This is a genomic window from Kitasatospora sp. NPDC048407, assembly GCF_043200475.1.
GTDB lineage: Bacteria > Actinomycetota > Actinomycetes > Streptomycetales > Streptomycetaceae > Kitasatospora.
This window is the reverse complement of sequence record NZ_JBICXW010000015.1, coordinates 53,693-106,133: the sequence shown is the minus strand read 5'-3', so window position 1 is coordinate 106,133 and position 52,441 is coordinate 53,693. Positions and strand designations below refer to the sequence as shown.

Below are 52,441 nucleotides of genomic sequence, written 5' to 3'. Positions count from 1 at the left end.
TGCGCGGCACACCGCTGCGCGGCACACCGCTGCGCGGCACACCGCTGCGCGGCACACCGCTGCGCGGCACACCGCTGCGCGGCACACCGCTGCGCGGCACACCGCTGCGCGGCAGCCGGTCAGCCGCCGGTGGTCAGTCGTCGGCGCGGCACAGGCGGACCAGGCAGCTGGCGTAGTCGCCGGCCGGCAGTGGTGGCTCGATGCCGCGGTGGACCAGGACGGCGCCGCTGTACTCCTGGTTCCGGTCCAGGTCTAGGTAGTTGGCGGCGGGGTCGAGCGTGGGCAGGCGGATCGGGGCGGGCGGGTGCCCGAAGCGGGTGGTGGGGCGCCAGACGAGGAGCGCGTGGTCCCGGCCGTCGTGGGAGGCGTAGTGGACGGCGCCCACCGGTCCGGGCGGCGCGAGCCGGTGCTGGACGCCGCGCTGGACGAGCGGGCGGATCTGCTTGTAGCGGGTGACGAGTTCGGCGGCCTCGGCGAGGTCCTCCGCCGACCAGGACGTCAGGTCGCCGCCGATCCCGAGCGCCCCGGCCATCGCGACGTGGAAACGGAACCGCAGCGGGGTGCTCCGCCCGGTCGCCGGGTTGGGGCTGTCGGTGACCCACGCGGCCATCGCCTGGGCGGGGAAGAGCTGTGAGAAGCCGTGCTGGATCCCGATCCGGTCGACCGGGTCGGTGTTGTCGGACGTCCAGGCCTGGTCGGTGCGGGCGAGCATGCCGAGGTCGACCCGGCCGCCGCCGCCCGCGCAGGCCTCGATGCGCAGGCCCGGGTGGTCGGCGCGCAGCCGGTCCATGATCCGGTGGACGGCCCGGGTGTGTTCGATCCACAGCCGGTCCGGGTCCGGGTGGCCGTCCCAACCTGCTTCGGTGAAGGGCCGGTTGGCGTCCCACTTCAGCCAGTCGACGGCGTGTTCGCGGATCAGGGCGTCGAGCGTGCCGTGGGCCCAGGACTCGACCTCGGGCCGGGCGAAGTTCAGTACCAGCTGGTGGCGCAGCTCGGTGGCGTCCAGGTGCGGGGAGTGCGACACCCAGTCGGGGTGGGTGCGGTACAGCTCGCTGTCGCGGTTGACCATCTCCGGTTCCACCCAGAGTCCGAACTCCATTCCGAGCCGGTGTACTTCGTCGGCCAGCGGGCGCAGCCCGCGGGGGAAGGCGGCGGGCCGGGGCGTCCAGTCGCCGAGCCCGGAGCGGTCGTCGCGCCGGGTGCCGAACCAGCCGTCGTCCAGTACGAACAGTTCGGCGCCGAGCCCGGCGGCGAGCCGCGCCAGGCGGAGCTGGCCGGCCTCGGAGACGTCGAAGCCGGTGGCCTCCCAGGAGTTGTACAGCACCGGCCGGTCCTGTTCGGGCCGCGGCAGGACGTGCCGGCGCACGTGGTCGTGCCAGGCGGCACTGGACGCGCCGAAGCCGTGCGCGGTGTACAGGCCGGCGAACACGGGGGTGTGCAGCCGCTCGCCGGCCCGCAGCGTCCAGGTGGTGCCGTCGTGGCCGAAGCCGCCGGTCCAGCCGGTGCGGCCGACCGGGTCGCGGTGCACGGTGATGCGCCAACTGCCGCTCCAGGCCAGTGCGGTGCTCCACACCTCGCCGTGTTCCTCGGCCGCGGTGCCGTCGTCCACGGCCAGCCAGGGGTTCGCGTGATGCCCGGTCAGGCCCCGGCGGCTGGTCAGGACGGTCTCGGCGACCGGCAGCCGGTCGCGCCGCAGCTGGAACTCGCTGTTCCAGCCGCCCACCAGGTGGCTGAGCCGGTAGTCGGCCAGCGCGGGGGTCCGCCAGGCGGCCGAGTCGAGCCGGTCGACGGTGATCGGTTCGTCGGGGCCGTCCGCGGGGCCGAGGTGGGTCAGTTCGGTCCAGCGCTCGATCACGTCGCTGTCGGGCCGGACGCGGTAGCAGAGTTCGGCGCGCAGCGGGCGGCGGCGGTCCTGGAGGCGCAGCCGCAGTTCGCCGCCGTCGACGTGGTGGCCGGTGAAGCGCCACTGGGCGCCGCGGGTGCCGTCGGCGAAGCGGACCTGGAGGCCGGCCGGGCCGAAGCGCGCGCCGGTCTGCGGCGCGAGTTCGTCGGCGGCGGCGTCGTCCTCGAAGCTGCTGTCGGCGGGGGAGCCGGCGGCGGGCAGCGCCGCCAGGGCGGCGGTGTCGAGCGGGGCGCCCCAGTACAGGTGTCGGGGGCTGCCGTCGGGGTGCAGGCGCAGGGCGTACACGCTGTTCGGGGTGCGCAGGACCGCGAGGCCGCGGTCGGGGTCGAAGCTGACGGGCGGAGGCGTGGCGGGCACGAGTGAAACCCCTGACGCGCGAAGGGAGTTGGGTGGCGTCCGGCCGGAGGCGGCTCCCGAGCGTAGGGCGGTCCCGGTCCCCGAATCAATACTGTCGGAAGTTATTTATTTGCTCTAGATTGCCCACGTGTCCCGACAACGCTCGCAACCCCTTGTCAGCGCCCCGGCCGAGACCGCGATCCTTTCCCGTCTGCTGGCCGAAGGGCCGCTCAGCAGAGTCGAGTTGGCGCGCCGCACCGGGCTCTCCTCGACGGCCGTCACCAAGGCGGCCCGGCCACTGATCGACGGTGGCTACCTGTACGAACTGCCACCCGAGCGCACCGCCCCCGGTGCGGGCCGGCCGGTGTACCCGCTCGCGGTCGACCGGGACCGCGAGTACTTCCTCGGCGTGAAAATCAGCGCCGACCAACTCTTCGGCGCGGTATGCGACTTGAGGGCGGGCATCCGGGACACCGCAGTCCGGCCGGTGGAGGTCTGCACGCCGGAGGCCGTCACTGCGGTGCTCGCCGAACTGGTCGAGGAACTGCTCGACTCCGAGCCCGGGTTCCGGGCCCGCACCCGCCACCTCGGGATCGCGGTGAACGGCGACGTGGACCGCGACAGGGGACGGCTGCGGCACTCCGGCCTGCTCGGCTGGCGCAACGTCCCGCTGGCCGAACTACTCGAGGCCGCAACCGGGTTGAGCGTCACCGTGGAGAACGACGTGCGGGCGCTGACGGTCGCCGAGCACTGGTTCGGCGAAGGCATCGGCACCGGCTACTTCGCCCTGGTCACCATCGGTTCGGGCATCGGCTCCGCCCTGGTCGTCAACGGCCAGCTGATGCGCGGCGCGTACGGCGTCGCCGGCGAGGTCGGCCACCTGTGCGTCGACCCGGCCGGGCCGCGCTGCCGGTGCGGCGCCCGGGGCTGCGTCGAGGCGATCGGGTCGATCGACGTCATCCTCGACACCGTCCGGCAGGCGGCCGGAGATCCGCGGCTCACCTTCCCCGAGGTGGTCCGGATGGCCCGCGAGGGCCGGCCCGAGGCCCGCGAGGCGTTCGCCAGGGCCGGGAAGGCGATCGGCACCGGCATCGCCGCGCTGGTCAACCTGATCGGCCCGGAGCGGGTGGTGGTCAGCGGCGAGGGCGTCGACGCCTACGACCTGTTCAGCCGTCACATCCAGGACGCGTACGCGGCGCACGCCTTCGGCGCGGCCTCCCGCTGCCCGCTGTCGCTGCGCCCGCTGCCCTGGCAGGAATGGGCCCGCGGCGGCGCGGCGGTGGCCATCCAGGCGCTCTTCCCGCAACCGCCGGCCGGCGGCTGACCCGCAGCCGCGCCCGACCCTCCGACTTCCCGACCCCGCCCCCGACCGTCCGACTGCCGACACCCAGACCGACGACCGCCCGACTGCCGATCCCTCGGCCCCCGATTCCCGACCACCGAGTCCCCGATCGCCGATCTCTCGGCACCGATTCCCGGCCTGCGGCGGCGCGGCGGTGGCCATCCAGGCGCTCTTCCCGCAACCGCCGGCCGGCGGCCGACCCGCAGCCGCGCCCGACCCTCCGACTTCCCGACCCCGCCCCCGACCGTCCGACTGCCGATCCCTCGGCCCCCGATTCCCGACCACCGAGTCCCCGATCGCCGATCTCCCGGCACCGATTCCCGGCCCGCGGTGGCGCCGCGGTGGCCATCCAGGCGCTCTTCCCGCAACCTCCGGCCGGCGGCTGACCCGCTGCCGCGCCCGACCCTCCGACTTCCCGACCCCGCCCCCGACTTCCCGGTCTCTGACTGCCCGACCGCTGACTCCTCGGCACCGATTCCCGACTGCCGACCGCCGGACTGCCGACCTCTCGGCCCCTTGACCGCCGGCCCCCGTCCACCGATTCCCGACCGTCCGACCGCCGACCTTTCGGCCCCCGAGTCCCGACCCCCGACCCCCGACCTCCGCCCTCCGCCCGCCCGGGCCGGCAGGCAGCGGCGACGAGCCGGTCGGGGTGAGCAAGTGCCCTGCAACCCCCTCACAGCAAGGACACGCGCCCCATGAACACCCCCGCGCCCCAGATCGACCGACGCAGGTTCCTCACCGGATCGCTGCTGATCGCCGCCGGAGCGGTCGTCAGCACCGCCTGCAGTACGGATCCCACCGGCGGGTCCTCCGGCGGTAGGACCACCCTCAACGTCTGGTACCACGCCTACGGCGAGGCCGGCACCCAGCAGGCAGTGCTCCGCTACGCCACCGCCTTCACCAAGGCCAACCCGGACATCGCGGTCAAGGTGACCTGGGTCCCGGGCGACTACGCGGGCAAGCTCTACGCCAGCCTGCTGACAGACGCGGCCCCCGACGTGTTCGAGATCGGCGACTTCGACGAGGGCCTCGCCCACCGCGGGCAGATAGCCCCGCTCGACGACCTCTACGGCGACGCCAAGGCCGACTTCAACGCCGCCGCCCTCGACACCGTCACCGTCGAGGGCAAGCTGTACGGCGTCAAGATGATCGACGACGTGCTGATGGTCTACTACCGCAAGAGCGTCCTGGCCGCGGCCGGAATCACCCCGCCCACCACCTTCGACGGCCTGGCCGCCGCCGCGAAGGCGCTGAGCACCGGAAAGTCCAAGGGCCTGTACCTGGGCACCGACGGCACCGGCGACGGCCCCGCCATCGCCGTGATGTCCACCGGCGGCGAACTGGTCACCCGCGAGGGCAAGGTGGCGTTCGGCTCGCCGCAGGCCCTGGAGGCGCTCACCGCCTTCAAGCGCCTGCACGACGACAAGTCGCTGCTGCTCGGCTTCACCACCGACTGGTGGGACCCGTCCGCGTTCACCCAGGGCATGGCGGCGATGCAGTGGTGCGGCCTGTGGGCGATGCCCGCCGTCCGGACCGCGCTCGGCGACGACTTCGGCGTCATGCCGTGGCCCGCGTTCCGCGAGGGCGGCACCCCCGTGCTGCGGGTCGGCGGCTGGACCAGCTGCGTCAACGCCAAGGGCCGGCACGTGGACGCGGCGAAGAAGTTCGTCCAGTGGCTGTGGGTGCAGAACTCCGACCTGCAGCGGGACTTCGCCGAGAGCTACGGCCTGCACGTGCCGCCGCGCGCGTCGGTGGCCGCCACCGCGACCAAGCTCACCACCGGCCCCGCGAAGGAGACCGTCGACCTCGCCCTGAAGTACGGCCGGCACAACCCCGGCACCTGGAACACCGCGGTCAGCACCGCCTTCAACGCGGCCGCGGCGAAGATCGCCACCGGCCAGGGCGACCCCGCCGCCCTGCTCGCCGACGCGGCGGGCAAGGCCCAGAGCGAGATCGACAAGCAGCTCGGCCGATGATCCCCGCCCTCGACAGGACCCGTCCCGCGGCCGGCCGACGGGCCCGCACCGCCCGGGCCGCCCGGGCGAGCCGTTCCGGTCGGCTCGCGTTCGCCCTGCTCACCGCGCCCATGCTGATCGGGCTCGGCCTCTTCAAGTACCTGGCGATCGGCTGGAGCTTCCTGCTCAGCCTCAGCGAGGCGCGCGGCAGCATCGCCCTCGGCCACTGGGTCGGACTCGACAACTACCGCACGCTGCTGGCCGACCATGCCTTCCGCGACTCGCTGCTGACGATCCTGCTGTTCACCGCCTTCATCGTGCCGGTCACCTTCGCGGCCTCGCTCGGCCTCGCCCTGCTCGTGCACCGCGTCCGGCGCGGACGGGCACTGCTGCGCACCGCCTTCCTGATCCCGACCGCCGTCTCGTACGTCGCGGCCTCGCTGCTGTGGAAGATGTGCCTGTTCAACGGGCTGCCGACCGGTGTCGCCAACCTGATCGGCGGCTGGTTCGGCGCCGAGCCCGTGCCCTGGCTGCAGACCGTCTCGCCACCGCTGTACTGGGTGGTGCTGGTGACGCTGCGGCTGTGGCTCCAGGTCGGCTTCTACATGGTGCTGTTCCTGGCCGGCCTGCAAGCCATTCCGCGGGAGGTGTACGAGGCCGCGGCGCTCGACGGGGCCTCCGGCCGGCGGCTGCTGACCGGCATCACCCTGCCGATGCTGCGCAACACCTCCGTTGCCGTGCTGATGCTGCTGTTCATCGCCGCGTTCCAGGCCTTCGACGAGTTCTACAACCTGTTCAGCAGCGGCATGTCCGGCACCGGGACGGCGCCCGTGCAGACCCCGCTGGTCCACCTCTACAACACCGCGTTGGGAAGCCAGAACTACGGCGTCGGCTCCGCCGGGGCGTTTCTGCTGACCGCCCTGATCGTCGGGGTGACGCTGATCCAGGGCCGGGTCACCGGCTTCGGCCGGGCCGGGGAGTGAGCGCCGCATGAGCACCTTGTCCGCCCCGCTGCGGGCCGCCCGCGTCACCGTCCGCGGCCTGCTGATCGGCCTGCTGACCGCGGTCTTCCTGGCGCCCTTCTACCTGATGCTCCGCAACGCGCTGATGGACAGCCGGGGCCTGACGGCGCCGGAGTGGACGTGGTGGCCGTCCACCATGCACTTCGACAACTTCACCGCGCTGTTCCAGGACCCGTCCGTCGCGATGGGCCCGGCGCTCGGCAACTCGCTGCTGGTCGCCGCCGTCACCGCGCCGCTGTCCACGCTGCTCGCCTCGGCCACCGGGTACGCGCTGGCCCGGATTCCCGTCCGCGGGCGCGGCGTGGTGCTGGCGCTGGTGGTGGCGACGCTGATGATCCCCGGCTCGGCGACCTTCGTGCCGACGTTCGTCGTGGTCGGCTCGATGGGGGGCGTCAACACGCTGTGGGGCATCGTCGCGCCCGGCCTGTTCAACCCGTTCGCGGTGCTGCTGTTCCGCAACTTCTACCTGCAGTTCCCGAGCGAGATCGAGGACGCCGGCCGGCTCGACGGCCTCGGCTGGCTCGGCCTGTACCGGCGGATCGCGCTGCCCAGCTCCGGGGCGATGCTGGCCTCGCTCGGGGCACTGGCCTTCATCGACAGCTGGAACGCCTTCCTGTGGCCGCTGGTGATCGGCCAGGACCCGTCCGCCTGGACCGCGCAGATCGCGCTGTCCACCTTCCTCACCTCGCAGACCATCAACCTTCCCGGGCTGTTCGCCGGCGCCGTGGTCACCATCACGCCGCTGGTCGTCATGTTCCTGGTCGCCCAGCGGTACATCGTCGAAGGCATCGCCTCCAGCGGCCTCAAGGGCTGACCCGGCGTCACCACCCTCATCACCCTCATCACCGCACCACCGCACCACCGCATCGCGCAAGGTCAGACGCACCTCTCCCCCTCGTCAGGAGCGTTCCGTGAAACCTCGCCCCACCGTGCTCCGGTGCACGTCCGCCGCCCTCGCCGCGGCGTGCGCCCTCGTGCTCGGCACCCTCACCCCCACCGCGTCCGCCGCGTCCGCCGCGTCCGCCGCCGACACTCCGACCGTCGCGGCGCCCGTCCTCACCGGCCCGCAGCTCGCCGCCTCCTGGGCCGGCCCGCTGTCCACCCGGGGCCGGTACGTGGTCGACGCGAACGGCGACCGGTTCAAGCTCAAGTCCGGCAACTGGGCCGGAGCCCAAGGCACTTGGCAGGGCAGCGGCGATGTCCGCGACCCGGCGAACCACCAGGCCCGGCAGATGTCGAACAACATTCCGCTGGGCCTGGACCGGACTCCGATCGCCCGGATCCTGGCCGACTTCCACACCATGGGCCTGAACAGCATCCGGCTGCCGTTCGCCAACGCGCTCGTCCACGACACCAGCGCCGTCCCGGACTCGGCCGTCGCGGCCAACCCGCAGCTCAGGGGCAAGACACCGCTGCAGGTGATGGACGCCGTGGTCGCGGCGCTGACCGCGGACGGCTTCGCGGTGATCCTCAACAACCACACCACCAGCTACCGGTTCTGCTGCGGCCTGGACGGCAACGAACGCTGGAACAGCGGGCAGTCCACCCAGCAGTGGATCGACGACTGGGTGTTCCTGGCCAAGCGGTACCGGGACAACAAGCGGGTGGTCGGCGCCGACCTGCGCAACGAGGTCCGCCGCGACACCTGGAACGACGCCAACTGGGGCTGGGGCGACGACCACGACCTCAACCAGGCGCTGGAGGACGCCGGCAACCGGATCCTGCAGGCCGACCCCGACCTGCTGATCGTCATGGAAGGCATCAACTGGCAGGGCATCCCGACCGACCTGACCCCGCACTGGCGCCCGATGCTCACCCCCGTCGCCACCCTGTCCAACACCCTGATCCGCTCCGACAAACTCGTCTACTCCGCGCACTTCTACGGCTACACCGGCCCCAGGCACACCGGCGCCACCGGCACCGGCGAGACCCACGACGCGCGCTACGAGGAACTCACCCCCGACCAGCTCGCCCAGGCGGTCGACGACGAGGCGCTGTTCGTCACCCGCACCGGCCAGCACTTCACCGCACCGGTGTGGATCAGCGAGTTCGGCGCCGCCGGCCGCGGCCCCGCCGACGCCCGCGAACGCGCCTGGTTCGACAACTTCACCGACATCCTGGTGCGCAACGACACCGACTTCGCGATCTGGCCGCTGGTCGGCTGGAGCGACAACACCGGCACGCCGCAGGACAACTGGGCGATGGTCAACTACACGGCGGACGGCACCCGGCTCGGCGTCATGGACACCGGCGACTGGCGCGCCGCCGACTGGAACAAGCTGATCGGCGCCCCCGCCCGCAGCGGACCGGTCGCCGACGGCCCGCGCTGGAACATGCTCAACCTCGACCACTACGACGCCAACCTGTCCGCCGCCATGCTGGCCGGGCCCGACTGGTCCTCCGGCAACCGCAAGGGCAACTGCCCCGACACCCAGCGCCTGGCCGGCCTCGGCCGCAGCGACAGCCGCGGCCTGTGCACCGACGCCGGCCGGCCCGCCAAGGGCGCCGGCGCCTGGACGACCGTCACCGACGAGCGCTACGTCACCCACGGGGACTGGGCGAGCGGCTACAACAAGCTCCAGTGCCCGGACAACACCTTCGCCGTCGGCTACAGCGTCAACCGCAACGCGATGTCCGCCCTGCTGTGCGCGCCCGCCGCCAACGCGCTGCCCCTGACCGGGCGCAACGTGTGGTTCGACAGCGGCGACAACCGGCCCGCCACCGGCGGTTCGGCGGCCAGCGACTGGGCGCCCGGCTACTACAAGGGCCAGTGCGCCGACAACGAGTACCTGGCGGGCGTCGCCTACACCTGGAAGTGGAACCACGGCGGCGTGCCCGACGCGCTGCTGTGCCGCCCGCTGAACTGACCCGTCCGCCGCATCGATCCGCCCACGCCCACGCCCACGCCCGCGCCCCGCCCCGCCACGAAGGGAGCACTCCCGTGCACAGCAAGCAGCGGTTGACCGAGCAGCGGCTCGCCCGCGTCCTGTCGCAGCGCGTCCGCCCGGCCGTCCACGCCCGCGCGCTGCCGCTGACGGTGGAGATCTGGAACGCCCCCGGAGAGCCGGTGCCCGCCGCGCAGGCGATCGCCGCGCCCTACCGGCCCGTCGCGGTCGGGCACCGGTGGGGGCCGGCCTGGTCGACCAGCTGGTTCCGGATCAGCGGCGAAGTCCCCGCCCACTGGGCGGGGCAGCGGATCGAGGCGGTGCTCGACCTGGGCTTCGACGTCACCGGCCCCGGGTTCTCCACCGAGGGCCTGGTGCACCGCCCCGACGGCAGCGTGGTGAAGGCGCTCAATCCGCGCAACGCCTGGATCCCCGTCGCCGACCCGGCGAGCGGCGGCGAGCGCTTCACGTACTACGTGGAGGCCGCCGCCAACCCGACCGTGCCGCTGCCCGGCGAGGCGCACCACGCGCCGACCCGGGCCGGGGACCGGCCGGCCTGGCTGACCGGCGCGGCGGCCGCCGACGGCGACCCGCTCTACCGGCTGCGCCGGGCCGAGCTGACCGTCTTCGACCGGGAGGTCTGGGAGCTCGCCCAGGACCTCGACGTGCTCGGCGAGTTGATGCACGCCCTGCCCGAGGGCGCGGAGCGCCGCTGGCAGCTCCTGCACACCCTCGAACGGGCCCTGGACGCCGTGGACGTGCAGGACGTCCCGGCCACCGCGGCCGCCGCCCGGGCCGTCCTGCGCCCGGCCCTGGCCGCGCCCGCGACCGCCGGCGCCCACCGGATCTCCGCGGTCGGGCACGCCCACATCGACACCGCCTGGCTGTGGCCGCTGCGCGAGGCCGCCCGCAAGGTCGCCCGGACGGTCTCGAACGTCACCCACCTGATGGATCATCACCCCGGCTTCCGCTTCGCGATGTCCCAGGCGCAGCAGCTGGCCTGGCTGAAGGAGCAGCACCCGGCGCTCTACGCCCGGGTCCGGGAGAAGGCCGCGAGCGGGCAGTTCCTCCCGGTGGGCAGCCTGTGGGTGGAACCCGACACCAACATCACCGGCGGGGAGGCGTTCGCCCGCCAACTCGTCCACGGCAAACGGTTCTACGCGCAGGAGTTCGGCGTCGAGACCGAGGAGCTGTGGCTGCCCGACACCTTCGGCTACCAGGCGGCGATGCCGCAGCTGCTGAAACTCGCCGGGGTGCGCTGGTTCCTCACCCAGAAGATCTCCTGGAACACCACCAACAAGTTCCCGCACCACACCTTCTGGTGGGAGGGCATCGACGGCACCCGGATCTTCACCCACTTCCCGCCCGCGGACACCTACAACGGCGAGCTGACCGGCGCCGAACTCGCCCACACCGTCCGCAACTTCCAGGACAAGGGGCCCGCCAACCGGTCGCTGCTGCCGTTCGGGTACGGCGACGGCGGCGGCGGGCCCACCCGGGAGATGCTGGCCCGCGCCGAGCGGCTCGCCGACCTGGAGGGCTCGCCGCGGGTCGAGATCGAACCGCCCGCCGCGTTCTTCGCGCGCGCCCACGCCGAGTACCCCGACGCGCCGGTGTGGCTCGGCGAGCTCTACCTGGAGTTCCACCGGGGCACGCTGACCAGTCAGTTGCGCACCAAGCAGGGCAACCGGCGCAGCGAGCACCTGCTGCGCGAGGCCGAACTGTGGTCCGCCACGGCCGCCGTGCACCGCGGCCTGCCGTACCCGTACGAGGCGCTCGACCGGCTGTGGAAGACCGTCCTGCTGCACCAGTTCCACGACATCCTGCCCGGCTCGTCCATCGCCTGGGTGCACCGGCAGGCCGAGGAGACGTACGCCGCCGTCCACGCCGAACTGACCGGGATCGTCGACGCGGCGCAGCGGGCGCTGGCCGGCCCCGGGGACGGCACGGTGGTCTTCAACGGCGCGCCGCACGCCCGCGGCGGCGTCCCCGCGTTCGGCTCGGCGCCGCGCGCGGGGGAGCCGGCGCCCGAGGTCGACCCGGTGCCGGACGGCGACGGCCGCCTGGTGCTGGACAACGGGCTGGTCCGGTTCACCGTCGACGCCCGCGGCCTGGTGGTCTCCGCCGTCGACCTGGCCGCCGGCCGCGAGGCCCTGCCGCCCGGCGCCGCGGCCAACCTGCTCCAGCTCCACCAGGACTTCCCCAACGAGTACGACGCCTGGGACCTCGACGCGTTCTACCGCAACACCGTCCGCGACCTGGACGTGGCCGACGAGGTGACGGCCGTGCCCGGCGGCGTCGAGGTCCGCCGCAGCTTCGGCAGCTCGCGGATCCGGCAGCGGCTGTCCCTGCGGGAGGGTGCCCGGCGCCTCGACATCGACACCGAGATCGACTGGCACGAGCGCGAACGCATCCTCAAGGCGGCCTTCCCGCTGGACGTGCGGGCCGACCACTCCACCGCGGAGATCCCGTTCGGCCACGTCCGGCGCCCCACCCACACCAACACGAGCTGGGACGCGGCCAGGTTCGAGATCTGCGCCCACCGCTTCCTGCACGTCGGCGAACGGGGCTGGGGCGCGGCCCTGGTCAACGACTCCACCTACGGCCACGACGTCACCCGCGACGTGCGCCCCGACGGTGGCACCACCACGACCGTGCGGCTGTCGCTGCTGCGCGCCCCGCGCTTTCCCGACCCGGACGCGGACCAGGGCACCCACCGCCTGCGCTACGGCCTGCTGCTCGGCGCCTCGGTCGCCGACGCCGTCCGCGAGGGCTACGCCCTCAACCTCGCAGAGCGGGCCGTGCCTGGTGGTACGGCGGTGGCCCCGCTGGTCTCCGTCGCGGACGACGCCGTGGTGATCGAGGCCGTCAAACTCGCCGACGACGCGTCCGGCGACCTGGTGGTCCGCCTCTACGAGGCCCATGGCGGCCGGGCCCGCACCACCCTGGCCGTCTCCGTCCCCTGGCGCACCGTCACCGAGACCGACCTGCTGGAGCGGCCGCTGCCGGACGCCGAGCCCGTCCACGCCGCCGACCGGCCCGGGCCGGTCCTCACCCTCCGCCCGTTCGAGATCCGTACCCTGCGGATCGCCCTCGCCACCGGGGCCTGAGGGCGGTGCCCGGCGGCCGGTCAGCCGGGGAAGCGCAGGCGGAGCAGGGAACCGCCGTGCGGGGCGGGGGAGATGGTGAGGTCGCCGGCGTGCGCGTCGAGGACGGCGCGCACGATGGCCAGGCCCAGGCCGGTGCCGGACAGGCCGGTGGCGGGGGAGTGGGCGAAGCCGACGCCGGTGTCCTCGACGTCGAGTTCGGCGCCGTCCCGGCCGGTGCGGCAGCGCAGGGTGATGGCGTCGCCGGGGGCGGTGTACTTGACGGCGTTCTCGACCAGGGCGTCGAGGGCGGCCTCCAGGCGGGATTCGTCGCCCTCGATGCGGACGGCGGGCGCCTCCAGGTGCCAGTGGCGGTCGGTCGCGGGCCGCCAGCGCTGGACGGTGCGGTGCACCAGGGCGTCGAGGTCGACGGGGCCGTGCTCGGGTTCGGCGGGGTGGTAGGCGTCGGCGAGGACCAGCAGCCGGCCGGAGAGGCGGGCGAGCTTGTCGAGTTCGTCGAGGACCACGTCGAGGTCCTCCCGCCCGGCCCCGGCGGGCAGTTCGCCCTGGACGAGTTCGGCGTAGCAGCGGGCGACGGTGATCGGGGTGCGCATCTCGTGCGAGCAGGTGCGGACGAACAGCTCCTTGTCCTGCTGGGCGCGGCGCTCCCGTTCGGCGGCGGCGCGGACTTCGGCGAGGGCGGCGGCGCGGCGGCGGACGTGCCAGGCCATGGCGAGGAACACCAGTGCCATCAGCGGGACTTCGGCGAGTTCGTCCCAGCCGAGGTGGCCGTGTGCGGCGTACCCGGCCATGGTGCCGCCGGTGACCAGGGTGACGGCGGTGAGCACCACGGCCGTCCGGCGGGTGGACCAGGCCTGGAAGCCGTAGACGATGGACATGCTGATCCACACCAGGTGGAACGCCACCGTCTCCAGCTCGGGCGCGACCAGCAGCACGAGTTGGGTGCAGGCGACGAACAGCATCCAGCCCGCGAAGAGAGCGCGATCCCGCGCGGTGCGGTCAGCAGGCATTGAACGCGTACCCGACGTTGCGCACCGTCTCGATGATCGGCCGCGGCGCCTTGCCGCGGATCCGGCGGACCGTCACGTCGACCACGTTGCTGGCCAGGTCGTCGCTGTAGCCCCAGACGCCGGCCAGCAGTTCGTGCCGGCTGCACACCTGTCCGGCCTGCCGCATCAGGTGGCCGAGCAGCATGAACTCCCGGTGCGAGAGCGGGATCTGGCGCCCGTCGATGCCGAGCGCCTGCCGTTCGAGGTCGAGCGCGACGTCGCCGACCCGCAGCCAGCGCTGGGGTGCGCCGGCGGGGGCGGTGCGCAGCCGGGAGCGGACGCGTTCGACCAGTTCGGCGGTGGCGAAGGGTTTGCCGAGGAAGTCGACGGCGCCGATCCGCAGGCAGCGCACCCGGGTGGCCACGTCGACCACGGCGGACAGTACCAACACGCGCTGTTCGGGGCGTAGTTCGAAGGTCTGGCGCATCACTTCGAAGCCGTCGAAGCCGGGCAGCATCAGGTCGAGCACGGCCAGGTCGTACGCCTGGTCGCGCAGGCGCTGGACGGCTTCGGGGCCGGTGGCGGCGCCGTGGACGAGGTGGCCGTCCGCGCTCAGGGTGCGGGTCAGGTAGGCCCGCAGGCGGGCTTCGTCCTCGACGACCAGCAGTCGTGCCATGCTCGGTACTGCCTCCCCCGCCCGCCGGGCGGCAATCGCGCCCAAGTTGCGGATGATTATCGCACTTTGTGTGTGCGCTGCGGAGCTGATGTGCCGTCATGACGGCTTCATGACAGGAATGTCATCTTCCCCGGCCCACCCGGCGGCCCTCCCCACACTGGGGGCCGCATCCGCCGCCGCTCGTGGTCGGCCGGCGACGCGGCCCGCACACCCCCGTGGCACCCGCCGCTCCCGCCGAGCCGGAAGGGACGGACCCGCGCGACGGCGGCCGGGTGCCGACGGAAGGAGAAACGGCGTGTTCACGCGCCAGACAACGAGGCCGCCGGGCCGCAAGCGGCGGCACCTCGTCGCGATGGCCGGCGTCTGGGCCGTGGTCGCGGCCCTGCTCGGACTGCCCCCGGCCCAGACCCAGCAGGCGGCCGCCGCCGGCCCGTCCGGGCCGACCGACCAGAGCAAGGTCCCGCACTACTTCGGCCCCTGGCCGAACTGGGCGAACAGCCCGCTCACGGTCTCCCGCGCCAAGGTCCACATCAGCAGCGACGTCACCACCGTGGCCGTGGGCAACCCGCTGACCGCCCGGGCCTACGCCACCGACTACGCCACCCCGAAGGGCCAACTCGGGCCGGTGTTCGTCATCCTGACGAGCACCCCGCTGCCCGCCGGCACCCTCAAGAACTTCCGCAGCTGGAACCAGACCACCCCGGGCAACAGCCCCAGCAGCTCCGAGGGCGGCCTGTTCCACGGCTACGTGCTGCGCCCGACCGGCACCGCCGACACGTACACGGTGGTCGCCGACAGCGGACTGCGCACGGTGCCCGCGGCGGGCACCGCAGGCGGCGAGATCACCACGTACGACATGCCGGACACGCCCGTCCAGGCCGGCGACCTGATCGCCTTCTACGGCGAGGGCGTCCCCGTCGACACCGGCGTCGAGCACCCGGCCGACACCCTGGTGTACCCGGCCGGCGCGGACAACAGCACCAGCCCGGCGACCGGAGTCGCCCCCGCCAAGGACGCCACCCTCACCGTCGGCGCGCCCGGCTGGGAGCGCTACGCCACGCAGGACCGGACGTACTCCTTCGGCGCGCAGGTCGCGCTGGCCGGCGGCGGCGGCGGCGCGGAGGCCACCGCCACCGTCGACCCGCGCACCGGTGGCATCGCGAGCATCGAGGTGACCACGCCCGGCCACGGCTACGCCGAGGGCGCGACCACCGTCACCGTCGAGGGCGGCACCACGGCCGCCACCGCCACCGCCGCCATCCAGCAGACCCGCAGCGTGGTCGACTACAAGGTCGGCGCGGGCGGCAGCGGCTACGGCGGATTCGAGGTCGCCGTCACCGGCGGCGGCGGGAGCGGCGCCGCGGCCACCGCGTCCGGCGGCGTGGCGGCCGTGAACGTCACCGACACCGGCGCGGGCTACACCATGCCGACCGTCGACTTCGACCTGCCCGCCCAGCCGGACGGCACGGTGGCCAAGGGCCACGTCGACCCGGCCGACCTGACCCCGGGCGGCGGCGTCGCCAAGGTGATCGTCGACGACCCCGGCAGCGGCTACACCGCCGCGCCCGGCGTCACCATCCGCAACGGCACCCTCGCCGATCCGATCGCCGGCGCCACCCCGGCCGCCGCGAGCAGCGGACTGAAGCTGCTGGCCCTCACCGTCGACACGCCCGGCTCCGGCTACGCCTCGACGCCCGACGTCGCCGTCACCGACCCCACCGGCCACGGCGGTTCGGGGGCTTCGGCGAGCGCCGTGACCAACCTCGGCGCGATCAGCTCGATCAGCGTCACCAGCCCCGGCGCCGGCTACCTGACGCCCGGCATCAAGAAGTTCCAGGACAAGCTGCCCGTCACCTGCAACCCGGGTGCGAACGGCACCGGCTGCCCGGACGTGCAGCAGCTGGCCGACCCGAGCACCGACCCGGCGGCGAAGTTCATCCCCGAGGCGGTGCCGGAGACCGTCACCACCGGCGGCAAGCAGGCCGACCAGTACGTCATCGCCCTGGTGCAGTACCGCACCCGGTTCTCCTCCGACCTGCCGCCCACCCTGGTGCGCGGCTACGTCCAGCTCTCCACCGACGCGGTGCCCGGCCGCAAGGTCCCGCTGTACAACGAGCTGATGGACGGCACCCGGCAACAACTGCCGTACACCGGCGTCGCCGCACCGCAGTGGATGGGTCCGCTGATCGCCGCCACCAAGGACCGGCCGGTGCGGGTGGTGTTCCGCAACCTGCTGCCCACCGGCGCCGCCGGCGACCTGTTCATGCCGGTCGACAGTACCGGCATGGGCGCCGGCATGGGCCCGATGACGATGCCCGCCCCCGGCAACAGCTCCACCGTCACCGACGAGGTGCGCAACCCGCCCTGCACCAACGCCAAGTCCGGCTGCTACAAGGACAACCGGGCCAACCTGCACCTGCACGGCGGCATCACCCCGTGGATCAGCGACGGCACCCCGCACCAGTGGATCACCCCTGCGGGTGAGCAGACCGACTGGCCGCAGGGCGTCGGCGTGCAGAACGTGCCCGACATGGTGGACGGCTCCGGCGCGACCCTGTGCGCCGCCGCCGACGACGGCTGCTCGACGTTCTACTACACGAACCAGCAGAGCGCGCGGCTGATGTTCTACCACGACCACTCCTACGGCATCACCCGCCTGAACGTGTACGCGGGCGAAGCGGCCGGCTACACCATCACCGACGACACCGAGAAGGCGCTGATCAGCAGCGGCACCATCCCCGACGCCGCGTCAACCATTCCGCTGCTGGTCCAGGACCGCACCTTCGTGCCCGACGACACCCAGCTCAAGGACCAGTTCGACGCGGGCGGCGACCGGGTCACCTACGGCCAGGACCCGACCTGGGACGCCAAACGCTGGGGCGGAAAGGGCAGCTTCTGGTACCACCACGTCTACATGCCCGCGCAGAACCCCGGCGACCCCAGCGGCATGAGCGCCTACGGCCGCTGGATGTACGGGCCGTGGTTCTGGCCGCCGGCCGGGAACACCACGTACGGGCCGATCCCCAATCCGTACCACGACCCGCACTGCAAGCTGGACGACCCGACCACCTGGCAGTACCAGGCCGCGCCCTACTGCGAGCCGGAACAGATCCCCGGCACCCCGAACATCTCCATGGGCATGGAGCAGTTCAACGACACCCCCATCGTCAACGGCGTCGCCTACCCGAAGCTGACCGTCCAGCCGAAGACCTACCGGATGCGGATGCTCAACGCCGCCAACGACCGGTTCTTCAACTTCCAGTGGTACACCGCCGACCCGAACCAGGGTGACGGCACCACCGAAGTCGCCCTCAACCCCGACGAGTTGAAGGCCGCCCAGACCGACCCCAACGTGTCGCCCACCCCGAAGGACGCGCACAACGCGGCCGCCGGGCCGAGCTGGATCCAGATCGCCAGCGAGGGCGGCTTCCTGCCCGCCCCCGCCGTCATCGACGGACAGCAGCCGACCACCTGGATCACCGACCCGACCCGCTTCGACGTCGGCAACGTGGACAAGCACTCGCTCGTCCTCGCCCCCGCCGAACGGGCCGACGTGCTGGTCGACTTCGCGAAGTTCGCGGGCAAGACCCTGATCCTCTACAACGACGCGCCCGCCGCCTACCCGGCCCGGATCGCCTCCTACGACTACTACACCGGCGCCCCCGACCTCGCCCCGGCCGGCGCCCCGAAGATCATGCCCGGCTACGGCCCCAACACCCGCACCGTCATGCAGGTGACCGTCGCCAACACCGCCCCCGCGCCCGCGTTCAACCTGTCGAAGCTCCAGGCCGCCTTCCGCCACCACGCGGACGGCTCCGGCGTCTTCGAATCCGGCCAGCACCCGGTGATCGTCGGCCAGGCGGCCTACAACTCGGCCTACGGCACCAGCTTCTCCGCCGGCAGCAACTGCAACACCGCGAACTCGACGCAGAACAACTGCGACGGACTGGTCCGGGTCAACGACACCACGGCGTTCAACTTCAACACGCTCAAAGCGCCGACGTCGAAAACCACCCTGCCACTCCAACCCAAGGCCATCCACGACGAGATGAACTCCACCACCTTCGACGCCTACGGCCGCATGCAGGCCACCCTCGGCGTCGAAGCCCAACCACCCACCCCAGGAGCCCAGAACGTCACCCTGTACCCCTACATCAACCCACAGACCGAACTGATCGACGGCACCTCGCTACCAAGAGGAGACGTCAAGGTCACCCCGATCGGAAACGCCGCCGACGGCACCCAGATCTGGCGGTTCACCCACAACGGCGTCGACACCCATCCGATCCACTTCCACCTCTACGACGTCCAAGTGCTCAACCGGGTGACCTGGGACAACATCATCATCCGGCCGGACGCCAACGAACTCGGCTGGAAGGACACCGTACGGATGAGCCCACTGGAGGACACCATCGTCGCGCTGCGACCCGTGGTGCCCACCGTGCCCTTCGAAGTACCCAACTCGGTACGGCTGTTGGACCCGGCGATGCCCGCCGGTGACACCTCGATGTTCAACAACGTCGACCCGCAGGGCAACCCGACCAACGCCATCACCAACCAACTGGTCAACTTCGGCTGGGAGTACGTCATCCACTGCCACATCCTCAGCCACGAGGAGATGGACATGATGCGGCCCGAATCGCTCGCCCTGCCCCCGGCCAAACCGGACGGACTGAGCGCCGCCGTGGTCGGCCAGGGCAGCAACGCCAAGGTCCAACTCCAGTGGCAGGACAACTCGATCACCGAGACCTCGTTCACCGTCCAGCGCTCCACCGACGGCACGAACTGGACCGACGTCGGGACGATCGCCTCGCCGCTCGACCAGCCCAACGTCCACCAGAGCCGCACCTTCGTCGACATGACGTCCGCGGCGACGAACTCGTACAGCTACCGGGTGGTCGCGCTCAACGCCGTCGGCTACGGCGGACAGTTCCCGAGCATGACCGTCAAGTCCGTCTCCGACCCGCTGCAGGTTTCGGCGGCGGGCAACGGGATCCGGCGGATCCCCGGCTGACGCCCCGCTCCGGGAGGGCGGCCCTTGCGCCGCCCTCCCGGAGCGTTCAGCTGTCGAAGCCCAGGCCGAAACGGTCGAGGGTGCGCAGCCACAGATTGCGGTGCCCGGCGTTGGCGTCGGCCCGGGTGAGGGCCCACTGGGTGATGCCGATGCCGACCGAGCGGACCGGCTCCGGCGGGAACGGCAGCGGCTTGCGGCGGACCATCTCCAGCGCGGTGCGCTCGGTGCGCTCCCCGGCGAGCAGGTCGAGCATCACTTCGGCGCCGAACCGGGTGGCGCCGACGCCGAGACCGGTGAACCCGGCGGCGTAGGCGACCTTCCCGCGGTGGGACAGGTCGAAGAAGGCCGAGAACCGGGTGCAGGTGTCGATCGCGCCGCCCCAGGCGTGGGTGAAGCGCAGGCCCGCCAACTGCGGGAAGGTCCGGAAGAAGTGCCGGGCCAGGGTCGCGAAGGTCTCCGGCCGCTGGTCGCGCTCGGCGCTGACCCGGCCGCGGTACTGGTGGACGACGTCGTAGCCGCCGAACAGGATCCGGTTGTCGGCGGACAGCCGCACGTAGTGGAAGTGGTTGGCGCTGTCGGACCAGCCCTGCCGGTTCTGCCAGCCGACGGAGGCGAGTTGGGCGTCCGTCAGCGGCTCGGTCATCAGCGCGTAGTCGTAGACCGGGACGGTGTACGGCCGGTGGCGGCGCAGCAGCGACGGGAAGGCGTTGGTGGCGAGCGCGGCGCGGCGGGCGGTGATCCGGCCGTAGGGGGTGCGGACGGCCAGGCCGCCGGGGGTGTCGGCGAGGGCGGTGGCGGGCGTGTGCTCGTGGATGCGGACGCCGAGGCCGAGGCAGGCGCGCTTGAGGCCCCAGGCGAGGCGGGCCGGGTCGAGCATGGCGACGCCGTCGCGGTCCCAGAGGCCGCCGAGGAAGGTGGGGGAGTCGATCTCGGCGCGCACGGCGTCCCGGTCGAGGACGTCGAGGTGGCTGCCGTAGCGGGCCGCGAGCTCGGCGAACTCCCTTAGCTCGTCCACCTGGTGGGGCTCGGTGGCGACGCTGAGGGAGCCGCTGCGCCGCCAGTCGCAGTCGATGCCGTGGCGGCTGACGGTCTCCTGCATGGCGTCGAGGTTGGCCTGCCCGAGGCGTTCCAGGACGGCGAGTTCGCCGGGCCAGCGCTGGTGGCCGTTGGCCAGGCCGTGGGTGAGGCTGGCCTCGCAGAAGCCGCCGTTGCGGCCGGAGGCGGCCCAGCCGGCTTCGCGGCCCTCGATCAGCAGCACGTCCAGCGACGGGTCGCGCTCCTTGGCTATCAGCGCGGTCCACAGTCCGCTGTAGCCGCCGCCGACCACCAGCAGGTCGCAGCGGGTCTGGCCGACCAGGGCGGGTTCGGCCGCGGGCCGGTCGGGGGAGTCCAGCCAGAACGGTACGGGCTGGGCGTCCCGGAGGGCGTGGACGGGGTCGGCCATGGCGGCGCTCCTTCGGCGGTGCAGGGGGACGCCGGGCCCCGGAGCGGGGGTGCGGGGCCCGGATGCCGTCATCAGACCGTTCCCGGCCCACCAAGGTCAACCGTGTTGTCGTAAGGGCACCGGGAGTGTCGCAGCGAGGAGGCGCGGATCTCCAGCCGGGTGGGCACCAGGGCGCCGGTGCTCTCGCGGCTGCCGCTCTCCAGGGCGGCGATCAGCAGCTCGATGCCCTTCTCGGCGACCGCGGCGGGCTGCAGGCTGAGCGTGCTGACGGCCGGCCGGGTGTGCTCGGCGGAGGACTCCTCGCTGGCGCACACCAGCAGCAGCTGCCCGGGCACGGCGAGGCCCGCGCGGCGCACCGCCTCCAGCACCAGCGGCGGGCCGGCCTCGGCCAGCACGAACAGCGCGTCCGGCGGCTCGGGTCCGGACAGCACGGCCTCGACGGCGGTGATCACCGGGCCGTCGCCGGCCCCGTCGGTGCGGGCCTGGCGGGCCGTCAGTCCGCGTTCGTCGCACCAGCGGCGGTGGGTGTCGGCGGCCGCCCGGTGGAAGCGGATGACGGTGCCGGGGAGGACCAGCGCGATTCGCCGGGCACCCTGCGCGTACAGGTGGTCGAGGACCTCGCGCACGGCCCCCTCGGTGTCCACGTCCACCCAGTGCGCGCCGGGGCGGCCCTCCACGGAGCGGTCGGTGAACAGCGGGATCCGGGCCGCGAGGAAGTCCTCGACCAGCGGGTCGCGATCGACCGGGTCGGCGACGATGGCGGCGTCCAGCGGCAGGTCCGCCCACTCCTCGGGGCCGCACCGGGAGGGCAGCAGGACGAGCGCGTAGCCGTGCTCCAGGGCGGCCGCGGTGGTGGCGCTGGTCAGCCGGGCGAAGTACGGGGAGGTCAGGTACGTGCCGGGCTCGCCCGCGAACTCGCCGACCGCGTAGCCGATCAGCCGGGCGTGCCCGGCACGCAGCAGCCGGGCGGTGGCGTTGGGCCGGTAGCCCAGCCGGCGGGCCGTCTCGCGGGCCCGGCGGCGCACCTCCTCGGACATCCGGCCGGTGCCGTTCAGCGCGGCGGAGACGGTGGTCTTGGACAGGCCGGACTCGCGGGCCACGTCGACCAGCCGGACACGGGGAAGGGGGCCCTCGGCGGGCCGCGCGGCGCTCATGGGCCGATGCTGCCAGCAGCGGTGACGGTCCGTCACCCCCTCGGGCAGCGGCGGGCTTTCCGCGCCGTGACGAAACCGCACTCCCGAAACTCCTTGTGCGGGAACGTTCCCGCATCAATACTCCACAGCACCCACAGCCCCCACGACTCGGAAAGGGGTGGGTTCTTCCGTGCGCCTTCTGCCGCGCTCCCCCAGATCCGCCTCCGGAACCATCGCCCTGCTCGCCGCCGGCGCGCTGCTGCTGACGGCCTGTTCGGGCGCCACCGTCAAACCGGGTCCGCCCGCCTCCGCCGACGGGACGGGCTTCGCCACCACGGCGCTCACCCCACCGGGCAAAGGCGCCGTCGCCTCGTTCACCTGGTCGCTGTACGCGGAGCCGCAGAGCCTCGACTACGCGCTCGCCTACGACTACCCGCCGAACACCGTGCTCGCCAACGTCTGCGAGCAACTGCTGCGGGTCACCCCGGACATGAAGATCGAACCCGGGCTGGCCACCGGCTTCACCAACCCCGACCCGCGGACCTGGGTCTACACCCTGCGCGAGGGCGTGAAGTTCCACGACGGCTCGACGATGACCGCCGACGACGTGGTGGCCTCGCTCACCCGGCACCTGCTGCCCGCCACCGGCTCCGCCTGGGGCTCCGCCTTCAAGAACGTGGTCGCCGTCAGCAAGACCGGGCCGATGCAGGTGACCATCACCCTCAGCAAGCCGGACGCGCTGCTCAACGAACTGCTCGCCGCCTCGCCCGGCACCGTGGAGAGCGCCGCGTACCTGGAGAAGGCCGGCAAGGACTACGGCAGCCCGTCCGGCGGCGTCGACTGCACCGGCCCCTACGCGATCGACCGCTGGACCCAGGGCGACAGCATCACGCTGCGCAAGAACCCCGCCTACTGGGACACCGCGCTCACGCCGAAGGCCGACAAGGTCAAGTTCGTGTTCATCGGTGATTCGGCGGCCCGCGCCAACGGCTGGCTGTCCGGCGCCGTGGACGGCGGTTACATGGTGCCCTCCGCCTCCCTGGCCCAACTGGGCGGCACCGACAAGGGCAAGGTGTACTTCGGCCCGAACACCGCCGCCGCCGACCTCGCCGTGCTCGACCTGCAGGGCACCCTGCGGGACCTGAAGGTCCGGCAGGCGCTGTCGCTGGCCATCGACCGGCCCGGCCTGATCAAGTCCGCGGCGGGCGGCGTCGGCGTCCCCGCCAAGGCGCCCGCGGCGCGCGACGCCTGGGGGCTCGCCCCGGAACGCACCGCCGGGTACTTCTCCCAACTGCCCGACCCCGTCCAGGACGTGGCCAAGGCCAAGCAGCTGATCGCGGAGGCCGGGGCCGGCGGCAAGCACCTGGTGATGGCGACCAGCTCGCTGGCCCCGGAGATCAGCGTCGTCGGCAACGCCGTGCAGGCCGCCGGACGCGAGATCGGCCTCGACGTCGAACTGCGGCCGGTCGCGCCCGACGCCTACACCGCCCTGTTCACCGACCCCGGCGCCCGGGCCGGCATCGACCTGGTGGTCACCAACGGCTACGACAACACCCCCGACCCGCTGGAGTTCTACCAGTCGCTGCGCACCGGCGACTTCGCCAACTACGCGGGCTGGTCCGACCCCGAGTACGACAGCCTGTTCGACCAGGCCGTCGGCACCACCGACCCGGCCGCCCGCGCCGACCTCACCGCCCGGCTCCAGCAGATCGCGGTGCGCGAACTGCCCAGCATCCCGCTGTACGAGGCCCCGTTCTCGGTGTTCCTCGGCAGCCGGATCACCGGCGCGCCCGCCGGCATCGCCCAGCTGTACTACCCGTGGGCCGCGACGATCGGCGCCGCCCGCTGATGGCCCGCTACCTGTTCGGCCGGGTCCTCGCGCTGGCCGCGGTGCTGCTGGCGACCTCCTTCCTGGTCTTCAGCGCCGTGCACCTCGCCCCCGGGGACCCGGTGTCCTTCCTGCTCAAGGGCCACCCGGCCACCCCCGAGGCGCGGGCCGCGATCGCCGCCCAGTACCACCTCGACGACCCGTTCCTGGTGCAGTACGGCAAGTGGCTGGGCGGCGCGCTGCACGGCGACTTCGGCCGGTCCGTTCAATTCCGGCAGGACGTCGGCGAGTTGATCGCCTCCCGACTGCCAGGTACCGGGCTGCTGATCGGCTACGCGGCCGTCCTGGTGTGCGTCGGCGGCGTGTCGCTCGGCGCGCTCGCCGCGCTGCGGCCCGGCCCGATCGACCGGCTGGTGCTGCTCGGCACCGGTGTCGCCACCGCCACCCCGCCGTTCGTCAGCGCGATCGGTCTGGTGTCGCTGTTCGCCGTACAGCTCCACTGGTTCCCCGGACCGGGCTCGCAGGGCGGCGGCCTCGGCGACCGGCTGTACCACCTGACCCTGCCCGCCTTCGCGCTCGCCGTCACGCTGGCCGGCCTGCTGGCCCGGGTCACCCGCTCCGCGATGCTGGACGAACTCGGCCGCGACCACGTCGAGGTGGCCCGCTCCCGCGGGGTGCCGGAGCGGCAGGTGATCCGCCGCCACGTGCTGCGCGGCGCGCTCGGCCCGATCGTCACCGTCGGCGGCACCACGCTGGCCGGGCTGCTGGTGTCCACCTCGATCGTGGAGACCGCCTTCAACACCACCGGCGTCGGCTCGCTGCTGGTGCAGTCCGTCACCGCCAAGGACCTGCCCGTGGTCCAGGCCGTCACCCTGCTGACGGTGCTCGGCTTCGGACTGGTCAACCTCGGCGTCGACCTGCTCGGGCCGCTGGTCGATCCGCGCACCGCCCGGGGAGGCGCCGCATGACCACCGCCGCACTGACCGCACCGGTCCGCCGGCCGCTGCTGCGCCGGCTGCGCTCGCTGGGCGGCGGGCCGCTGTTCACCGCCTCCGCGGCGCTGCTGGTCCTGCTGGTGCTGGTCGCCCTGCTCGCCCCGGTGCTCGCTCCGCACGATCCGAACGCCGTCGACCTGCGCAACCCGCTGGCCGGCTCCAGCGCCGACCACCTGCTCGGCACCGACCAGTCCGGCCGCGACGTGCTGTCCCGGCTGCTGTACGGCGCCCGCACCGGACTGCTCGGGCCGCTGCTGGTGATCGCCCTGTCGACCGCCGCCGGCGCGCTGCTCGGTACGGTCGCCGGCTGGTGCGGCGGCTGGGCCGACATGCTGCTCTCGCGCTCGCTCGACCTGGTGTTCGCCGTCCCCGGTCTGCTGCTCGCCGTCATGTTCGTCACCGTCTCCGGACCGGGCATGACCGCACCCGTGATCGCCATGGCGGTGGCCTACACGCCGTACGTCGGACGCCTGGTGCGCGGGCTGGCCCAGCAGGAGAAGGCCCGGCCCTACCTGGAGTCCTACCGGGTGCAGGGCTGGTCCGGGTGGAGCATCTGCCTGCGCCACCTGCTGCCCAACCTCGCCCCGACCGTCCTCGCCCAGTCCGCGATCAACTTCGGCTACGCGCTGATGGACCTCGCCGCGCTCTCCTTCCTCGGCTTCGGCGTCCAACCGCCCGCCGCCGACTGGGGCGCGATGATCAACGAAGGCGAGTCCGCCCTCCAGCAGGGCGCCATGATGCCCGCCCTCGCGCCCTCCGGGTGCCTGGTGCTGGCCGTGGTCGCCTTCGGGATCGTCGGCGAGGGCATCGCCGACCGGCTCGCCCGACGGGAGAACTGACATGACAGCCCCGCACCTGCTGGAGTTCGACGCCCTGACCGTCGCACTCCCCGGCGGCCGCGCCGCCCGCCCGCTGCTCGACGGCGTCGGCCTGCACGTCGACGCCGGGGAGACCATCGGACTGGTCGGCGAATCCGGCTCCGGCAAATCCGTCGCCTGCCGCACCGTCCTCGGCCTGCTGCCCGAGAAGGCCACCGCCACCGGCCGGGTCCTGGTCGGCGGACGCGACGTGCTCACCCTGGACGCGCCCGCGCTGCGCGAGGTGCGCAGACGCCGGGTCGCCATGGTGTTCCAGGACCCGCGCGCCGCCGTCAACCCGCTGCACCGGATCGGCGACTTCCTCACCGAGGGCCTGCGCGCGGCCGGCACCCCGGCGGGCGCCGCCCGCGCCCGCGCCGAGGAACTGCTCGCCGCGGTCGGCATCCCCGACCCGGCCGCCGCCCTGCACCGCCGCCCCCACGAGTTCTCCGGCGGCATGCTGCAACGCGTGGTGATCGCCGCCGCGCTCGCCGGAGAGCCCGAACTGCTGCTCGCCGACGAGCCCACCACCGCGCTGGACGTCACCACCCAGGCCGAGGTGATCTCCGTCCTCACCAGGCTGCAGCGGCGGCGCGGCACCGGGATGCTGTTCGTCACCCACGACCTGGAACTCGCCTCCGCCGTCTGCGACCGCATCTACGTCATGTACGCCGGACGGATCGTCGAGACCCGCCGCACCGAGGAGCTGTTCGCCCGCCCGCGTCACCCCTACACCGCCGGGCTGATCGCCTGCACGCCCCGGATCGAACCGGGCGCGCCACCGCCGCGGCCCGTCCCCGGCCGGCCGCTGTCGCTCGCCGAGGCCCCCACCGGGTGCGCCTTCGCCGACCGCTGCGCGCTGGCCGAACCCCGCTGCCGCACCGAGAAACCCGCGCTGCTCCCGTACGGCGACGGCCTGGCCGCCTGCCTGCGCGCCGACGAAGGGATCCTGCCGTGACCACTGGACTCGTCGTGCACGGGCTGCGCAAACGTTTCGGCGACCGGTGGGCGGTCGACGGAGTGTCCTTCGCGCTGGAGCCGGGCGGCGCGCTCGGCGTGGTCGGCGAATCGGGCTGCGGCAAGAGCACCACCGCCCGGATGCTGGTCGGCCTGGAACGGCCCGACGGCGGCACCGTCCACCTCGACGGCGCGGACCGGCTGGTCCGCCCGCGCGGCCGGGCCGCCCGGCTGGCGCACGCCCGCGGCGTCCAACTGGTGTTCCAGGACCCGTACCTGTCGCTCGACCCGCGCATCCCGGTCGGCGAGGCCGTCCGGGAGGTGCTGCGCCTGCACGGCGGCGGGCGGTCCGACACCCGCGTCGCGGAACTGCTCGACCAGGTCGGGCTCGGCCCCCGCGAGGCCGCCGCGCTGCCCCGCGCCCTGTCCGGCGGCCAGCGCCAGCGTGTCGCCGTCGCCCGGGCGCTGGCCGCCCGGCCGAAGGTGCTGGTGCTGGACGAGGCGGTCGCCGCACTCGACGTGTCGATCCAGGCGCAGATCCTCGACCTGCTCGCCGGGATCCGTCGCGAGAGCGGCATCGCGCTGCTGTTCGTCAGCCACGACCTGGCGGTGGTGCGCCACCTCACCGAGCGGGTCGTGGTGCTCCGGCACGGCCGGGTGGTCGAATCCGGCCCCACCGGGCAGGTGCTGACGGACCCTGCGCACGCGTACACCAGGCTGCTGCTGGACTCGGTGCCGCACCGCGGCTGGGACCCGGACCGGATCGCCGAGGACCGCCGCAGGCTCACCGTCGAAGAGTCCGCACCGGCCTGACGGAGCAGGGACGCGAGTGGGTGCGGAACCAGGGGCGCGGGGAACTGCGCGAAGGGGAACGGGACTTCGGAAAGATCCGGAGCCTCACAGTGCTCGAATCCTGGTTCCGGCCCACCCCGGAGGGTGCACGCCCGGGGGCCGCGCCCCGGGCCGTCAGGCGCCCGGCAGCGGCGCGCCGGTGCTCGACAGGGCGCGGTACAGCCGGCCGAGGTAGCGGCGCAGGTGCGCGGGCATGTCCACCGCCTGCGGGTCGAGCACCCACTGGAGCTGCAACCCGTCCATCACGGCGAGCAGTTCGCGCGCCAGGGCGGGGCAGTCCGTGTCGGCGCGCAGCTCCCCGCTGTCCACGCCGCGGTGCAGCGACTGCGCGGCGTCGGCGGACAGGGCGCGGTAGCGGCGGGCGAAGAAGGCGTGCGCCGGGTGCTCCGGGTCGCCGGACTCTCCGGCCAGGGCGTTGAACATCCGGGTGCGTTCGGGCCGGCGGGCGTTGTACGCGGCCAGGTCGACCAGGCGGTGGAACCACTCGGCGACGCTCGCGCACTCCTCGGCGAAGAACCGCTCGATGTCGTGCTCGTCACTGGCCTCCAGCACCGAGACCAGCAGCGCCTCCTTGGTGCGGAAGTGGTGCAGCAGGCCGCCCTGGGTCAGCCCGGCGTCCTTGGCGATCCGGGCCAGCGAGGTGCCGCGGAAGCCGAGTTGGGCGAAGTGCGCGACGGCGGTGTCCAGAATGCGGGTGCGGCGCTCGTCGCCGACCGCGTAGCTGCCGCGGCGGGCCGGCTCGTGCTTCACGTCCATGGCTGCCACCTTAGCCAACCCTCCACGGAGCCCCACCCGATGTGATCCAGGTCACAAAATGAATACCTACTGACCACTCGGTTTTCGTGCTTTGCTGGTCCGGCCCCGCCGCCGTGCCCACCCGGGCCGGCCGGGCGGCCACCTGACGGGCCGCCCGTTCGCCGTGCCGCACCGCGTGCGGGGCACCCCCACCCTTCACCCTCCCGCCGCACGGGACCGTGGCCACCCCAGGAGGCCGGTCATGACCACCGCCGACGACGCCGTCGACCACCCGAGAGCCGCCGGCGCCGGCCGGGCGCTGCTGCCGATGCTCACCCTCGGCAACTCCGCGCTGTACCTGGTCTATCTCGGGGTGGGCGGCGTCCTGCTGCCCGCCCAGATCGAACTGCTCGACCCGGACGGCAAGGTCGGCAGCCTCGGCCTGGTCTCCGGCATCGCCGCCGTGTTCGCCACCCTGTTCAACCCGCTCGCCGGGCTGCTCTCCGACCGCTCCGGTCGCCGCAACCCATGGATCCTCGGCGGCGGCCTCGCCTCCTTCGGCGCGCTCGCCCTGCTCGGCCAGGTCCGCACCATCCTGCTGGTCACCCTGGTCTGGTGCCTGGTGCAGGCCACCATGAACTGCTTCCAGGCCGCCATCACCGCCGTGGTTCCCGACCGGGTGCCCGCCGAACGCCGCGGAGTGGCCTCCGCGATGGTCGGCATCGGCACCCCGATCGGCTCGGTGGTCGGCATCCTGCTCGCCGCCCGCTTCGTCCCCGACTCGCTCGCCACCGGCTACCTGCTGATCGGCGCCGTCATGGCGCTGGCCGCCGTGCTGTTCACCGCACTGGTCCGCGAAGAGCGCCCGACGAAGACCGAACCCGTCCCGCTGCGCCGCCAACTCGCCGCGTTCGCCGAGACCTTGAAGGTCGCCGACTTCCGCTGGGCGTTCATCGGCCGGTTCCTGATGATGCTCGGCTTCTTCGCCGTCTCGCTGTTCCAGTTCTACATCCTGCAGGACCACATCCGGCTGCCCGACGGCATGGACGCCCCCGGCGCCCAGACCTACCTCGCCCCGGTGGACGCGGTCTCCACGCTCGCCGCCACCGTCCTCGGCGGCTGGCTGTCCGACCGGCTCGGCCGCCGCAAGCCGCTGATCGCCGTCTCGTGCGTGCTGGCCTCCGCCACCATGGCCGTCCCCGTCCTGATGCCCACCTGGACCGGCATCCTGCTGTACACCGTGCTCGCCGGGATCGCGTTCGGCTGCTACATGGCCGTGGACACCGCCCTGGTCACCCAGGTGCTGCCGAGCGCCGCCGACGCCGCCCGCGACCTGGGAGTGCTGAACATCGCCAACGCCGGCCCGCAGATCCTCGCCCCGCTGGTCGCCTCCGCGGTGGTCAGCCTGGCCGGCTACGACGCGCTCTACCTGGCCGGCGCCCTGATCATCCTGGGCGGCGCGCTCGCCGTCGTCCCGATCCGCGGCGTCCGCTGACCCACCCTCACCCCCCCGGCACTCGGAGAAACACCATGCACCAGACCCCCCTCCCTTACCAGGACCCCGCCCGGCCGGTGGACGAACGCGTCGAGGACCTGCTCGGCCGGATGACGCCGCAGGAGAAGGCCGGCCTGATGTTCCACACCATGCTGCCGATGCACGCCGACGGCCGGCCCGTGGAGGACGGCGACGACAGCGACTTCCCCGCCGACACCACCGGCCTGATCCGGGACCAGGGCCTGAGCCACTTCAACCTGGTGGGCACCGCCGAGCCGCGCCGGATCGCCGAATGGCACAACGCCGTCCAGGAGATCGCCCACGGCACCCGGCTCGGCATCCCGGTCACCCTCTCCACCGACCCCCGCCACTCCTTCACCGCCAACATCGGCGCCTCGATCCGGGCCGGCGCGTTCTCCGCCTGGCCCGAGCCGATCGGCCTGGCCGCCGTCCGCGACCCCGAACTGGTGCACCGCTTCGCCGACATCGCCCGCCGCGAGTACCTCGCCGTAGGCCTGCGGGTCGCCCTGCACCCGCAGCTCGACCTCGCCACCGAACCGCGCTGGTCGCGGCAGACCGGCACCTTCGGCTCCGACGCCGCCCTCACCGCCGAACTCGCCGAGGCGTACATCCGCGGCCTCCAGGGCGAGCGGCTCGGCCCGGACAGCGTGGCCGCCATGGTCAAGCACTTCCCCGGCGGCGGGCCGCAGAAGGACGGCGAGGACCCGCACTTCCCGCACGGCAAGGAGCAGGTCTACCCCGGCGGGATGCGCGAGCTGCACCTCGCCCCGTTCCGGGCCGCCGTCGCGGCCGGAGCCGCCCAGATGATGCCCTACTACGGGCAGCCGATCGGCACCGACTGGGAGGAGGTCGGATTCGGCTTCAACCGCGACGTGGTCACCGGCCTGCTGCGCGAAGAGCTCGGCTTCCAGGGCATCGTGTGCACCGACTGGGGCCTGCTCAACGACGACGAGATCTTCGGCGAGCCGCACCGCGCTCGCGCCTGGGGCGTCGAACACCTCACCCCCGCCGAACGCGCCGCCAAGGCGCTCGATGCCGGCGTCGACCAGTTCGGCGGCGAGGAGTGCCCCGAACTGCTCCTCGCCCTGTTGCGCGACGGGCGGATCACCGAGGCGCGGCTCGACACCTCGGTGCGACGGCTGCTGCGGGAGAAGTTCGTCCTCGGCCTGTTCGACGAGCGGCGGTACGTGGACCCCGACGCCGCCGAACTGATCGTCGGCAACCCGGAGTTCCGCGCCGAGGGGGCCGCGGCGCAGCGCCGCTCGCTGACCGTCCTGGTCAACCGCGACGCCACCCTGCCCGTCACCCGTCCGGCGCCCCGCCTCTACACCGAGGGCCTGGACGCGGCCGTCGTCGCCCGGTACGGCCGGGCCGTCCAGGACCCGGCCGAGGCCGACCTCGCCGTGCTGCGCCTGTACACGCCGTACGAGCAGCGCCCGAACCGCTTCGAGTCGCTGTTCCACTCCGGGCACCTGGACTTCCCGGCGGACGAACTCGCCCGGATCCTCGCCGTGCTGGACGCCGTGCCGACCGTCGTACTGATCAACCTGGAACGGCCGGCCGTGCTCCCCGAGATCGCCGAGCGCGCGCACGCCCTGGTCGCCGACTACGGCGCGCAGGACGACGCCCTGCTCGACGTGGTGTTCGGCCGGGCCCGCTCCGAGGGCCGGCTGCCCTTCGAACTGCCGCGCTCGATGGCCGCCGTGGCGGCCTCCCGCCCCGACGTGCCCAACGACACCGCCGATCCGGTCTTCGCGTTCGGCCACGGGCTCGGCCTGTGACCCGCGGAAAGAGAGGAAACCTCACGTGAGACGCACCGCCCGCCGTCTGCTCGCCGCCGCCACCGCCGCCTGCACCCTGGCCGTGACGGGTTCCGCCGCCGCCGCGCCCGACGCCCCCGCACCGGCCGCCCGGCCGCTGGCGGGCCTGCGGGTGCTGCTCACCAACGACGACTCGATGCGGGCCGCCAAGGCCTCGCAGTCCGACGGCCTCGGCCTGTACGAGCTGCGCCGCGCCCTGTGCGCGGCCGGCGCCGACGTGGTGGTGATGGCGCCCTGGCAGGTCCAGTCCGGCAAGGGCACCGCGGTCAGCAACAGCGGCACGCTGGCGCTGGCCCGCCGCGGCGAGCTGCCCGCCGGGTACGGCGCGGACTGCGCCGCCGCCCCGTCCGGCGGGGCCGTGTACGGGGTCTGCCTGGACGACGCGTGCCGGCCCGGCAGCCCCTCCGCCACCCCCGTGGACACCGTGCACCTGGCCCTGCGGGCCGCCCTCGCGGACCGGACCGGCTGGTCCGGCGGGCCCGACCTGGTGGTCTCCGGCATCAACTCCGGGGCCAACGTCAGCGCCCAGGTCAACGACTCCGGCACGGTCGGCGCGGCGCTCGCCGCCGTCGACGACGGCGTTCCGGCGCTCGCCTTCTCCACCACCGGCGACGACAGCGGCGAGTACTTCCCGACCGCGGACTACCGGGCCACCGCCGACTACGCCGCCCGGCTGATCGCCGGCCTGCGCGGACACGACCTGCTCAGCCGCACGTTCGCCCTCAAGGTGGACTACCCGGACGTCACCGCCGGCCGCCCCGCCGGGCCCGCCCGGTGGACCTCCGTCGGCCACGGCCGGGAGGTCTGGCACGCCTACGAGCCGACCGCCGGCGGCGCCTACGCCATCGGCCTCGGCTGGTGCGAGCACCGGCCCGGTGACCGCTGCACCGAGACCGTGCCGGACGCCGACGCCACCGCGCTGCTGCGCGACAACCGGATCTCCGTCACCCCCGTCACCCCCGACCGCACCTACGGCGCGCGCCCGGCCGATCCGGCCGAGCTCAACCGCGTCCGCCACTACGTCGAACACCAGGGGCCCACCCCGTGACCCGTACAGGAGCAGAACAGATGACCGTCGTCCCCACCCGCAGCGGCCCGGTGCGCGGTGAGCGCCGCGCCGACGGGAGCCTGCGCTTCCTCGGCATCCCGTACGCCCAACCCCCCGTCGGGGCGCTGCGGTTCGCCGCGCCCGTGGCGCCCGAGCCGTGGAGCGAGGTGCGCGACGCCACCGCGTACGGGCCGACCGCGCAGCGCAGGCCTTTCGCCGAGGTCACCACCATCCCCGAGCCGACGATCCCCGGTGCGGGCACCCTCAACCTGAACGTCTTCACCCCCGCCACCGACCCGTCGGCGGGGCTGCCGGTGCTGGTGTGGATCCACGGCGGCGGCTACGTCGCGGGCAGCGCCGCCAGCCCGTGGTACGACGGCGCGGCGTTCAACCGGGACGGCGTGGTGCTGGTCACGGTCGGCTACCGGCTCGGCATTGAGGGCTTCCTGCACCTGCCGGACGCGCCCGACAACCGGGGCGTACGGGACTGGGTCGCCGCCCTGGAGTGGGTCCGCGACAACATCGCCGGCTTCGGCGGCGACCCCGCGAAGGTCACCGTCGCCGGGCAGTCGGCGGGCGGCGGCGCGGTGCAGACCCTGCTGGCGGTGCCCGCGGCGCGCGGGCTGCTGCGCGCCGCGATCTCCGCCTCCGGCGCGGTGCTCGAACCCGACGCCCCGGCCGTCGCCCGGACGCTGGCCGAGCGCACCGGAGCGGTGCTCACCGCCGAAGCCCTTCAGGACGCGAGCGACGAGCAGCTGCTCGCGCTCCAGGACGCGCTGGGCGCGGACGGCGACCCGCTGCTGTCCCTCGCCCCGTGCGTGGACGGCGAGTTGGTGACCCGTCCGGTGCACGAGGCCGTCGCCGCATCGCCGGTGCCGCTGCTGCTCGGCTTCACCGCCCACGAGTTCGCCGCGCCCGGGCCCGCCGCACCGGGCGGCCCCGAGGTGGACGCGATGCTCGCCGCGCTCGGCCTGGACCCGGAGCGCGCCGCCCGGTTCCACGCCGAGAACCCGGGGGCCGGTCCGGGTGAGGTGCTCACCGACTGGTTGTTCCGCGCCCCCGCGCTGGCCCTCGCCGAGGCCCGCAGCGCGGCCCGACTCCCCACCTGGCTCTACCAGTTCGAGTGGGCCGGCAGCGCCCCGGGCCGGTCCGGGCAGGCCTACCACTGCACCGATCTGCCGTTCGCCTTCGACGCGCTGGCCGCCGAAGGCGTCGTGGAGGCCCTCGGCGCCCGGCCCCCGCAGGCCCTCGCCGACGCGGTGCACGGCGCCTGGGTCGCGTTCGTCCGCGGCCTCGACCCGGTCTGGCCGCCCTACGCGGACGGCCGCGCCACCATGCGGTGGTGCGCCGAGGCCCGGGTCGAGCGCGACCCGCTGCGGGCGGTCCGGGAGATCTGGGCCGGCTGACCCGTCAGGGGGTGGGTTCGGCGAGGTGGCGCAGCAGGGTGAGGAGGGTCGCGCGGTCGGCGGCGTCGAGGGGGTGCAGCAGGTCGTCGGTGACCCGGCGGCTGTCGGCGTCGGCCGTGCGCAGCAGCTCGCGGCCGGCCTCGGTGAGCACCACGATGCGGTTGCGGCGGTCGGCGGGGTCGGCCCGGCGTTCGGTCAGGCCGAGGCGCTGGAGGTCGTCGAGCAGGGTGACGACGGCGCTCGGGTCGTAGCCGAGGCGGTCGGCGAGTTCGCGCTGGCGGGCGCCGTCGACGGTGGCCAGGAAGCGCAGGATCGCGTGGTGGCGCAGGCGCAGGCCGTGCTGTTCGAGGGCGGCGTTGAACAGGCTGCCGGCCCGTTGGCCGAGCCGGTACAGCAGGTATCCGGCGTCGGTCTGCAGGCTGTGCATCCAGGGGGCGTCACTCATGGGGCCCATCATGCCCGGAAATCTGGGTCCTCAGCAATCATTGACAAGAGCAATCATTGTTCTTAGCTTCAATGGCCATGAGCAACGAATCCTCCGCCACCCCGGCCAAGCCCCTCGACCTCACCGGCAAGGTCGCCGTCGTCACCGGCAGCGGGCGCGGCCTCGGCCTCGCCTACGCCACCGCCCTCGCCCACGCCGGCGCCGCCGTCGTGGTCAACGACCTGGACGCCGACACCGCCGAGCAGGCCGCCGCCACCATCCGGGACGCCGGCGGCCGGGCGGTCGCCCAGGCCGCCGCGGTCGGCACCGCCGAAGCCGCCCAACTGCTGGTGGACCGGGCCGTCGAAGCCTTCGGGCGGCTCGACGTGATGGTCACCAACGCGGGCATCCTGCGCGACAAGGTGCTCTGGAAGATGACCGACGACGACTTCGACGCCGTCATCGCCACCCACCTGCGCGGCACCTTCACCTGCGCCCGCGCCGCCGCCGTCCGGATGCGCGAGCAGGGCGACGGCGGCCGGCTGATCATGATCGGCTCCCCGGCCGGGCAGCGCGGCAACTTCGGGCAGACCAACTACGCCGCCGCCAAGGCCGGCATCGCCGCCATGGTGCGCACCTGGTCGATGGAGCTCGGCCGGGCCGGCATCACCGTCAACGCCGTCGTCCCGGTCGCCGCCACCGCGATGACCGAGACGATCCCCGCCTTCGCCCCCTACATCGAGGCGATGAAGCAGGGCGCGCCGCTGCCGGACTTCCTGCGCAAGGGCGAGGGCTTCGGCACCGCCGAGGACTGCGCCGCGCTGCTGCCCTTCCTCGCCTCGGACGCCGCCGCCGGCATCACCGGCCAGTGCATCGGCATCGGCGGCGACAAGCTCGCCCTGTGGTCGCACCCGCAGGAAGTGGCGACCGCGTACGCCGACGGCGGCTGGAGCCCCGAGACGATCGCCGCCGTCTGGGCCGGCTCGGTCGGCCGCGAACCGCAGAGCGTCGGCATCCCCGCCCCGGTCGTCCCCGCGAGCGCGAAGTGAACCTCGCCGAGCTGACCGCGATCGACGTCCACACCCATGCCGAGGTCTCCGCGCACGGCCACGCCTCGCTGGACGAGGAACTGAACGACGCCTCCAGCGGCTACTTCAAGGTGGCCGGCGACCGCAAGCCCACCGTCGCCGAGATGGCCGCGTACTACCGGGAGCGGAAGATGGCCGCCGTGGTGTTCACGGTCGACGCCGAACACGCCACCGGACGCCCGCCCGTCCCCAACGAGGAGATCGCCGAGGCCGCCGCCGCCAACGCCGACGTGCTGATCCCGTTCGCCTCGATCGACCCGTTCCGCGGCAAGGCGGGCGTCCGGCAGGCCCGGCGCCTGGTCGAGGAGTTCGGCGTCAAGGGCTTCAAGTTCCACCCGAGCATCCAGGCCTTCTTCCCCAACGACCGGCTCGCCTACCCGCTGTACGAGCTGATCGAGGAGACCGGCACCGTCGCGCTGTTCCACACCGGCCAGACCGGCATCGGCGCGGGCGTCCCCGGCGGCGGCGGGATCCGGCTCAAGTACGCCAACCCGATGCACGTGGACGACGTGGCCGCCGACTTCCCGCACCTGAAGATCGTCCTCGCCCACCCGTCCTTCCCCTGGCAGGACGAGGCGCTGGCCGTCGCCACCCACAAGCCCGGCGTGCACATCGACCTCTCCGGTTGGTCGCCGAAGTACTTCCCGCCGCAGCTGGTGCAGTACGCCAACACGCTGCTCAAGGACAAGGTGCTGTTCGGCTCCGACTACCCGGTCCTCACCCCCGACCGCTGGCTCGCCGACTTCGCGAAGCTGCCGATCAAGGACGAGGTCCGGCCGAAGATCCTCAAGGACAACGCCGCCCGGCTGCTCGGGCTGAGCTGAGAGGGCCCCAACCGCCCATGCGCAACGAGGGAATCGGCTCCTGGCCCGCCCGCCGGGCCCGGAAGACCCCGCACCGCACCGCACTCGTCCACCACGGACACACCGTCAGCTACGCCCAGCTGGCCGACCGCACCACCCGCCTCGCCCAGGCCCTGCGCGCCGCCGGACTGCGCCGCGGCGACCGGGTGGCGTACCTGGGGCCCAACCACCCCGCCTTCCTGGAGACCCTGTTCGCCACCGGCCTGCTCGGCGCGGTCTTCGTCCCGCTGAACACCCGGCTCGCCGCACCCGAGATCGCCCACCAGCTGGCGGACAGCGGGGCGAAGGCGCTGATCCACGCCCCCGACTGCGCGGGCCTGGTGGGCGCCGGCCCGTCGCTGACGGTGCAGGTCGGCCCCGCCTACGAGGCGCTGCTGACCGCCGATCCCACCCCGATCGACGAGCCGGTGACGCTCGACGACACCTGCATCATCATGTACACCTCGGGCACCACCGGCCGTCCCAAGGGCGCCGTGCTCACCCACGGCAACCTGACCTGGAACGCGTACAACGTGCTGGTGGACGTGGACCTGACCGCCGACGACCGGGCCCTGGTCAGCGCGCCGCTGTTCCACACGGCCGGCCTCAACATGCTCACCCTGCCGGTCCTGCTCAAGGGCGGCACCTGCCACCTGGTGGAGTCCTTCGACCCCGCCGCGACGCTGGAGATCATCGAACGCGAGCGGATCAGCCACCTGTTCGGCGTGCCGACCATGTACCACCTGATCGCCGCTCAGGAACGCTGGGAGAGCGCGGACCTGAGCAGCCTGCGGGTCCTCAACTGCGGCGGCGCCCCCGTGCCGACCACGCTGATCGACACCTACCTGCGGCGCGGCCTGGCCTTCCTCCAGGGCTACGGCATGACGGAGACCGCACCCGGCGTGCTCTTCCTGGACGCCGAACACGCCGCCGCCAAGGCCGGCAGCGCGGGCGTCCCGCACTTCTTCACCGACGTGCGGCTGCTCACCCCCGACGGCCGGCCGGCCGCGCCGGGCGAGATCGGCGAACTCCTGGTCCACGGGCCCAACGTCGGCCCCGGCTACTGGGGCCTGCCCGAGGCCACCGCGCAGTCCTTCCACGACGGCTGGTTCCGCAGCGGCGACGCCGCCCGGGCGGACGACGACGGCTACGTCACCATCGCCGACCGGCTCAAGGACATGTACATCTCCGGCGGCGAGAACGTCTACCCCGCCGAGGTGGAGGACGCCCTGCTCGCCCTGCCCGGCGTCGCCGAGTGCGCCGTCTACGGCGTCCCCGACGCCAAGTGGGGCGAGGTCGGCCGGGCCGTGGTGGTCCCCGAGGCCGGGGCGGACCTCGACCCCGCGGCGCTGCTCGCCGCGCTGGCCGGGGTGCTCGCCAAGTACAAGCTCCCGAAATCGGTGGTGCTCGCGGAGGAACTGCCGCGCACCGCCTCCGGAAAGATCCTCAAGCACCGGCTCCGTGCCCGGCACGGCAGCTGACCCACCGAAAGGCAACACCCATGGCACTCACCGTCAACGGCCTCGACGAGCTGAAGTCGCTGGCCGGCGCCGACCTCGGCACCAGCCGCTGGCTGGAGGTCACCCAGCAGCGCATCGACACCTTCGCGGACGCCACCGACGACCACCAGTGGATCCACACCGACCCCGAGCGGGCCGCCGCCGGCCCGTTCGGCGCCCCCATCGCGCACGGCTACCTGACGCTGTCGCTGTTCATCCCGCTGTTCACCGAACTGCTGGAGGTCGAGGGCGTCACCACCAAGGTCAACTACGGCCTGAACAAGGTCCGCTTCCCCTCGCCGGTCAAGGTCGGCTCCCGCATCCGCCTGCTCGCCCGCCTCGCCGAGGTCGAGGAGGTGCCGGGCGGAGTGCAGATCACCGTGGACGGCACCGTGGAGATCGAGGGCGCCACCAAGCCGGCCGCGGTGCTGCAGAGCGTCTCCCGGTTCTACGCCTGACCAACGAAAATGACGAGGCGTCGGGACCTTCCGGTCCCGACGCCTCGTCGGTCTGCGTGTCACACGGACGGAGAGGCGTCGCCGAGGACGGAGTCGAGCCGGCTCAGGACGTGCGGCCACCCGTGGCCCATGCCGTCGAATGCCTGCCTGCCCATCGGGGAGCCGAGGTCGAAGCCCGCGTGGGTGAGGACGAGGCGGGTTCCCCGGCCCTCGGGATGCAGCGCCCAGGTGATGGTGGTGTCGAGCGAGCCCTCGGCGAACCGGTAGGCCAGCAGCCGCTGGTCGTCCACCTCGGTCACCTCGCAGGGCTGGCTGCCGAAGTTGCCCATGTCGAGGGCGAAGCGGTGACCGACGACCGGCCTGATGTCCCCGGCGGCCCACCAGCGGGCCAGGAGCCCGGGGTCGGTCAGGGCCTTCCACACCGCCGCCGGCGGGTGGGGCAGGAACTTCTCGCAGGTGATGGTGTTGTTCTCGGTCACGTCTCGTCGTCCTCGGCCAGGAGATCGGACAGCGCTTCCAGGCGCTGCTTCCAGTAGTGCTCGAACGGATGCAGCCACTTGCCCACCTCGGCCAGCCGCGCCGGTTCGAGGCGGTAGAAGCGGTGCCGTCCGCGCGGTTCCTCGCTCACCAGCCCGGAGGCTCGGAGCACCGCCAGGTGCTCGGACACCGCGGGCCTCCCGAGCTCGAACAGGCCGGCCAGCTCCCCGGTGGAGCGAGGACCCTCCCGCAGGGTTTCGAGCAGTCGGCGGCGCACGGGGTTGGCCAACGCGCCGAACACATCGGTTCGCATGACCACCACTATGTGTCGGAAAAGTCCGACGCGTCAAGAATCTCCGACGCGCCCCTGCGTGGCGGCGGTTCGTGCGGCCCGGGCCGACGGCAGGGACGCGCAGGCCCGAGCCGCAGAGCGCGGCCCGGGCCCGGGGCGGTTCACGCCGTCATGCGAGCTGCCGCTCCAGGGCCGCCAGGGTGCGGTAGCAGGGCAGTACCTGGGCGAGCGAGGCGTTGGGTTCGCGGCCCTCGCGGATCGCCGCGACGAACTCGCGGTCCTGGAGTTCGATGCCGTCCAGGGAGACGTCGACTCCGCTGACGTCGACGGGTTCGTCCGCGCCGGTGAACAGGTCGTCGTAGCGGGCCAGGTAGGTGCCGGTGTCGCCGATGTAGCGGAAGAACGTGCCCAGCGGGCCGTCGTTGTTGAAGGAGAGCGAGAGGGTGCAGATCGCGCCGGTCGCCGCCTTCAGCTGGATCGACATGTCCATCGCGATGCCCAGCTCCGGGTGGACCGGCCCCTGGATCGCGTTGGCCTGCACGATCGGCGAACCGGTCTGGTAGGCGAACAGGTCGACGGTGTGCGCGGCGTGGTGCCACAGCAGGTGGTCGGTCCAACTGCGCTTCTGGCCTAGGGCGTTGAGGTTGGTGCGGCGGAAGAAGTAGGTCTGCACGTCGAGCTGCTGGATCGCGAACTCGCCCGCCGTGATCCGTCGGCGCACCCACTGGTGGCTGGGGTTGAACCGGCGGGTGTGCCCGGCCATCGCCACCAGTTTGGTGCGCTCCGCCTCGGCCACGCAGGCCTCGGCGTCCGGCAGCGAGGCGGCGACCGGGATCTCCACCTGCACGTGCTTGCCCGCCGCCAGGCAGGCCTGGGTCTGCGTGGCGTGCAGCGGCGTCGGCGTGGCCAGGATCACCGCGTCCACGTCGTCCATCGCCAGGACCTCGTCCAGGCTGCCGGCCGCCCGGTCGACGCCCTGCTCGGCGGCGAACCTGCGGGAGCTCTCCGGGGAGGAGGAGACCACGGCGGCCAGCTCCACGCCCTCGATCCGGCGCAGGGCCGCCGCGTGCTTGGCGCCGAACGCGCCGCCGCCGGCCAGGGCGATCCGCAGGGGCTGCTGGGTGGTCATCTCAGTTCTCCTTGAGGCGGGGGTGGTTGTTCAGGATCAGGTGGCCGACGGCGGTGTTGGACGCCGGTACGTGGTAGAAGCGGTGTTCGACGTCGACCCGGCCGCCGTCGTCGATGTCGCTCAGCGCGCCGCGGGCGATCAGCCACATCACCAGCTCGATGCCCTCCGAGCCGGCCTCCTCGACGTACTCCAGGTGCGGCACCCGGGCCAGGCCCGCCGGGTCGGCGACCAGCCGGTCCAGGAACGCGTTGTCCCACTCCCGGTTGATCAACCCGGCGCGGGGGCCCTGGAGTTGGTGGCTCATCCCGCCGGTGCCCCAGACCTGCACGTTCAGTGGCCGCGGGTAGGACTCGATCGCCCGGCGCAGCGCCCGCCCGAGCGCGAAGCAGCGCGCCCCGGACGGCACCGGGTACTGCACCACGTTGACGTGGAACGGGATCACCCGGCACGGCCACCGCTCCACGTCGCCGAACATCAGCGACAGCGGCACCGTCAGCCCGTGGTCGACGGGCATCTCGTTGGCCAGTGTCAGGTCGAAGTCGTCCCGGATCAGGCAGTGCGCGAGGTGCGCGGCCAGCTCCGGATCGCCCTCGATGCCCGGCACCGGGCGCGGGCCGTAGCCCTCGTCGGCGGTCGGATAGGCGGCGCCGGTGCCCAGGACGAACGTCGGGATCAGCGAGAGGTCGAAGGCGCTGGCGTGGTCGTTGTAGACCAGGATCACCACGTCGGGGACGTTCTCCCGGGCCCACTGCCGGGAGTGCTCGTACCCGGCGAACACCGGCTGCCAGTACGGTTCTTCGGTCTTTCCGTGGTCCATCGCCGCGCCGATCGCCGGGACGTGCGAGGTGAACACGGCGGCCGAGACGGCGGCGTGTGCCGCCGGTGGCGACTGGTCGGCGTGGGCGGCCTCCAGCACCGCGCGGTCGATCCGGTTGCCGGGGAGGGAGGCCGAGCGGCCGCCGGAGACCATCATGTCCCGGTACTCCTGCTCGGTCATGCCGGTCATCGAGCCCGCCATCTGCTGGAACGAGAACCCCAGCGTGGCACCCCACTTGGCGAGGAAGTAGATGTTCCCGCCCTCGCGCATCGCCGCGTTCAGGTCCCGGTCGAGCAGCGCCTGCTTCTGCGCCTCGCGCAGCGGCCAGGCGTCCAGGTAGCCGCGCTCGTCGGCCAGGTACGCGGCCCGGTTCTCGGCCGTCATCAGCGACATGCAGAACTGGTTGAGGTGGTAGCCCTTCGCGGACTGGTCGGCGTCGAAGATGGTGGTCCCGGGGACGAGCCGGTACGTGCGGTCGACTGCCATGGTCGTCAACTCCTTTCCGAGGAAGGCCAGTAGAGGCGGTTCGGGTTGTCGACCAGCAGCCGCCGGCGCAGCTCCTCGGTCGGGGCGATGTGCGGGAGGAAGTCGACCAGCAGGCCGTCGTCCGGCATGTGGTCCTTCAGATTGGGGTGCGGCCAGTCGGTGCCCCACAGCACCCGGTCGGGGAACTCCTCGACCACCCGGCGGGCGAACGGCACCACGTCCCGGTAGGCGTCCCGTTCGCCGTCCAGGGCCGGCGGGCCGGTGAGCGACAGGCGCTCCGGGCAGCTGACCTTGCACCAGATGTCGTCCCGGGCGCGCAGGAAGGAGAGGAACCCGGCGAACTCCGGGCCGTCCGGGTCCTTGGAGACGTCCGGTCGGCCCAGGTGGTCGATCACCAGCGGCACCGGGATGGAGAGGAAGAACTCGCGCAGCTCCGCCAGGTCGGCCGCCTCGAAGTACAGCACCACGTGCCAGCCCAGCGGGGCGATCCGCTCCACCACGTCCCACAGCTCGGCGCGGGGCGTCACGTCGACCAGGCGGCGCACGAAGTTGAACCGCACCCCGCGCACGCCGGCCGCGTGCAGCTCCCGCAGCTCGGCGTCGCTCACCCCCGGCCTGACGGTGGCCACGCCGCGGGCCCGGCCGCCGGAGCGGTGCAGGGCGTCCAGCAGGGCGCGGTTGTCGGCGCCGTGGCAGGTCGCCTGGACGATCACGTTGCGGGCGAAGCCCAGGTGGTCGCGGAGGGCGAACAGCTGCTCGGCGGAGGCGTCGCACGGCGTGTACTTGCGTTCCGGCGCGTACGGGAACTGCGCGGCGGGGCCGAACACGTGGCAGTGCGCGTCCACCGCGCCGGCCGGGAGGGCGAGCGCCGGACGGGCGGGGGAGGGGTGCCAGTCCAGCCAGCCGGGGGTCTTCTGCTGATCGGTCGTCATGGCTCAGTCCTCGTAGCGCAGTCCGAGCGCGGCGAGCGGGCCGCGCATGCCGTACATGTCCAGGCCCAGCTCGCCCGCGCGCAGCCGCTCGCGCTTGCCCGCCTCGGCCGCCTCCCGCCGGGCGGAGGCCTCGGCGACCTCGGCGGCCCGCTCGCGCGGCACCACCACCACGCCGTCGGCGTCCGCCAGCACCACGTCGCCCGGGCGCACCGGCGCGTTGGCGCACACCACCGGCACGTTGACCGAACCGAGGGTCGCCTTCACCGTGCCCCGCGCGTTGATCGCCCGGGAGAACACCGGGAAGTCCATCGCCGCGAGGTCCGCGACGTCCCGCACGCCGCCGTCGATCACCAGGCCCGCGCAGCCCCGGGAACGGAACGAGGTCGCCAGCAGCTCGCCGAAGAACCCGTCCTCGCTCTCCGTCGTGCAGGCCGCCACCACCACGTCGCCGGGCCGGATCTGCTCCGCCGCGACGTGCAGCATCCAGTTGTCGCCGGGCTGGAGCAGCACCGTGACCGCCGGGCCGCACAGCCGCGCCGACGGGTACACCGGCCGCAGGTAGGGGCGGGTCAGGCCGGTGCGGCCCATCGCCTCGTGGACGGTCGCCGTGCCGAACGCCGACAGCGCGGCCACCGCGGCCGCATCGGGCCGTTCGATCGTGGTGCGGACGACACCGAGTTCGGTGTGCATGTGCATCGCTCCTGGGGGTCAGCGGCCGGACGCGGCGAGGCGGGCGGCCAGTCGGGGGTGGACGCGCAGCGCGTTGCCGGCGTACACGGCCGCCCGCTGCTCGTCGGAGAGCCGGTCGGTGGCGTCCACGTACCGCCGGGTGTCGTCGAAGTGGTGGCCCGTCAGCGGGTCGACCCCGCGCACCGCGCCGATCATCTCGCTGGCGAACAGCACGCCCTCGGACGGGACGACGGACATCAGCAGGTCGATGCCCGGCCGGTGGTAGACACAGGTGTCGAAGAAGACGTTGCGGCCCAGCAGGTCCTCCGGCCGCGGCCCGCCGAGGGCCTGCGCCAGCCCGCGGAACCGGCCCCAGTGGTAGGGCACCGCGCCGCCGCCGTGCGGAACGACGAACCGCAGCGTCGGGAAGTCCGCGAACAGGTCGCCCTGGAGCAGCTGCATGAACGCGGTGGTGTCCGCGTTCAGGTAGTGCGCGCCGGTGGTGTGGAACGCCGGGTTGCACGAGGTGCTGACGTGGATCATGGCCGGCACGTCGTACTCCACCAGCGCCTCGTACAGCGGGTACCAGGACCGGTCGGTCAGCGGCGGGGCCGTCCAACGCCCGCCCGAGGGATCGGGGTTGAGGTTCACCGAGACGGCGCCCAGCTCCTCCACCGCGCGCCGCAGCTCCGGCAGGCAGGTCGCCGGGTCGACGCCGGGGGACTGCGGCAGCATCGCGCCCATCGCGAAGCGCCGGGGGTAGAGCGTGCTGACCCGGTGCACCAGGTCGTTGCAGATCCGCGCCCAGGCGGCGGACACCGCGAAGTCGCCGAGGTGGTGCGCCATGAAGCTGGCCCGCGGCGAGAACACCGTCAGGTCGGTGCCGCGCTCGTCCATCAGCCGCAGCTGGTTCGGCTCGATCGCCGCCCGCAGGTCGTCGTCCGAGATCCGCAGCCCGGCCGGGTCGGGCGCGTCGGACGGCGAGTCGAGGGCGGCGAGCTGGCGCTCGCGCCAGGCGGCGAGCTGAGGCGGGGCAGTGGTGAAATGGCCGTGGCAGTCGATGATCACGTGAAGGTCCTCTTTCGATGGGGCGTCAGCGGTCCGGGTCAGCCCCGGGTTGGCCAGCCGGTGTACTGCTCGGCCAGGTAGCCGCGACCCGCTCGGGTGCCCACCACGCTGTCCAGCTCGCCGAGTTGGCGCCGCAGGTCGAAGGCGCTCGCGCCGGGCGGCAGGTGCAGCAGCCTGGTCATCCAGGACGAGAAGTGCTGGGCGCGCCACACCCGCGCCAGGGCGCGCGGCTGGTAGTCGTCCAGCGCGGCCGCCCCCTCGGCGCCGAGCGCCCGCAGCAGCACCGGGGCGAGCACCTTCACGTCGTGCAGCGCCAGGTTGAGGCCGCGCGCCCCCGTCGGCGGAACGGTGTGCGCCGCGTCGCCCGCCAGCAGCAGCGAACCCCAGCGCATCGGCTCCTGCACGAACGACCGGAACCGCAGCACGCTCTTCTCCAGCACCGGCCCCTCCTGGAGCCGGAAGCCGTCCTCGCCCGCCACCCGGGCCTGGAGCGTCTGCCAGATCCGGTCGTCCGTCCAGGCGTCCACCGAGTCCTGCGGATCGCACTGGAAGTACATCCGCTGCACCGTGTCGGTGCGCTGGCTGATCAGCGCGAAACCCTGCTCGGAGTGGGCGTAGACGAGTTCGGGGGAGCTCATCGGGGCCGCGGCCATGATGCCGAACCAGGCGAACGGGTACTCGCGCCCGTAGCGCACCCGGCTCCGCTCCGGCACCAGGTCCCGACACATGCTGCGCGAGCCGTCCGCGCCGACCACGTACCGGGCCCGCACCTCGTGCCGGGTGCCGTCGGGCGCCGTCCAGCGGACCCTGGGCGCCGCGGTGTCGACGTCCAGCACCTCGGTGTCGCGGACCCCGAAGTGCACGGTGCCGCCGTCGCGTTCGCGGGCGTCGGCCAGGTCGATGAACACGTCGGTCTGCGGGTAGAGCCAGGTCGAGGCGCCCACCAGGCCCTGGAAGTCGATCCGGTGCGCCCGGCCGCCGAAGCGCAGTTCGACGCCGGTGTGCTCGTGGCCCTCGCGCAGGATCCGGTCACCGACCCCGGTCTCCACCAGGTCCCGGGCCACGTCGGCCTCCAGGATGCCGGCCCGCTGGGTGGTCTCGATCTCGTGCCGGGTCCGGGTGTCCAGGACGACGGCCTCCACCCCGGCGCGGCCCAGCAGGTGAGCCAGCATCAGACCGGCCGGACCGGCGCCGACGATCGCGACGGGGGCCCGGGTGACGGTGTCGATCGAGGCGGCGGGGATGGCGTCGGCCATGGCATCTCCAGGACAGCGGCGGGGGATTTCCTCCCCCGAACGCTGGCAGCCCGACCCGCGGCCGGTCTCCCGGCTTTCCGTCAGGCGGAAAGCTTGCTGCGCACTGTCCGGTGCGGGCCCGGCTGCTCATCGCCTGGTGCGGGCCTGGCTGCTCACCGCCTGGCGGGGTACCGGCTGCTCACCACCTGGTGCGGGCCTGGCTGTTCACCGCCTGGCGGGGCACCGGCTGCTCATCGCCTGGTGCGGGCCTGGCTGCTCACCGTCCGGCGTGGCACGGGCTGCTCACCGCCTGGTGCGGGCCTGGCTGCTTATCGCCCGGCGTGGCACCGGCTGCTCATCGCCCGGCGTGGCACCGGCTGCTCACCGCCGGGCGGGGTACCGGCTGCTCACCGCCTGGCGGGGTCCCGGCTGCTCACCGCCCGGCGCGGTACCGGCTGCTCATCGCCCGGTGCGGGCCCGCCGGCCGAGCTCCGCCGAGATCGCGCCCACCGCCCGCAGCAGCGGCTCGCGCAGCCCCCGGGCCCGGTCCGCGTCCCGCGCCGCGATCACGATGCCCAGCGCGGCACTCACCGGCCCGTCCCGCCCGATCCGCACCGGCGCGGCCACCGCCACCGTGCTCTGCGACAACTGCCGGTCGCTGACGAAGACCTGCTCGCGGCGGATCAGGTCCAACTGCGCCCGCAGCGTCCTCGGTTCGGTGACGGTGTGGGGCGTCCAGGCCGGCAGCGGAGCGCCGAGCACCTCCTCCTGGAGCTGGGCCGGCGCGTGCGCCAGCAACACCCGGCCCATGCCCGTCGACGCCACCGGGAACCGGGTGCCGACCATGGTCAGCAGCTCCACCGAGCGGTGCCCGGCGATCCGCTCCACGAAGACCAGCTCGGTGCCCTCGCGCACGGCGAGCTGGATGTTCTCGTGGGTCGCCTCGTACAGGTCCTGCATGAACGGCAGCGCCGCGTCCCGCAGGATCTGCGTCCGCGGGCAGCCCGAGGCGACCTCCCACAGCCGCAGTCCCACGTGCCAGGAGCCGTCCTCGGACCGCTCCAGCGCGCCCCACGCCGCGAGTTCGGACACCACCCGGTGCGCGGTGCTCACGGCCAGGCCCGCCCGCCGGGCGATCTCCGACAGGGTCAGCACCGGGTGCTCGCGGTCGAAGACGGCCAGGACGTCCAGGACCTTTCCGGCGGCGGTGCTCGGGGTGGTGTTCATCAGGGTCCTTTCGTGGATACCCCCGGCCTTCAGGCCGGGGAGGAAGTCAACCGCGCAGTGTCGCAGACCGCCGTTGAACAGCCCGATCGCCCGTCGTAGCATCTGCCGGACGCAAGGAGCAGACGTGGACGAAGAGATCGTCGGCCTGTCCTCGATGGCGACCCGGCCGATCCTGGCCGAGCTGTCCGAGTGGATCGGGCGTGCGCACGACATGCCGGTACGGTTCGAGTCGGCAGGCGGCGTGGAGGTGGCCCGGCGGGTCCGGGAAGGGGCGGCGGGCGACGTGCTGGTGCTCGCCGAGGACGCGCTGGCCGCGCTCGCGGCCGAGGGTCTGGTGCTCGCCGCGACGGCCCGCCCGCTGTGGGTCTCCCAGGTGGTCGCCGCCGTCCCCGAGGGCTCCCCGGCACCGGCCCTCGACAGCCAGGAGGCCCTGCGGGCCGCACTGCTGACGGCCCGTCGGATCGCCTACTCGACCGGCCCGAGCGGCACCGCCGTGCTCGAGCTGATCAACCGTCAGGGACTCGCCGAGGCGCTCCGGGACCGCCTGGTCCAGGCACCGCCCGGGGTGCCGGCCGGCACGCTGCTCGCCTCCGGCGAAGCCGACCTCGCCTTCCAGCAGCACAGCGAACTGATGGACCTGCCCGGGGTGCGCGTGGTCGGCCCGCTACCCGGCGACGCGGGCATCAGCACCACCTTCGCCGGCGCCGTCCTGACCGCCTCCGCCCGGCCCGGCCCGGCCGGCGAGGTGCTGGACCTGCTGGCCGCCGAGGAGGCCGCGGAGGCCGCCCGGGCAAGGGGAATGCGCCCTGCCGCCCGGCCGTCCGCGCGGGACCGCCCGACCTCCGGTTGACCGACCGCCCGGGAGGGCTCGCCGCTGCCCTCCCGGGTCACCGGATCTCGTTCTCCGGGTGCTGCAGGTCGTACGCGTGCCGGGCCTCGGCGATCACCGCGCGGTGCGCCAACGACCAGTCGGCGAGCGCCTTCACCAGGTGCGTCAGGCCCGCGCCGGTCTCCGTCAGCCGGTAGTCCACCTGCGCCGGGACGGTCGGATACACCGTGCGCAGCACCAGCCCGTCGCGCTCCAGCCGCCGGACGGTCAGCGTCAGCATCCGCTGCGAGATGCCCTCGACGGCGCGTTGCAAATTCCTGAACCTTCTTGGCCCGCCCGCGAGTTCGACGATCACCAGGACCGACCACTTGTCGCCGATCCGGTCCAGCACGTCCCGGATCCCGCAGTCCGGATGATCCTGCCGCCCGCACGATTCGAGCTCGGCGGGGGTGGTTACCGCGGTGTGCGTCAGTGACATCGAACTGCCTCCTTGTGGACGGTCGTCGCGCGGCCGAGGATCACCGTAACGACTGGTTACCGAAGAGAACCAGGGCCGACGGCGCGAAAGGCTGCGACTGATCATGATTCTGGTGACCGGAGCGAACGGAAACCTCGGCGCGGCCACGCTCGCTGCACTGCGCCTGGCCGGCGTGCCTTCACTCGGCGGCAGCCGCACCCCTCGCGAGGGCATGCGACACCTCGACTTCGACGACCCCGCCACGCTCGACCTGCGCGGCGTCACCACCCTCCTGCTCATCTCCGCCGGCTACGCGGAGGACGACGTCGTCATCGCCCGGCACACCGCCGTCCTCGACGCGGCCGTCCGCGACGGCGTCGGCCACGTCGTCTACACCAGCCTCACCACCGCCGGTGACCACCTCGCCTTCGCCGCCGCCCACCGCGCCACCGAACTCCTGATCCGCGACAGCGGCCTTCCCTGGACCATCCTCCGCAACGGCCTCTACGCCGAACTCTTCGGCGGCCTCCTCACCTGGAGCCCCTCCGGCCTCGAATCCCCCTTCGGTGACGGCGCGTTGGCCGCCGTCGCCCGCGCCGACCTCGCCGATGCCGCCGCAAAGGTCGCCGCCGACCCCACCCCCCACACCGGCCTCATCCACGACCTCACCGGCACCCCGCTCACCGCGCCCGCCGTCGCCACCACCCTCGGCGTCCCCCACCACACCCTCCCCCTCGCCACCTACCGCACCCGCCTCCTCACCACCCCCGCCCTGCTCCCCTTCCAGCCCCCCATGCTCAGCTCCCTCGCCACCACCATCCGCCACGGCTTCCTTGCCGGGACTTCGCCCGCCCTGGCGAAGCTGCTGGGCCGCCCGCTGCGGGACCCGCTGGCGGTGGCCGCGGGGGTTGCGTCGGCGGTGCGGCCGGTGGTGAACGTGTAGGTGGGGGGCGGTAGTTGGCGCCGCTGCGCGGCGAGGCCCCGTCCGCTCCTGCTCATGCGGACGGGGCCGGGCGGCGTCAGGTCAGTGCGGGATTCCCGAGATGATTTCTCGTGCGCCCTGGCGGAGGAGTTCGGCGGCGACGCGGGCACCGAGGACGGCCGGGTCGCCCTGGTGTTCGTCCCACATCATCGCGTTGGCGAACTTGCTGCCCTCGCGGTCGAACACCATGCCGCGCAGGGAGAGTTGCCCGTCGGCCTCGGTGGTGCAGTATCCGGCGATGGGGCTGTTGCAGTGGCCGCGGAGCCCGTGCAGCATGACGCGTTCCGCCGTCACCTCGCGCTGCGTGCGCGGGTGGTTGACCTTCTCCAGCAGCGCGGCGACGGCATGGTCCTCCTGGCGGCACTCCAGCCCGAGGACACCCGCGCCGACGGCCGGGAGCATCTCGTCCAGGCCGAGCACGTAGCCGGGCCGTTCGATGCCGAGCCGGGCGAGCCCGGCCGTGGCCAGGATCATGCCGTGCGCCTGGACGTCGATCTTCCTCGTGCCGTCCAGCTTCTCCAGCCGGCTCCCGACGGCCCCGCGCACCCGGACGACCTTCAAGTCCGGCCGGGCGCGCAGGATCTGTGCCTTCCGGCGGACCGCCGACGACAGGATGATCGCGCCCGGCGGCAGGTCGGTGAGCGTCCGGCACTCGGAACCCTCGGGGAACAGCAGCACGTCCCGCACGTCCGGACGCTCCAGGTACGCGGCGAAGACCAGCCCGCGGGGCAAGGGCACGTCGCCGGGCACGTCCTTCACGCAGTGGACGGCCATGTCCACCTTGCCCGCTTGCAGCATCGCGTCGATCTGCTTGGTGTACAGGCCCTTGCCGCCGAGCTGCGCGAGGTCGCCCTGCCACAGGTCGGCCTCGGTGGTCACCGGCACGATCTCGGTCACCAGCTCGGGGACGTGCGCGCGCAGGGCGGCGATCACCATGTCCGTCTGGGCCAGGGCAAGCGGCGAGCTACGCGTGCCGATGCGCAGGGTCCTGGCGGGGAACTCGGCCGTCATTGGGGTCTGTCCTTCCGTTTCGGGTCTCTTGATAGGTAACGCGCCCGGGCCACTGAAGAGGCGTCCGGATTCGAGCAGCCACGGCAGGGTGCAACAGTCGCTGGGCGTCGTCCGCGCCCGCCCAGCGCCACCCCGACAACTCCCGTTCCTGCAAGGCGATTCGGTCGGTGTCGGCGGCACTGAGCATCGGTCCCGCCCACAGGAACACGATGCGGTCCCGAGCGCCCTCGCGGCGGGCCTGCACCCACACCGTCCCGAGCAGATCGTCAGGCAACAGGTCGAGCGCCAGCCCGAGTTCCTCGCGAGCCTCGCGGCGAACCGCGTCAAGCGGAGATTCGCCCGCCTCCACCACACCGCCAGGCAGGTGCCACGTTCCGAGACCTGCGGCCTGAACGATCAGCAGACGGCCACCGGGACCGGTGCACAGGACGTACGACGTGACCGGGTGGCCGGGCGCGGTGCCCAAGGTTCCTCCACTTCGGGTGCCAGCAGCCCCGACGCCGCGCACCAGCACGCCCGTCACCAGCGTCACGCGTGTCACGGCTCACCCCGCCTTCGGCTGACGGTTGACCCTCGCCGTCATGCCTACCCGCACCAGCTCGTTGACGGTCGCCGTTCGCACCGTGAGCGGGTCGGCCGTCCACGGCGCGCTGTCACCGGACACCGGGGCGAGACACCACGTGTCGCCGTCCTCGCCGCGGAACTCGCCGGCTCGGCCCGTCGCCGTGTCCACCACCAGGTCCCCGACGTTCGGGCGGAACAGCGGGACGGCGGGCGTGACGGGCTCGGCAACGGCGGCAGCAATCGTGTCCCAATGCTGATTGAGGAGTTGGAGGTGTTCGGCCAGCAACCGCACCGATTCCACCGGCACCCGGCCCACCTCGACCAGCACTTCGCCCGTGTAGGGCGCGGACCGGTCGACGCCGAGTTCCGGCAACTCAATGTCGAATGCGTCGGCAGCTTCGGCCAGGGCGTCACACGCCGCGCGCGCCTCTGCTCGCTGCTGACGAATGGCCTTCGCCAACGTCGATTCGGGTCTAGAGTCCACGTCCATCACGTCGTGCCCTTCCGTAGTCGAGCCACTACCGGGGGCTTCACTGTGGCTCGGTGCCGCGAAGTGTTCAACTTGTCAACGTTGCTCGGAGAGTAAGGAGTTAGGGCGGTGAACAGGTCTGAGCTTGACCCCGCCGCGTCGCCCGAAGCAGCCTTTGGTGCCTTCCTGCGCAGCTCACGTGAGGCGAGGAAATGGACTCAGGAAGAACTTGGCGAACGCGTCGGCTACTCGGGCACTCACGTATCCGCTGTAGAAAACGGACGGCGTCCCCCAACTGCTCGGCTTGCCCGGGAACTTGACAGAGCGCTGGGCAGCGAAGGCGTGTTCCAGCGTCGGGCGCGTGAGCTACACAGTTCGGTACTGCTTGAAGGTTTCGCCGAGTACGTGGCGCACGAGGCAACCGCGACAGAGCTGCGGCTGTTTGATCTCGGCATCATCCCGGGCTTGCTCCAGACCACGGAGTACGCCGCGGCCATCGCAGCGGGTGCCGTGCGCCGGGGAAGCATCACACAGGATCAAGCGGACGAACGGGTTGCAGTTCTCCTTCGGCGACAGGCGAAGCTCAACCGGGAACCCGCTCCAAGGCTGCATGTCGTGATGGACGAGAGTTGCATTCGCCGCCCGGTTGGGGGTGCGGCGGTGATGGCCGCCCAGTTTGACCGCTTGGTGGAGTTCGCGGCGCTGCCCACCACGCTTCTCCAAGTGGCTCCTTACGGGATAGGCGAAGACCGGGCGTTCGACCTGCCGGTCAACATCTTGACGCTGCCCGACCGATCCCTCATGTCCTACGCCGAGTCGTCGCAACAGGGGCACCTGGAACGGGAAACCAGCTCGGTGGAGCCCGTCCTGACGGCCTACTATCAGTTGCAGGCCCTCGCACTGCCGCAGGCGGACTCCGTGGCCCTGTTCTGCCGGTTGAGAAAGGAACTACCGTGAACGAGCCCAAGTGGGACAAATCTTCCTACAGCAGCAACGGGGGCAACTGCGTAGAGGTAGCGCGGAACATGGCTGCTGCCGAAGGCATCATTCCTGTCCGGGACAGCAAAGACCCGAACGGCCCCGTCCTCACGTTCTCGCCGTCCGCCTGGTCCGCCTTCGTAGCCGCCACGGTGGATGGCAAGTTCGGCAACGTCTGACCCCAGGTCTCGTACTCTGCAATCCAGTTGAGCCCCCGGCCTAGTTGCCGGGGGCTTCGCTGTTCCTACGCGGCGAGGGCGAGCAGCCCGACCACCAGGGCACACGCCCGCCCGTCGGCATCGACGCGGTTGCCAGCGACCTCCGCGAGCTGACTGTACGGTCGACCAACGGGGCCAGAAGACCCCGGAAACGGCAAGAAGCCCCGATGGCTCGTGATCCCTTGCACCTGTCGTCCGTGCTCGATCCGCCGGTGTGGTTCACGGCGGTGACGCTCGTACGGCCGGAGGCGAAATCGGCTTGGCGGGGCGGCGGCGCGACAGCGATGATCGGGCGGGTGTGCGAACCGGGTGGTCCGGGGGCGCCCGTCCGTTCACGAGGAGACTGTTTTGCGTTCCGACCTCGCCAAGGCGTGGGAGTTGCTCGATGCCGGTGACCCGCAGGGTGCTGCGCGGGAGCTCCGGAGGGTGGCCGACAATCTTCCGGCTGCCGAACTCGCGCCGGTGGT

The 52,441-nt window shown here is 72.9% G+C and carries 45 protein-coding genes (1 of these 45 only partly in view); 25 read left to right on the top strand and 20 right to left on the bottom strand.

Features of this window, described 5'->3' with window-relative positions; all coding sequences use genetic code 11:
• Nucleotides 1-133: 133 nt before the first annotated feature.
• On the bottom strand, nt 134-2,260 hold the full coding sequence (locus ACGFWJ_RS25405) for an alpha-galactosidase (RefSeq protein WP_392953547.1): 2,127 nt from the start codon (nt 2,258-2,260) through the stop codon (nt 134-136).
• A gap of 127 nt (nt 2,261-2,387) precedes the next feature.
• Between ACGFWJ_RS25405 and ACGFWJ_RS25400 the strand changes: the two genes are divergently transcribed.
• The 6 genes from ACGFWJ_RS25400 to ACGFWJ_RS25375 all read left to right on the top strand — a co-directional run bounded on the left by ACGFWJ_RS25400 (nt 2,388) and on the right by ACGFWJ_RS25375 (nt 12,556).
• Nucleotides 2,388-3,563, top strand: a complete 1,176-nt coding sequence (locus tag ACGFWJ_RS25400; RefSeq protein ID WP_392953544.1) for an ROK family protein — start codon at nt 2,388-2,390, stop codon at nt 3,561-3,563.
• Nucleotides 3,564-4,279: 716 nt separating this feature from the next.
• Nucleotides 4,280-5,560: an ABC transporter substrate-binding protein gene (locus ACGFWJ_RS25395; protein WP_392953542.1), complete on the top strand. Its 1,281-nt coding sequence runs from the start codon at nt 4,280-4,282 to the stop codon at nt 5,558-5,560.
• Nucleotides 5,557-6,522: a carbohydrate ABC transporter permease gene (locus tag ACGFWJ_RS25390; protein ID WP_392953539.1), complete on the top strand. Its 966-nt coding sequence runs from the start codon at nt 5,557-5,559 to the stop codon at nt 6,520-6,522. The genes ACGFWJ_RS25395 and ACGFWJ_RS25390 overlap by 4 nt, the downstream gene beginning before the upstream one ends.
• Nucleotides 6,523-6,529: 7 nt before the next feature.
• Nucleotides 6,530-7,375 (top strand): carbohydrate ABC transporter permease, encoded by an 846-nt coding sequence (locus tag ACGFWJ_RS25385; protein WP_392953536.1) that lies wholly within the window; start codon nt 6,530-6,532, stop codon nt 7,373-7,375.
• 97 nt (nt 7,376-7,472) lie between these two features.
• A complete protein-coding gene (locus tag ACGFWJ_RS25380; RefSeq protein WP_392953533.1) occupies nt 7,473-9,428 on the top strand; it encodes a glycoside hydrolase family 5 protein in 1,956 nt (651 codons plus the stop codon).
• A gap of 74 nt (nt 9,429-9,502) precedes the next feature.
• Complete coding sequence (locus ACGFWJ_RS25375) at nt 9,503-12,556, top strand: alpha-mannosidase (protein WP_392953530.1); 3,054 nt, start codon at nt 9,503-9,505, stop codon at nt 12,554-12,556.
• A gap of 20 nt (nt 12,557-12,576) precedes the next feature.
• On the opposite strand, the gene ACGFWJ_RS25370 is transcribed toward ACGFWJ_RS25375, so the two are convergent.
• Nucleotides 12,577-13,563, bottom strand: coding sequence for a sensor histidine kinase (locus tag ACGFWJ_RS25370; RefSeq protein ID WP_392953527.1), 987 nt, complete (start codon nt 13,561-13,563; stop codon nt 12,577-12,579).
• On the bottom strand, nt 13,553-14,218 hold the full coding sequence (locus ACGFWJ_RS25365) for a response regulator transcription factor (protein ID WP_392953524.1): 666 nt from the start codon (nt 14,216-14,218) through the stop codon (nt 13,553-13,555). Before ACGFWJ_RS25365 ends, ACGFWJ_RS25370 begins: the two co-directional genes overlap by 11 nt.
• A 295-nt stretch (nt 14,219-14,513) precedes the next feature.
• On the opposite strand from ACGFWJ_RS25365, the gene ACGFWJ_RS25360 reads away from it, so the two are divergent.
• Nucleotides 14,514-19,232, top strand: coding sequence for a multicopper oxidase domain-containing protein (locus tag ACGFWJ_RS25360; RefSeq protein ID WP_392953521.1), 4,719 nt, complete (start codon nt 14,514-14,516; stop codon nt 19,230-19,232).
• 46 nt (nt 19,233-19,278) lie between these two features.
• Here the strand turns inward: ACGFWJ_RS25360 and ACGFWJ_RS25355 are convergent, their stop codons facing one another.
• Nucleotides 19,279-20,676 (bottom strand): NAD(P)/FAD-dependent oxidoreductase, encoded by a 1,398-nt coding sequence (locus ACGFWJ_RS25355; RefSeq protein ID WP_392953518.1) that lies wholly within the window; start codon nt 20,674-20,676, stop codon nt 19,279-19,281.
• A gap of 71 nt (nt 20,677-20,747) precedes the next feature.
• The gene (locus ACGFWJ_RS25350; RefSeq protein ID WP_392953515.1) at nt 20,748-21,830 is read right to left on the bottom strand and encodes a LacI family DNA-binding transcriptional regulator; all 1,083 of its coding nucleotides are present in this window, start codon (nt 21,828-21,830) and stop codon (nt 20,748-20,750) included.
• Nucleotides 21,831-21,999: 169 nt separating this feature from the next.
• Between ACGFWJ_RS25350 and ACGFWJ_RS25345 the strand changes: the two genes are divergently transcribed.
• The 5 genes from ACGFWJ_RS25345 to ACGFWJ_RS25325 are packed head-to-tail and all read left to right on the top strand — an operon-like array spanning nt 22,000 to nt 27,259.
• Nucleotides 22,000-23,658, top strand: coding sequence for an ABC transporter substrate-binding protein (locus ACGFWJ_RS25345; protein ID WP_392953512.1), 1,659 nt, complete (start codon nt 22,000-22,002; stop codon nt 23,656-23,658).
• Nucleotides 23,658-24,605 carry an ABC transporter permease gene (locus ACGFWJ_RS25340; protein ID WP_392953738.1) on the top strand — a complete coding sequence of 316 codons (948 nt, stop codon included), beginning with the start codon at nt 23,658-23,660 and terminating at the stop codon, nt 24,603-24,605. The genes ACGFWJ_RS25345 and ACGFWJ_RS25340 overlap by 1 nt, the downstream gene beginning before the upstream one ends.
• Complete coding sequence (locus tag ACGFWJ_RS25335) at nt 24,602-25,471, top strand: ABC transporter permease (protein ID WP_392953509.1); 870 nt, start codon at nt 24,602-24,604, stop codon at nt 25,469-25,471. Before ACGFWJ_RS25340 ends, ACGFWJ_RS25335 begins: the two co-directional genes overlap by 4 nt.
• A 1-nt stretch (nt 25,472) precedes the next feature.
• Nucleotides 25,473-26,447 (top strand): ABC transporter ATP-binding protein, encoded by a 975-nt coding sequence (locus ACGFWJ_RS25330; RefSeq protein ID WP_392953506.1) that lies wholly within the window; start codon nt 25,473-25,475, stop codon nt 26,445-26,447.
• Nucleotides 26,444-27,259, top strand: coding sequence for an ABC transporter ATP-binding protein (locus tag ACGFWJ_RS25325; protein ID WP_392953503.1), 816 nt, complete (start codon nt 26,444-26,446; stop codon nt 27,257-27,259). The genes ACGFWJ_RS25330 and ACGFWJ_RS25325 overlap by 4 nt, the downstream gene beginning before the upstream one ends.
• Nucleotides 27,260-27,412: 153 nt before the next feature.
• Here ACGFWJ_RS25325 and ACGFWJ_RS25320 read toward each other — a convergent pair whose 3' ends face one another.
• A complete protein-coding gene (locus ACGFWJ_RS25320; RefSeq protein ID WP_392953501.1) occupies nt 27,413-28,054 on the bottom strand; it encodes a TetR/AcrR family transcriptional regulator in 642 nt (213 codons plus the stop codon).
• A gap of 241 nt (nt 28,055-28,295) precedes the next feature.
• Between ACGFWJ_RS25320 and ACGFWJ_RS25315 the strand changes: the two genes are divergently transcribed.
• From ACGFWJ_RS25315 to ACGFWJ_RS25300, 4 genes are read left to right on the top strand one after another with little or no spacing between them, the layout of a single operon-like run.
• Nucleotides 28,296-29,528 (top strand): MFS transporter, encoded by a 1,233-nt coding sequence (locus ACGFWJ_RS25315; protein WP_392953498.1) that lies wholly within the window; start codon nt 28,296-28,298, stop codon nt 29,526-29,528.
• Between the two features lie 35 nt (nt 29,529-29,563).
• Nucleotides 29,564-31,330 (top strand): glycoside hydrolase family 3 protein, encoded by a 1,767-nt coding sequence (locus ACGFWJ_RS25310; RefSeq protein ID WP_392953495.1) that lies wholly within the window; start codon nt 29,564-29,566, stop codon nt 31,328-31,330.
• A gap of 25 nt (nt 31,331-31,355) precedes the next feature.
• Nucleotides 31,356-32,417 (top strand): 5'/3'-nucleotidase SurE, encoded by a 1,062-nt coding sequence (gene surE, locus ACGFWJ_RS25305; protein WP_392953492.1) that lies wholly within the window; start codon nt 31,356-31,358, stop codon nt 32,415-32,417.
• A 20-nt stretch (nt 32,418-32,437) separates the two neighbouring features.
• On the top strand, nt 32,438-33,823 hold the full coding sequence (locus ACGFWJ_RS25300; protein ID WP_392953490.1) for a carboxylesterase/lipase family protein: 1,386 nt from the start codon (nt 32,438-32,440) through the stop codon (nt 33,821-33,823).
• Between the two features lie 4 nt (nt 33,824-33,827).
• Here the strand turns inward: ACGFWJ_RS25300 and ACGFWJ_RS25295 are convergent, their stop codons facing one another.
• Complete coding sequence (locus ACGFWJ_RS25295) at nt 33,828-34,268, bottom strand: MarR family winged helix-turn-helix transcriptional regulator (RefSeq protein WP_387642754.1); 441 nt, start codon at nt 34,266-34,268, stop codon at nt 33,828-33,830.
• A 71-nt stretch (nt 34,269-34,339) separates the two neighbouring features.
• Here ACGFWJ_RS25295 and ACGFWJ_RS25290 point away from each other — a divergent pair, with 71 nt between their 5' ends.
• From ACGFWJ_RS25290 to ACGFWJ_RS25275, 4 genes are read left to right on the top strand one after another with little or no spacing between them, the layout of a single operon-like run.
• Nucleotides 34,340-35,296 (top strand): SDR family NAD(P)-dependent oxidoreductase, encoded by a 957-nt coding sequence (locus ACGFWJ_RS25290; RefSeq protein ID WP_392953488.1) that lies wholly within the window; start codon nt 34,340-34,342, stop codon nt 35,294-35,296.
• Nucleotides 35,293-36,159 carry an amidohydrolase family protein gene (locus ACGFWJ_RS25285; RefSeq protein ID WP_392953485.1) on the top strand — a complete coding sequence of 289 codons (867 nt, stop codon included), beginning with the start codon at nt 35,293-35,295 and terminating at the stop codon, nt 36,157-36,159. Before ACGFWJ_RS25290 ends, ACGFWJ_RS25285 begins: the two co-directional genes overlap by 4 nt.
• A 17-nt stretch (nt 36,160-36,176) precedes the next feature.
• Nucleotides 36,177-37,658, top strand: coding sequence for a long-chain fatty acid--CoA ligase (locus ACGFWJ_RS25280; RefSeq protein ID WP_392953483.1), 1,482 nt, complete (start codon nt 36,177-36,179; stop codon nt 37,656-37,658).
• A 20-nt stretch (nt 37,659-37,678) separates the two neighbouring features.
• Nucleotides 37,679-38,134 (top strand): MaoC family dehydratase, encoded by a 456-nt coding sequence (locus tag ACGFWJ_RS25275; protein ID WP_387642750.1) that lies wholly within the window; start codon nt 37,679-37,681, stop codon nt 38,132-38,134.
• Between the two features lie 59 nt (nt 38,135-38,193).
• On the opposite strand, the gene ACGFWJ_RS25270 is transcribed toward ACGFWJ_RS25275, so the two are convergent.
• From ACGFWJ_RS25270 to ACGFWJ_RS25230, 9 genes are all read right to left on the bottom strand, one after another.
• Nucleotides 38,194-38,613: an SRPBCC domain-containing protein gene (locus tag ACGFWJ_RS25270; RefSeq protein ID WP_392953480.1), complete on the bottom strand. Its 420-nt coding sequence runs from the start codon at nt 38,611-38,613 to the stop codon at nt 38,194-38,196.
• The gene (locus ACGFWJ_RS25265; protein ID WP_392953477.1) at nt 38,610-38,924 is read right to left on the bottom strand and encodes an ArsR/SmtB family transcription factor; all 315 of its coding nucleotides are present in this window, start codon (nt 38,922-38,924) and stop codon (nt 38,610-38,612) included. The genes ACGFWJ_RS25270 and ACGFWJ_RS25265 overlap by 4 nt, the downstream gene beginning before the upstream one ends.
• A gap of 148 nt (nt 38,925-39,072) precedes the next feature.
• A complete protein-coding gene (locus tag ACGFWJ_RS25260; protein ID WP_392953475.1) occupies nt 39,073-40,032 on the bottom strand; it encodes a Gfo/Idh/MocA family oxidoreductase in 960 nt (319 codons plus the stop codon).
• Between the two features lies 1 nt (nt 40,033).
• Nucleotides 40,034-41,335 carry a protocatechuate 4,5-dioxygenase subunit alpha gene (ligA, locus tag ACGFWJ_RS25255; RefSeq protein ID WP_392953472.1) on the bottom strand — a complete coding sequence of 434 codons (1,302 nt, stop codon included), beginning with the start codon at nt 41,333-41,335 and terminating at the stop codon, nt 40,034-40,036.
• A 5-nt stretch (nt 41,336-41,340) separates the two neighbouring features.
• Nucleotides 41,341-42,267, bottom strand: a complete 927-nt coding sequence (locus tag ACGFWJ_RS25250; RefSeq protein WP_392953470.1) for an amidohydrolase family protein — start codon at nt 42,265-42,267, stop codon at nt 41,341-41,343.
• 3 nt (nt 42,268-42,270) lie between these two features.
• Nucleotides 42,271-42,957: a 4-carboxy-4-hydroxy-2-oxoadipate aldolase/oxaloacetate decarboxylase gene (ligK, locus tag ACGFWJ_RS25245; protein WP_392953468.1), complete on the bottom strand. Its 687-nt coding sequence runs from the start codon at nt 42,955-42,957 to the stop codon at nt 42,271-42,273.
• Nucleotides 42,958-42,975: 18 nt separating this feature from the next.
• Nucleotides 42,976-44,004: an amidohydrolase family protein gene (locus ACGFWJ_RS25240; RefSeq protein ID WP_392953465.1), complete on the bottom strand. Its 1,029-nt coding sequence runs from the start codon at nt 44,002-44,004 to the stop codon at nt 42,976-42,978.
• Nucleotides 44,005-44,042: 38 nt separating this feature from the next.
• Complete coding sequence (locus ACGFWJ_RS25235; RefSeq protein WP_392953463.1) at nt 44,043-45,260, bottom strand: 4-hydroxybenzoate 3-monooxygenase; 1,218 nt, start codon at nt 45,258-45,260, stop codon at nt 44,043-44,045.
• A 438-nt stretch (nt 45,261-45,698) separates the two neighbouring features.
• On the bottom strand, nt 45,699-46,466 hold the full coding sequence (locus ACGFWJ_RS25230) for an IclR family transcriptional regulator (RefSeq protein WP_387642741.1): 768 nt from the start codon (nt 46,464-46,466) through the stop codon (nt 45,699-45,701).
• Between the two features lie 124 nt (nt 46,467-46,590).
• Here ACGFWJ_RS25230 and ACGFWJ_RS25225 point away from each other — a divergent pair, with 124 nt between their 5' ends.
• Nucleotides 46,591-47,316 carry a substrate-binding domain-containing protein gene (locus ACGFWJ_RS25225; protein WP_392953459.1) on the top strand — a complete coding sequence of 242 codons (726 nt, stop codon included), beginning with the start codon at nt 46,591-46,593 and terminating at the stop codon, nt 47,314-47,316.
• A 37-nt stretch (nt 47,317-47,353) separates the two neighbouring features.
• On the opposite strand, the gene ACGFWJ_RS25220 is transcribed toward ACGFWJ_RS25225, so the two are convergent.
• The gene (locus ACGFWJ_RS25220) at nt 47,354-47,773 is read right to left on the bottom strand and encodes a winged helix-turn-helix transcriptional regulator (RefSeq protein WP_392953456.1); all 420 of its coding nucleotides are present in this window, start codon (nt 47,771-47,773) and stop codon (nt 47,354-47,356) included.
• Nucleotides 47,774-47,876: 103 nt separating this feature from the next.
• Here ACGFWJ_RS25220 and ACGFWJ_RS25215 point away from each other — a divergent pair, with 103 nt between their 5' ends.
• On the top strand, nt 47,877-48,695 hold the full coding sequence (locus ACGFWJ_RS25215) for an NAD(P)H-binding protein (RefSeq protein WP_392953453.1): 819 nt from the start codon (nt 47,877-47,879) through the stop codon (nt 48,693-48,695).
• 81 nt (nt 48,696-48,776) lie between these two features.
• Here ACGFWJ_RS25215 and hemC read toward each other — a convergent pair whose 3' ends face one another.
• The 3 genes from hemC to ACGFWJ_RS25200 are packed head-to-tail and all read right to left on the bottom strand — an operon-like array spanning nt 48,777 to nt 50,802.
• Complete coding sequence (gene hemC, locus ACGFWJ_RS25210) at nt 48,777-49,745, bottom strand: hydroxymethylbilane synthase (protein ID WP_392953450.1); 969 nt, start codon at nt 49,743-49,745, stop codon at nt 48,777-48,779.
• Entirely contained in the window at nt 49,699-50,277 is a 579-nt protein-coding gene (locus ACGFWJ_RS25205) for an NUDIX domain-containing protein (RefSeq protein WP_392953448.1), read from the bottom strand. Before ACGFWJ_RS25205 ends, hemC begins: the two co-directional genes overlap by 47 nt.
• Nucleotides 50,278-50,289: 12 nt before the next feature.
• Nucleotides 50,290-50,802 (bottom strand): hypothetical protein, encoded by a 513-nt coding sequence (locus ACGFWJ_RS25200; RefSeq protein WP_392953445.1) that lies wholly within the window; start codon nt 50,800-50,802, stop codon nt 50,290-50,292.
• Between the two features lie 105 nt (nt 50,803-50,907).
• On the opposite strand from ACGFWJ_RS25200, the gene ACGFWJ_RS25195 reads away from it, so the two are divergent.
• From ACGFWJ_RS25195 to ACGFWJ_RS25185, 3 genes are all read left to right on the top strand, one after another.
• Complete coding sequence (locus ACGFWJ_RS25195; protein ID WP_392953443.1) at nt 50,908-51,735, top strand: Scr1 family TA system antitoxin-like transcriptional regulator; 828 nt, start codon at nt 50,908-50,910, stop codon at nt 51,733-51,735.
• Nucleotides 51,732-51,935, top strand: a complete 204-nt coding sequence (locus tag ACGFWJ_RS25190) for a DUF397 domain-containing protein (protein ID WP_392953440.1) — start codon at nt 51,732-51,734, stop codon at nt 51,933-51,935. The genes ACGFWJ_RS25195 and ACGFWJ_RS25190 overlap by 4 nt, the downstream gene beginning before the upstream one ends.
• 387 nt (nt 51,936-52,322) lie before the next feature.
• Nucleotides 52,323-52,441 carry the start of a hypothetical protein gene (locus ACGFWJ_RS25185; protein ID WP_392953438.1) on the top strand. The gene runs 1,216 nt beyond the window's last position, so 119 of the gene's 1,335 nt are visible here — the first part of the coding sequence; its start codon is at nt 52,323-52,325; the stop codon falls past the right edge of the window.

Coding starts and splice junctions, on each gene's coding strand:
- ACGFWJ_RS25395 (WP_392953542.1), top strand. CDS start 4,280: ATGAACACCCCCGCGCCCCAGATCGACCGACGCAGGTTCCTCACCGGA.
- ACGFWJ_RS25220 (WP_392953456.1), bottom strand. CDS start 47,773: ATGTCACTGACGCACACCGCGGTAACCACCCCCGCCGAGCTCGAATCG.
- ACGFWJ_RS25215 (WP_392953453.1), top strand. CDS start 47,877: ATGATTCTGGTGACCGGAGCGAACGGAAACCTCGGCGCGGCCACGCTC.
- ACGFWJ_RS25330 (WP_392953506.1), top strand. CDS start 25,473: ATGACAGCCCCGCACCTGCTGGAGTTCGACGCCCTGACCGTCGCACTC.
- ACGFWJ_RS25365 (WP_392953524.1), bottom strand. CDS start 14,218: ATGGCACGACTGCTGGTCGTCGAGGACGAAGCCCGCCTGCGGGCCTAC.
- ACGFWJ_RS25280 (WP_392953483.1), top strand. CDS start 36,177: ATGCGCAACGAGGGAATCGGCTCCTGGCCCGCCCGCCGGGCCCGGAAG.
- ACGFWJ_RS25310 (WP_392953495.1), top strand. CDS start 29,564: ATGCACCAGACCCCCCTCCCTTACCAGGACCCCGCCCGGCCGGTGGAC.
- ACGFWJ_RS25290 (WP_392953488.1), top strand. CDS start 34,340: ATGGCCATGAGCAACGAATCCTCCGCCACCCCGGCCAAGCCCCTCGAC.
- ACGFWJ_RS25235 (WP_392953463.1), bottom strand. CDS start 45,260: ATGGCCGACGCCATCCCCGCCGCCTCGATCGACACCGTCACCCGGGCC.
- ACGFWJ_RS25295 (WP_387642754.1), bottom strand. CDS start 34,268: ATGAGTGACGCCCCCTGGATGCACAGCCTGCAGACCGACGCCGGATAC.
- ligK (WP_392953468.1), bottom strand. CDS start 42,957: ATGCACACCGAACTCGGTGTCGTCCGCACCACGATCGAACGGCCCGAT.
- ACGFWJ_RS25265 (WP_392953477.1), bottom strand. CDS start 38,924: ATGCGAACCGATGTGTTCGGCGCGTTGGCCAACCCCGTGCGCCGCCGA.
- ligA (WP_392953472.1), bottom strand. CDS start 41,335: ATGGCAGTCGACCGCACGTACCGGCTCGTCCCCGGGACCACCATCTTC.
- ACGFWJ_RS25350 (WP_392953515.1), bottom strand. CDS start 21,830: ATGAGCGCCGCGCGGCCCGCCGAGGGCCCCCTTCCCCGTGTCCGGCTG.
- ACGFWJ_RS25260 (WP_392953475.1), bottom strand. CDS start 40,032: ATGACCACCCAGCAGCCCCTGCGGATCGCCCTGGCCGGCGGCGGCGCG.
- ACGFWJ_RS25320 (WP_392953501.1), bottom strand. CDS start 28,054: ATGGACGTGAAGCACGAGCCGGCCCGCCGCGGCAGCTACGCGGTCGGC.
- hemC (WP_392953450.1), bottom strand. CDS start 49,745: ATGACGGCCGAGTTCCCCGCCAGGACCCTGCGCATCGGCACGCGTAGC.
- ACGFWJ_RS25370 (WP_392953527.1), bottom strand. CDS start 13,563: ATGCCTGCTGACCGCACCGCGCGGGATCGCGCTCTCTTCGCGGGCTGG.
- ACGFWJ_RS25390 (WP_392953539.1), top strand. CDS start 5,557: ATGATCCCCGCCCTCGACAGGACCCGTCCCGCGGCCGGCCGACGGGCC.
- ACGFWJ_RS25250 (WP_392953470.1), bottom strand. CDS start 42,267: ATGACGACCGATCAGCAGAAGACCCCCGGCTGGCTGGACTGGCACCCC.
- ACGFWJ_RS25340 (WP_392953738.1), top strand. CDS start 23,658: ATGGCCCGCTACCTGTTCGGCCGGGTCCTCGCGCTGGCCGCGGTGCTG.
- ACGFWJ_RS25335 (WP_392953509.1), top strand. CDS start 24,602: ATGACCACCGCCGCACTGACCGCACCGGTCCGCCGGCCGCTGCTGCGC.
- ACGFWJ_RS25315 (WP_392953498.1), top strand. CDS start 28,296: ATGACCACCGCCGACGACGCCGTCGACCACCCGAGAGCCGCCGGCGCC.
- ACGFWJ_RS25385 (WP_392953536.1), top strand. CDS start 6,530: ATGAGCACCTTGTCCGCCCCGCTGCGGGCCGCCCGCGTCACCGTCCGC.
- ACGFWJ_RS25355 (WP_392953518.1), bottom strand. CDS start 20,676: ATGGCCGACCCCGTCCACGCCCTCCGGGACGCCCAGCCCGTACCGTTC.
- ACGFWJ_RS25275 (WP_387642750.1), top strand. CDS start 37,679: ATGGCACTCACCGTCAACGGCCTCGACGAGCTGAAGTCGCTGGCCGGC.
- ACGFWJ_RS25300 (WP_392953490.1), top strand. CDS start 32,438: ATGACCGTCGTCCCCACCCGCAGCGGCCCGGTGCGCGGTGAGCGCCGC.
- ACGFWJ_RS25230 (WP_387642741.1), bottom strand. CDS start 46,466: ATGAACACCACCCCGAGCACCGCCGCCGGAAAGGTCCTGGACGTCCTG.